The following is a 51,429-nucleotide window of genomic DNA, read 5'->3' as shown; positions in this document are numbered from 1 at the left end:
TCCCGGCACGTCAACATCTGGAAGAACCGCTTGGACGAGTTGGGTCTTCCCACCGGTCCCTGGTTGCAGGCGCTCAAGCAGGCGATTTGGCGCGGCGAGCGCGATGACTTTCCCATCGAGGCGCGATGGCGCGAGAATGGCGTCGCCCAGATGCGGCGTTTCACCCTGGGCGAGCTGAAGGAAAAAATATTGCGCATCGTTCCGGGGATGAAGGTCGGCTACGTGGTGGATACGCTTTACAATGAACCGAATCTGCGCCGTCTGAAGTCGTTGCTCGAGAGCGTGGATTGTCTCTACATCGAAGCCGGTTTTGCCCGGGATGCGGCCGATTCCGCTGCGGAAAAATATCACCTGACCGCCGCCCAGGCCGGACAAATCGCCCGTCGGGTGGGGGCCAAGCGCATGGTGCCGTTTCATTTTTCCGCGCGTTACGCCGGGGAGGAGAACCCGCTCTACCGGGAAGCGGAAGCCGCCTTTTCCGGTATGTCTTGCCCATGAACGATAGGTTCGAATCCCAAATCGATAAGGCGCTCATGACCCGGCTCGAACGCCGAATCGGCCGCGTCCATCTGAATCAGCGCCTGGGAATGGAACAGGATTTTGAACAGCGGGTGTTCGGTGGTGTCGGGCGTAATTTCTTCCATCTCGAAAATTGGTATTCGGTCCACGGCGTGATTCGTCACGTGCTTCGCCTATGCGGCTTGCACGGACGGGGACGGCGCAACGCCCGGCGTATCCGGGTCCTTCGCAACGAGGTCTACCTGCCCCGTTTGTCGGCTTCGTTCGAGGGTTTTACTCTGCTGCATTTGAGCGACCTGCATTTGGATATGTGCCCCAATCTGCCGGATGCCCTGATTGCCGCCGTGCAGGGTCTGAATTACGACGCCTGCGTCTTGACCGGCGATTTCCGCGCTCGCACCTTCGGCCCCTGGCAGCCGGCTCTGGATGCCTTGGCGAGGGTCGTGCCCCATCTGCGCCAGCCGTTGTACGGAGTTTTGGGCAATCACGATACCGTCCGGATGGTGCCGGGCTTGGAGGATTTGGGGATCCGGATGCTGATGAACGAGGCGATACCTCTCCGCCGTGAGCATACGGAGATCTACCTGGCCGGCATCGACGATCCCCATTATTATCGCGCCGACAGTCTGGAAAAGGCGGTTGAATCGATTCCTCAAGGCGCCGTGAGCCTGCTCTTGGCCCATTCCCCGGAGATCTATCGCAACGCCGCCTACGCCCGTTGCGATCTGATGCTGTGCGGCCACACCCACGGCGGGCAAATCTGTTTGCCCGGCGGCATCCCTTTGATGCGCAATGCCCGCGCGCCTTATGCGTTATGCGCCGGTCCCTGGCGTTACGCCGGTTTGCAGGGCTATACCTCGCGCGGTTGCGGGGTGAGCGTGGTGGACGTGCGCCTCAACTGTCCGCCGGAGGTGACCTTGCATACCTTGCGCCGCGCTCAGTAGGGGCGTTTGCGGATGCCCAAACGATACAACAGGGGCGAAAGAGAGACTTCCGCAATATAGAAGACGGCCACCAACAGTCCGATCCGATCCCAGCCCAAGGCGAAATGGGCATTGACCGCCCACAGGGGCAGCAAGCTTTCCGGAATCTGATCCAAGCCCGGCGCCGTGTCGCTGGCTTGGACGCCGAGCCGGCGTTTGACGAAACTGGACAGAAGATCGCCGGCCATCGCCGCCGCCGCCACCCACGCGCCAAGCGTCCATGGGAAGCCGATCAGCGGTGCCGTGATGCCGGTGGTGAAAAGGGAAGCCAACAGACCGCGCCAAGTTTTGGCCGGCCCCAGAAGAAAACGCCCATCCGGCATAACGGCCCCGCAATCCACCGGCCAGGCGAACCGCTCCTTGAACAGATCCCACGCCACCACCGGCGCGCCGTTGGCGACCAATAGCAGGATCAGCAGCTTGATTTCCAGCATGGCGTCCCCAAATTTATTTTTATTGCCGTCATGATAGCAGGGGGTAGCCATGGGCTGTTCTACGTGGGAACATTTCGAACACATGGCCGATATCGGCGTGCGTGGGTTCGGGGATACACCCGCCGAGGCATTCGCCCGGGCGGCGGTGGCGATGACCGCGGTGGTGACCGATCCGGCCGTCGTGGCGCCCCGCGATACGGTGGAAATCGAGTTCGGACGCGACGATGAAGGCGATCTGGAACTGTTGCTGGTGGATTTTCTCAATGCGGTGATTTACGAGATGGCGGTTCGGGGAATGCTCTTTTCCCGATACGACGTCCGCATCGACGATCGGCATCTTCGCGCGACCCTTCGGGGCGAAGCGGTGGATCGAGCGAAACACCAGCCGGCGGTGGAGGTCAAAGGGGCTACCTACACCGAATTGAAGGTGGCGAGGTCGGCGCAGGGCGGCTGGTTGGCGCAATGCGTGTTGGATGTCTAGAGACCGCATTTTGATCGGAAATAAAGGTTGCAGGAGACACCAATGGATACCAGCAAACTCGAGCGGGTGGATGAATATCTCTGGCGGATTCCCCCATCCGGGGACATGCGCGCGCCGGTATTGATTTTCGCTGACGAGGAGTTGATCGGGTCGATGGACGCCAAAGTGGCGGAGCAGGCCGGCAATGTCACCAAGCTTCCGGGAATCGTCGGGGCCTGCTATGTGATGCCCGACGCCCATTGGGGGTACGGTTTTCCCATCGGTGGGGTGGCGGCCTTCGATCCCAAACAAGGCGGCGTGATTTCCGCCGGCGGGGTGGGGTTCGATATTTCCTGCGGGGTTCGAACCCTGGCTACGGGACTCCACCGGCAAGACATCGAGCCCCTCGCCAAGGAATTGGCCGATGCCTTGTTTGCCACGGTACCCGTCGGGGTGGGCAGCCGCGGCAACATCAGCCTGAGCGACCGGGAAATGGAAGCGATGCTGTCGGGGGGTGCGCAATGGGCGGTGGCGCAAGGATACGGGCGCCGCGAAGATCTGGAACGGATCGAGGAAAACGGTCGCATGAAAGGCGCGGTGCCGGCGGAGGTTTCGCCTCACGCCAAAAAGCGTCAGCGCCGGGAAATGGGCACTTTGGGATCCGGCAACCACTATCTGGAAATCCAGGTGGTGGACCAAATCTACGACTCGAAGGTGGCCGATGCCTTCGGTCTTCACCCGGACGAGATCGTGGTGACCATCCACTGCGGTTCGCGGGGTTTGGGGCACCAGATCGGTACGGAATACTTGAAGAAAATGCAGCAGGCGGCCGCCCAGCACGGAATCCAGCTTCCCGATCGGGAGTTGGCCTGCGCGCCGTTGGCGTCGCCGGTGGGCAGAAGCTATTTGGGCGCGATGCGGGCCGGGATCAATTGCGCCCTGGCCAATCGCCAGATCATCACCCACTTGGTGCGGAAGGTCTTCGCCGAATGGCTACCCCAAGCCGATCTGACCCTGATTTACGACGTGTCTCACAACACCTGCAAACAGGAAACCCACGTCATCGACGGGGAATCGAAGGAGGTCTTCGTGCATCGCAAGGGAGCGACCCGCGCTTTCGGTCCGGGGCATCCGGCGATACCCGAGCGTTTGCGAGCGGTGGGACAACCGGTGATCATCGGCGGGTCCATGGGGACCGCGTCTTATATTCTGGTGGGGACGGAGAAGGGAGAGAAGCTGTCTCTAGCCTCGGCTTGTCACGGCGCGGGAAGGGCGATGAGCCGCCGTCAGGCCACCCGAACCTGGAAAGGTCAGCAGGTGGTGGGGGCATTGGCGCGCCAAGGCATCGTCATACGCAGCCCATCGCTGCGCGGGGTGGCGGAAGAAGCGCCCGATGCTTATAAAGATGTGGATGCGGTGGTGCAAGCCGCCGATAAAGCCGGCTTGGCCAGGTTGGTGGCGCGTCTGAAACCGATGATTTGTATCAAAGGTTAGGTTGGTTGATATTTGGATAAACCCAGCTGCAAATGTCAACGGAATCTAGCTAAGCAGAACCGCCAATATGCCGGTCATGAAAATACCGTCGAAGGTGCCGGCGCCGCCGATGGAAGCGATGGGCGCGCCGAGAGTGCGGATATCCTTAAGGCGCAGAAGATCGGCGCCGATCAGAACGCCCAATGTGCCGCTGATGTAGGCGAAGGGCGCCCGGTGATCGTCTCCTAGAAGAAGCGCCAGGCTGGCCGCGGTCAGCGGTGCGACGAGCATGGGCATGCCGATGCCCAGTCCTGGGATGGGACGGCTGAGGAGATGACTGATCGCGGCGACGATCGCAATCCCCAAGCCCAACATTTCAAGAGGGAGGTTCAAGCGGCTGACCAGATAGATCGAAAACAGCAGCGGAATCAAACACCCGCCCACGTTGACGGCGATCACCGTCTTGCCGGTGAAGGGCCGAGGAGGCAAACGCAACAAGCCGAAAGGCGTTTCGATCGCTTCGGGCGGAGGAGACGATCGCAGCGTAAACATTGGCAGATTGATTCCGCTGCCCAGCAGCGACCCCAATAACATCAAAAAGGTCGCCTCGGGCGACAACCCCAATTTTTCGAAGGTCAGGGAAATCAGGTGCAGCTGGACGAAGACCAGCAAAAACACCAGCAGGAAGAAAAATATTAAAAAATGGGGTAAAGAAAAAGGGGCGCGCATCTTGATCGATCCCTTGCCCGAATGTTTGCCTGTGAGCTGCAAACACATATTTTGGCATAGCCGGTATGAGATACCAATTCCGACGTTTTCGCCGGTTCTCTGTGCGCGGCGGGTGGAGTAAAAAAGAAGGGTTTTGGAAAAGCGAGGTTGGACCGCCGTTAGAATCCGGCAGGCGGAGAATTCTAGGGCGATAATGCGTTGACAAGGATGGGATTTGTCTAAATAATATAAAGTTTATTTAAAACAACGGTCAAAAGGGGATCGATTTGGCTAACATAGCATCAGCTAGAAAACGCGCGCGTCAAGCACAGAAACGTTATTTTCTCAACAAGGCCCATCGGAGCCGCATGCGCTCTTTCATCAAAAGCGTGACCAAGGCGACCGAGAAGGGTGACTTGGAAGGGGCCCGGGAAGCCTATCGGAAAGCGGTCCCCGTGATCGATTCGATGGTGAACAAGGGCATCTTGCACAAGAACAACGCCGCCCGTACGAAAAGCCGTCTCAATGCCCGGGTGAAGGCATTGTCCCAGGCTTCCGCCTGATTATTCCAAGTTGTGCCGGCCGCGGGCTTCCCGCCTGCGGCTTTCTCGTTTAAAGCAAGACCAGATTGTCCCGGTGGATCAATTCCGGTTCGTCCACGTAGCCTAGGATCGCGGCGATCCGATGGCTGGGTTGGCCGTGAATCTGGCGCGCTTCCTGAGCGTCGTAATTGATCAATCCTCGGGCGACTTCGTACCCCTCCTCGCTGAGACAGCTCACCACGTCGCCGCGTCGAAAGCCGCCTTCCACCTGGCGCACCCCGATGGGCAACAGGCTTTTGCCTTCCTGTCTAAGGGCGCGGACCGCGCCCGCATCGAGGATCAGGCGTCCTTTGACCTGGAACTGGCCGATCAGCCAGCGTTTGCGGGCAATCAGGGGTTCGCTGTCGGGGATCAAAAACGTCCCCAGCGCTTCTCCGCGAAGCAGGCGCGGCAGGACGTCCGGCTCCTGGCCGCCGACGATGATCGTACCGGTGCCGGAGCGGGCCGCCAAGCGGGCGGCCCGGACCTTGGTGATCATGCCGCCGCGACCGAGGCCGCTGCGACTGCCGCCGGCGATCCGATCCAGGTGCGGGTCGTCGACGCTGATTTCGGAAATGCGCCGGGCGTCGGAGTATAACCCCGGGTCTTTGTCGAACAGCCCCGGCTGATCGGTCAAAATGACGAGAAGATCGGCTTCGATCAGATTGGCCACCAGCGCGCCCAGGGTGTCGTTGTCGCCGAAGCGGATTTCGTCGATCACCACCGTGTCGTTCTCGTTGACGATGGGCACCACGCCGTGGCTGAGGAGGGTGGTCAGGGTGCTGCGGGCGTTGAGGTAGCGCTGCCGATGGGCGGTATCCTCGTGGGTGAGGAGAATTTGGGCGGTGCGGCGTCCGTGACGCTGGAATTGGGTCTCGTAGGCTTGGATCAGTCCGGTTTGGCCGACCGCGGCGGCGGCCTGGAGTTCGTTCAGATTTTGCGGGCGGACGCGCCATCCCAAGCGTACCATGCCTTCGGCCACGGCCCCGGATGAAACCAGCAGGGTGGGGCGGTTGTCTCGCCAAAGCCCGGCGATCTGATCGGTCCAGCGGGCCAGGGCTTCGGTGTCGAGCCCGCGGCCGCCCCGGGTCAGCAGAGAACTGCCGATTTTGACGATAATCCTACGAGCTTTCGGGAACCTTTCCCGGGTCCTCATCGGGAGACTCCAAAAAATTTATGACGGCGTAGATGAGATCTTGAATCCCCGCGCCGGTCACCGTCGAAATCTTGAAAGCCGGACCTTGCCAAGCCAGGCTTGTCAGTATGTCATGGGCGCGGGATCGGACTTCATCCGGCGGCAAGAGGTCGATTTTGTTCAATACCAGCCAGCGGGGTTTTCGGATCAGTGCGTCGCTCCATTGCTCGGCTTCCCCGATGACCTGGCGCGCCGCTTCCGCCGGATCCTGTCCGTCCAGAGGGGCGATGTCGATCACGTGCAGGAGCAAGCGGGTGCGGCCCAAGTGCTTGAGAAACTGAACCCCCAGCCCCGCGCCTTCGGCGGCGCCTTCGATGATGCCCGGAATGTCGGCGACGACGAAGCTGCGCATCCGATCGACCCGGACCACTCCCAGATTGGGATAAAGAGTGGTGAAGGGATAGTCGGCCACTTTGGGGCGCGCCGAGGAGATGCGCCGGATGAGGCTCGATTTGCCGGCGTTGGGCAGGCCCAGAAGCCCCACATCGGCCAGCAATTTCAGTTCCAGCTTGAGGCGGCGGTGTTCGCCCGGCGTGCCGGGGGTGGCCTTGCGCGGGGTGCGGTTGACGCTGCTTTTGAAGTGGATATTGCCCAAGCCGTGCCGGCCGCCCTTGGCGACGAGCAGGGTTTGACCGGGCTCGGTGAGATCCCCGATCAATTCGCCGGTATCGACGTCGTAGACCAAGGTGCCCGCCGGTACCGGAATGCGGCAGTCTTCGCCCCGCTTGCCGGTCATCTGGCGGCCCATGCCGTTTTCTCCGCGACCGCCGCGGTACATCCGTTGGTGGCGGAAGTCCACCAGGGTGTTGAGATGCTCGCTGGCGACCAGATAGACGTCGCCCCCGTCCCCGCCGTCGCCCCCGTCGGGGCCGCCTTTGGGAATGTATTTCTCGCGCCGGAAGCTGACGCAGCCGTTGCCGCCGTCGCCGGCCTCCACTCGAATTTCCGCTTCGTCGACGAATTTCATGTCAACCAACAAAAAAGCCCCGTCAGGGACAGGGCCTTTCTCTCAAGTCGGATCGTTGAGCGAACGGTCAAGCGGGAACCACGTTGACGAATTTGCGTTTGTTCGGTCCCTTGACTTCGAAGACTACTTGTCCGTCCTGCAAAGCGAACAAGGTGTAATCCTTGCCGCAGCCCACGTTTTCGCCCGCGTGGAAACGGGTGCCGCGCTGACGGACGAGGATGTTGCCCGCTTTGACCGACTGGCCGCCGAAACGCTTCACGCCCAGGCGCTTGGAGATTGAATCGCGGCCGTTGCGGCTGCTGCCGCCTGCTTTTTTGTGTGCCATGGTATTGTCCTCCTGAAAGCGGGTTTAGGAGATGTCCGTAATTTGGACTTCGGTATAATATTGGCGGTGACCTTGGTGCTTCATGTGGTGCTTGCGCCGTTTGAACTTGATGATGTTGATCTTTTTGCCGCGACCGTGGGCAATGACCTTGGCGCTGACCTTGCCGCCCTCCAAATAAGGCGCGCCGGTTTTGACGCCTTCGTCGGAGCGGATCATGAGGACCTTGTCGAAGGCCACCGTTTCGCCTTCGGACGCGTTCAACTTTTCGACTTTCAACCGGTCGCCGGCACCGACCCGGTACTGTTTCCCGCCTGTTTGAATTACCGCGTACATCGCTGTGTGCTCCCTATCGATAGCTGTTGATGTTCCAGCATAAACGAGAGAATATACCTTTTCGATTAAATTTGGTCAACTTATACCAAGTATTGTATTATTCCGCTATTTACCGGATACATCCATCCATGACATATAAGCTTGCCGGTCTATGACGGTGATCTCAGCTCCCTCGGAGGAGACCAATAATAATTACTCGGCGCGAGGCTTCGATCGGATACGCTCGCTGGTGGCGGATCAGGTCCAGTCCGTGGATCGCCTGATTCTCGGCGAGCTCAGTTCGGATGTCGTTCTGATCAACGAGATCGGTCGATACATCGTCAACAGCGGAGGCAAGCGCCTGCGCCCCTTGCTGCACCTTTTGGCGACGAATGCGCTGGACTATCGCGGCGATCATCACATCACCCTGGCGGCGGTGATCGAGTTCATTCATACCGCCACCTTGCTCCACGACGATGTGGTGGACGAGTCCGATCTGCGCCGGGGCAAGGATACCGCCAATGCGGTCTGGGGGAATGCCGCCAGCGTGCTGGTGGGGGATTATCTGTATTCCGCCGCCTTCCGGATGATGGTCCGCCTGCAGCGGCTCAAGGTGATGGAAATCATGTCCGAGACCACCACCGCCATTGCCGAGGGCGAGGTGCTGCAGCTCCTCAACGTCAATAACCCGGCCACTTCCGAGACCAAATATTTGGAGGTGATTTGGCGGAAAACCGCGATTCTGTTTAGCACCGCGGCGCGTTTGGCGGCGGTGTTGACCGACGCACCCAAGGAGGCCGAGGACGGTTTGGCCCGCTACGGCATGCATCTTGGCATCGCCTTCCAATTAATCGATGACGCGCTCGACTACAAGGCCGACCAGGAGGCTTTGGGCAAGCATCTGGGTGACGATTTGGCCGAAGGCAAACCCACCTTGCCCTTGATTTACGCCATGCAGCAGGCCACCCCCGCCGGTGCGGCGGTGATTCGGCGCAGCATCGAAGACGGGGATCGAAAGGCATTTCCCGAGGTCTACAAAGTGATTGAATCCACCGACGCAATCGCGTACACTGTGGAGCGTGCCAGGGAAGAGGCGGACAAGGCCATTCTGAGCCTGGCGCCGTTGGCATCCTCGCCGTACAAGGACGCGATGGTCGCTTTGGCGGAACTTTCCGTGCAACGATCCCACTAACCGATATCGCTTCGGGGTGTAGCTCAGCTTGGTAGAGCGCTGTCTTCGGGAGGCAGAAGTCGCTGGTTCAAATCCAGTCACCCCGACCAATTAAATCAAAGGGTTATCCCGAAACCCGCCGCTTGCTCGAATCCCTTGTGTGACCAAATCGTGACGTAGGCGCTTCCAGTGCCGCCACCGCTGCGCGCACGTTATCGGGCGCCAAATGGGCATATCGCATCGTGATCCGAATATCGGAATGGCGCAGCAGTTCCGCGACTTCCCGAATCGATACACCCGCCTGGACCAGCCAAGCCGCACACGTATGCCGCAAATCGTGGATATGAAAATCCTCAATCCCGACTTTCCGGCATGCGGTATCAAAGCTTCTCCGTAATGCCTTAATGCGCGTTCCGTTCTTGTTGCAAAACACCCACGGCGACGCCGGGCAAAACTCGGCCCTGAATCGGGCGCGTGATAGAATGGCCTCGCGTGCTTCTCTGTTTAGCGGAACACTCCCAACCTTTCCGCTTTTCTGGTGGGCGGCCTCCAGGTATACCAGACTCGCCTGGAGGTCGACCCGACGCCATTCAAGCCCTAACATCTCGCCACGCCGCATCCCGGTATTCAGCCCGAGCCTGATGAAGTCGGGAAGATGAGGGGCTTTCGGCTCCTGGCTTGCGGCGGCAATCAGTGAGGCCGCTTCCGCCCGAGTGATCCATCTGATCCGGCCTTCCGGTTCCTTCGGCTTTCGACCAATCACGGGGTTCGGAACATCCCAGCCGAGATCACGCCGCGCCCAATTCAGAGCCGCGGATAACGTTCCCAGTTCCTTATTGATCGTCCCTGGCGCCGCGCCATCATGCCGCCGCTGAGCGATATATTGCGTGATGTCGACAGGGGTGAGCGTGTGCAACTCGCGCCCGGTGAAATGCGGTGCAAGCCGCTTGATGCTGTAGCGGTCGCGTTCGCCTCCGCCGCGTTTCGTTGGTGTGACTGCGCTCAAGTATTCCAACATCAGTTCATCGAATGTTCTCGCCGGCTGTTCGTCCCATTTCGATGTCCGATACGCCTCGAGCTTCCATTTGCTCAGGAGCGCTTCGGCTTCCCGCCGGTCGGCAGTTCCAGTACTGCGGCGAGTTCTTTTGCCGCTTGCGTCGGTGTACGAAGCCCACCAGTAGGGCGAGTCCTTGCGTTTGTAGATCCCGTCTTTGTCTTTTCGTGGCATTGCTTATCCTCCTTTGGTTGGCAATGCCCCGCGCGTGTGACGCTTGAATTATGCGCGGAGCAGGCGTTTTCCTTCAACCATTCTTCCAGTACAAAGACCGGGATCCGTTGGCGGCCGCGGACTCGGACGGTGGTCAACTCGCCATCCTCGACCATCCTGCGTATCGTTCGCTCCGATACCTCCAACATATTGCCGGCGGTGCCGAAGCCGACCGCGAGCTTTGCTGTTTCGGTCATTTCTTGTTTCTCCCTTAGGCAATCAAAAATCGGTGATGCGATAGGGCCCGCTGTAATTCGTCCAGATCAGCATGCCGACTTCGAGTCTCATGATCTTTGGTTCCTTTCCTGCATGTGCTCCAAGATTCGGTCGAAGTCGATGGCTTGGAGCGCGCTTTCGGCCGTCTGGATGGCTTCTTCGATCCGGCCCTGGCGCAGGTCGTGGGCGATGAACGCCAGGGCTTGGGCGGCGATCTGGAGATCGGTGCCTTTGCGGATCGGGCGGACGCAGTTGTTCAGGTAGGGGGTGTTCATGGGTCGTCCGGGTCGAGTCCTTCCATGCGGTCGATGATCCGGCCGGCGATCGTCCCGACGATGAAGCCGAGGATCAGCCAGAGAAGCATGCCAAGCACAATGGATACGATGATGCCCATTACTGACCTCCTCTTTGGAGTTCTCCGGCCAGGTGTTCGGCGAGTGCGCGGCGGGCCATGAGGAGCAGCCCCCTGGCGGCGATGGCGTTTCCCTGGTTGAATCCGGCCAGTTGGTCTTCGGTCTCTTGGATGGAAACGAGGGCGTTTTTTAGCGTGTCCAGGCGTTTCAGGTACTCGGGTTTCATCACTTACCTCCAGGCAGCGTTTTGAACTGGCATTTGTGGCGGGGAATCTTCTGGATGCCGGCATTGGTATGCCGAGGGCGAAATTCGATGTTCCCGCGCCGGTCGGAGTAGAGTCTTTGCCCGATGAATCGGGCGAATCCGTCAAGCTCGATCAGCTTTGTTTGCTCCGGGATCTGGACCTTGCACATATCAGCTCCCCAATGGTTGTTGGTGGATTTCGCCGCCCTTGTGGGTGGCTTGCTTGTAAGTAAAGCAATCTTACTAATAAATGTCAAGGATGCTTTACATAAAGACGGGATTTTTGGTGGGGAGATGATGAGAGCGTGGTGAACTTGAATCTATTAACGTGTGCCGTTAATGTCGGCGCATGATCAAGAGTTTTCGCTGCAAGGAAACCGAGAAGATCGCCGACGGTCGTTATTCGCGGCGGTTAACGGATATTCAGCGACGTGCCAAAATGCGTCTCGATCGCATCGATGCCGCTACCAGTGGGGGCAGAACAGCCAACGATCAGTGGCGGGTATGTTTCGAGTGGCGGGACGGGCACGCCTACAATGTCGAAATCGTGGATTATCACTAGGTGGGTGTTATGAACGAAACACGTATCGAACCGATCCATCCCGGCGAGCATTTGGCGGAGTTTTTGGCTGATTACGATATCAGCCAGTACCGGTTGGCGAAGGATATTTACGTGCCGCCGCGCCGCATTAACGAGATCGTCCAGGGCAAGCGGCGTATCACCGCGGATACCGCCCTGCGTTTTGCGCGTTATTTCGGGACTTCCGCCACCTACTGGATGAACCTTCAAGCCAAATACGATTTGGAGAAAGCCGAGGCCGGGGCGAGGAAGAGTTTGGAAAGTATCCGCCCTGTGGCGGCTTAGACGGATGTCTGTTCGATTTGGCAAAAATAGGGGCCGAAGCCCCCACGATCTCTAGGCGGGCAGGGAAACGGTATGGCTGATTTCTCGGGCGATTGGCTTTTCGATTCGTCCATACCAGCGATCAAGGTTTGTGCGATCGATCAGGCGGATTGCCAAAATGATGGGGGTCGCCAACATGCCTATCGTGAGCAAAATCGGCGATCGCAGTACCATGGCGCCAATGACGTTTTCTATGGCGAGGCGCATTTTTTCGCGAATGGCGTTTCTGGCATCTTCGCTTTTGATGTCGGCCAGCAGGTCATTGATGCCTGATGCTTCATTGCGGTTCATCAGGGCAAGCAGAAGGAATCGTGGCCAGGTCAACAGGTGCGCATGGCGGATCATGGAGTGGAGAAAATCCCGAATTTCCTGGTAAGCCGGATCGTCGAAGCTGATACCGTCATGCTTCGCGGCCATGTCGAATATTTCGTCCCGGATTTCAAACAGTTTCTGACGGGTGATGTCGGTCACCGTGTTTTGCCAAGGCCCATAGATCAACCAAAGAAGCAAGCCGAACAAGATTAGATTTTCGATGATGACGGCGAAGTTTTCTGGTGTCATGGTTTGTCCTCCGGGTTCGTCTCCCCTGTAGGTTGCAGCCCGCTGGATGTTCGGTTTGGATCAATTTGCTTTTCCAGGTTTTTAGGACGCTCGGAAAGGTATTTCGTTTTTCTCAAGCGCAATTTTCTCTCAGTTAACGCCCAAATAATAGACACAAACAGCGCCAAATTGTATCCCCAATTGCTGACCGCCTGTTTGCCTAGGAAGGTGAAGGCAATGTCGGCAATAGTAGCTTTCCCGGCAAGCTCCTTTAAGCTCAGATAGCCGATGTAGGCCAGCCCAAGGAAAAAGCCGTAGCGCAGCAGTAGAACGATTATGTTGTAACCCCGCTCAAGGAGATATAGCTTAAAAGCGCCTTCAGGAAGTTCTTTTGGTGGTTGTGGCTGTTCCTCCATGTTACACCTCACCCCCCGTCCAAATGACCCGGCCGAGGAGTTCTATATATGACATCTGATCGGGCGGAACTTCGATGTCGGGGTAGCCGCGGGTATTGTCCGAGTGGATGATGAGGCCGCCGTCGGGGCGTTTGTAGAGGCGCTTGACGCGGATTTCGTCGCCGTAGCGGATGAGGTAGACCTTGCCGTCGATGATTTCCTTTTGGCTGAGATCCACCAGCATGACGTCTCCATGATGGATGCGGGGTTCCATGCTGTCGCCGTCCGCATAGACGCAAGCCAGGTTTTTGCTGCGCAGGTGCTTGGCCTTGACCCAATCGGTCCGGAAGGCCTGGGGCTGTTCCTTTTCCATGACGTCAAAGGCGATGCTGCCGTTGCCGGCCGAGAAGTGGACTTCGTAGCGGGGGACGAAAACGTATTCTCCCTCTGGCAGATCTTCCGGGCGTTCCCATTCGGTGATGGGAATGTATTTGATGTAGAGTTCCTTTCCTTTTTCGCCGCCTTCTCCGGGCTTCATTAAACCGTGGCCATGAACCAGCCATTCCACTGTGACGCCAAGGGTTTTGGAGACGGCTAACAAGTTCTCCGGCTTTAGGCCTTTTGAATCTCCGCTTTCCCACTGAGATACGGCAGCACGCGACACGCCAACGGCATTGCCAAGCGCTTGTTGGCTGATGCCTTTTGCAGCTCTCGCCTGTTTGATTCGTTCACCGATTGTACTCATGTAAGCAAACTTACAACTTTTTTGCGCAGGTATGCTTGACATTGTCGAGTAAGATTGCTTAACTTTGTGCCCATGAAGAAACATGACGCTATCTCCCTATTCGGAAGCCAGCGAAAGCTGGCAGATGCCTTGGGAATCACCTCACAGGCAGTTTCCCAATGGCCAGATGATTTGCCCCAGAGAATCGCCGATCAGGTGGTCGGCGCTGCAATACGTAACGGTATTTACCGGATATGCGATAGCGATGACCAAGGAGAAGCCGCATGACCACACACCGAGCCCTTTCATACTGTGCCGCGCATTGCCGATGGAATCTCCCTGGCCAGTGCCATAGGGCCTTGCCCGCCGGTTTCTGGCAGATTCCGAACCTGTCGCGTGCCGACCTGAGCAAGGAGTGCGAACGGTACGAAGGATTTCCAGATATTGGGGAACTGGCATTGTCGTTCGGCAGGGTCAATTCGAGGAGGGTTTTTGCAGAGATTCCAAAGATGCGTCTTCCAGATGAAAGGAAAGTTACCGGATCGCTGCCAGAGTCGTATCAAGATGCCGATTGGCGGAATGCCACACCGGTCGATGCTCGGCGCGTCCGCCTGGGGCTGAGCTTCAACATCAAGGATGAAGTTATTCGTTTGGCTTTGCCCCCGGAGAATGCGCGTTCGATGGCCGAGGCGTTGGCGGAATTTTTGGATGCCTATGAGGGGAGAAATTTCCATTCGGATAAATCGTCCGCCATTCCAAGCATGGATGGGTCCACGCCAGAGGAGGGCCAAAAGGTATGACCGCCGATCAGGTCGTCCAACGCATGAACGGGGCTTGTATAAGCGCCCAGGGATTCGTCCTCGAAAATTACGTGATATCGACCGCCGATCGGCCTGATTTGGAAAGTGCCAGCCGCGGTTCGGTATTGCCAATAGCCATTCATTGAAGGTTCCTGCGATGTGGATGAATGGGACGTGTAACCAAAAGTCTAGCATCGTCAGAAACATCCAAGATATGAAGCTCCCATTACGTTCCTCCTCAACCTACCGGCCGTTGCAGGCATTTGGGGCGCCGGGTGGGCCGGCGCCGTTTTTTTCACGCTTGCAGTTTAGAGAGGAAGGCAAAAGGGCGCAGCTTAAAAACACCCTAATTTTCACAGTGAGATGAGCTCCATGGATGCATTGTTCATAGCCCTCCATCAGTCCGCTATCAAAGTCAAAGGCGGAATTTCAGGAATCGCGCGACGACTAGGCAAGCGCGAGCACACGCTTCTTATCAAACTCAATCCCAATGACGACCTGCACCAGCCGACAGTCGGCGAGTTCGTGTCGATCATGATGGACACGGGGGATCTGTCCCCCCTGGAGACGCTGTGCGAAATGTTCGGCGGGCAGTTCTCCACCCGTCCCCAGGAATCCAAACAGGATTTGCCCATGGCCGTGCTGCATTCGTCGGTCGAGTATGGCGACGTCTGCCGCGCGGTCGAGGAGGCATTGGCCGACGGTCGCCTCGATGAGACGGAAGCGGCCCGGCTGCGCAAGGAAGTCTCCGAAGCTCGCCGCGCGCTGCTGGTCCTCGAGAACACCGTCAAGGAACAGGCGGGTTAGCCATGCATCGACCTGCTTTTTCCCCCGCGAGACCGCCCGCCGCATCCCTTTCCCCCTTGGTGGATGCAAGCGCGCCGCCCCTGCGCACTATCCACGACGACGAAAAGAACACCGGCCCACGGGTCCTCCCCACGAACCCGCACAAGGGTGCAGAGAAGTGCGGGATTTGGGTAGATAGCAGGGTTGGAAATCAATAATGGTTGAGAATTACGACAGCGTTTTGGGGCAGTTGCGGGCGGCGGGGTTGCTCGTCGAGCGCCTGGATACGTCCGGGCGGTTTGTGCGCTGCCGGGTTGATGGGGAGGATCGAGAGGAGCGGGGCTGGTATATCCTGCACGTGATCCCGGGCGAGTCCGGACCGCTGATCGTCGGGTCGTTTGGGATCTGGCGGGGGAACGATCACAACCCGCAGAAGATCCAGATCGAACGCTCGGAGCTTTCGGAGGAACAGCGCAAGGCGCTGGCGGAGCGGATCCGGGCGGACCGGAAGAAGGCGGAGGCGGCGCGCCGGCGCGAGGCGGAATGGGCGGCGCTGCGGGCCCAGAAGATTTGGGCCAAGTGCCTGCCCACCGATCAAAGCGGGACGCAAGACTACCTTACCCGCAAGGGCATCCAGGGCCACGGGCTGCGATACACGCCGAGCGGCGCCCTGGTGATCCCGATGATGGACGTGGCCGGGCGGATCCACGGCCTCCAGTTCATCCTCAGCCGCAAGGCCCACGCCAAGCGGATCGACAAGACGGACCGGGACAAGGAATACTGGCCCAAGGGCCTCCAGAAGCAAGGCCGCTTCTTCCAGGTCGGCGGGATGCCGGTCGGGGTGGGGGTGATCGCCGAAGGCTACGCCACCGCAGCGTCGATTCACGAAGCCACGGGGCTTCCGGTATTCGTGGCTTTCGACGCCAACAACCTCCAGCCGGTCGCCCTGGCGCTGTCCAAGCGCTACAAAACGGTCAAGTGGCTGATCGCCGCGGACGACGACGATTTCCAGAAATGCCGCGAATGCAAGCTGCCGGTCGCGGTATCCGACGGCGACGACTGCCCCCACTGCGGCGAACCGCACGGCAAGAAGAACGCCGGCGTCGATGCCGCCTACGCCGCCGCCCTGGCGATCGACGGGGCGGTGGCCATCCCCAAGTTCGAGGACGACGAAGCCCGCTGGGAGAGGTTCGAATCGCGCGGAAAGAAAACCACCGACTTCAACGACCTCCACCTCGCCGAAGGCCTCCAGGCCGTCCGCCGGCAAATCGAGACCGTCATCGAAGGCCGAAAGTGGCGCGGGCGCATCGGCGGGCAGACGCGCAGCGGGGGCGAACCGCCCGGGGGGGCGGGGCATCTCGTCCCCCTCCAATCCCTGGACGAACTCCTCGACCGCTTCTCCATGGTCTACGGCCACGGCGGCACCGCCTTCGACCACACCGAACACATGCTCGTCTCCCTATCCGACGTCCGCGATCTCTGCATCCGCCGCGAACTCTACCGGGCCTGGATGGAACACCCCGACCGCAAGGTGGTCCGCGTGGACGAAGTCGGCTTCGACCCGGCCGGACGCGACGACCAGATCCAATGCAACCTCTGGGCCGGCTGGCCGACGCAGCCCAAGGCGGGCAACTGCGAACTCCTCCTGGATCTCCTCGGCTACATGTGCGGCCGGGAAGGGCAGCGCAGCCAGGCACTCCTCGATTGGGTCCTCAAATGGCTCGCCTATCCCATCCAAAACCCCGGCGCCAAGATGAAAACCGCCCTCGTCATCCACGGGCCCCAGGGCACCGGCAAAAACCTCTTCTTCGAATGCATCATGCAGATCTACGGCCGCTACGGGCGGATCATCGACCAATCGGCCGTGGAAGACAAATTCAACGACTGGGCCTCGAAAAAGCTTTTCCTGATCGCCGACGAAGTAATCGCCCGCTCCGAACTGTTCCACATCAAGAACAAGCTCAAGGGATTGATTACCGGCGAGTGGATCCGCATTAACCCCAAGAACATCGGCGCCTACGAAGAGCACAACCACGTCAACATGGTCTTCCTCTCCAACGAACGCATGCCCGTCGTCCTCGAGGAAGACGACCGAAGGCACTGCGTCATCTGGACGCCGGAAAAGCTCGGCCGGGAATTCTACGAAGAAGTGGCCGCCGAAATCCGAGACGGCGGCGTCCAGGCGCTCCACCACCATCTGCTCAATCTCGACCTGGCGGGCTTCAACGAACACTCCAGGCCGCCGGACACCGAAGCCAAGCAGGAGTTGATCCAGCTCTCCATGGACACCTGCACCGAGTTCTACCACGACATCGAGGAGGGCGAATTCGGCGAGCTGCACAAATGGCCGCTATTGTCCGACGACCTCTTCGATCTTTATAAATCCTGGTGCTCGCTCCGGGGCCACCGATCGCCCGCCAGCCAAAGGCGGCTCATCGACATCCTGGTGCGCAAGCACGGCGCTCGGAAGCTTCGAAAGCAGATCATGACCATGCAGGGCCGCAGCAATCCGCGGCGGTTCGTCGTCTTCAGGGGCGTGGAGGAAAAGCCACCCGACGAAACGGAAGCCAGGTGGTACGGCAAATGCGTGGAGAGTACCCAATCCATGATTTCGGACTGGCAGGAATCGAGGAGATTCAAGCGTGTGGTTTGACGTTCAAACAAAAGTTGCCGGAATTCCCGGCAACGTTGCCGGAATTGTTGCCGGAATTAAAACGGAAAAAAATGAGCATAAACAAGGTGATACTAGAAAGTTGCCGGAATTGCCGGGTCCTACGTGCGCGGGCGCGCGTGAGAAGAAAAAATCCTCCCTAATAAACACTTAAAAATAAAACTCTCCCGCGCGTAAAACCCGGCAATTCCGGCAATTCCGGCAACGTGATTGATTTATAACGATTTTTACTGAAAAAAACCCGGCAACTATTCCGGCAACCCTTATTTAAACCCGACAACTTTTTAAAAAAAGGAAATAGTAATGGCAGACATGGCGGATAATACAAGCAACTGGAAAACAAAGGAGCGGGATGCAAGCGTCCAGGCCGCCCGGAAGGCCGCCGCCGAGATCCCGCCCGGCGAACCCGGCGAATGCGAAACCTGCGGCGAATGGTCCGGCCGCCTGGTCAACGCCATGTGCGCCCCCTGCCGGGACCGTTACGGAGACCGCCGGAGCCGCCGATGAGCGACGAAAAGCTCACCCTCACCGAATTCGCCCGCCGGATCGGCGTCCGGCAAAGCTACGCCTCCCAGCTCAAGAAAAAGGGCCGGCTGGTGATGGAAGGGCGCAAGGTCCTCTATCGGGCCTCCCTCGAGCGGATGGAAGCCACCCGCGACCCGTCCAAGATCACCCCCAAGCCGCCCAGCGGCACGCCGGCGCCGGAAGTCCAGGCCATCCGTGACGCCGCCACCCCCCCGGCAGACGAGGCCTCCAGCGCGGACGACGAGGACCTGGGCGCCGCCTCCCCCAACTACCAATCCGCCCGGGCCAAGCGCGAACACTTCAACGCCGAAATGGCCCGGCTGGAATACGAAAAGGCCGTCGGCCAGCTGGTGGAAATCGACCGGGTGCGAGAAGTCATCCTCAACGCCACCACCACCCTCCGCACCAAGCTCGAGCAAATGGCCGAAAGCATCGCCGGCCGGGTCCAGGCCACCCGCGACGAAGCCGAGGGCAGGGCGGTGGTGATTGAAGAAGTCGAACACGCCCTGGGGGATTTGTCTCGGGCGTTTGAACAACTATCGAATGACGAAGCAAGAGGTAATCATCATGAATAACCTAATGCCCTTTAATTTCGATAACCAGGAAATCCGAGTCGTAATGATCGACGGTGAGCCGTGGTTTGTGGCTCGAGATGTAGCCGAAGCTTTAGGTTATGCCAATCCGGCAGAGGCTGTGCGGGATCATATTGATGAAGACGACGTAGTGAAACGCTATCTCCCAGAAAAATCAAATAATTATCTGCTTATCAATGAATCCGGCGTATATGCTTTGATTTTCGGTTCAAAGCTTGAAGCCGCCAAACCCTTCAAACGATGGGTCACTTCCGAACTTTTGCCTACAATCCGCAAAACCGGCCGCTACGCCATGCCAGCCGCTGAACCCATGGGACCGCAAATCCCTTCCCACGAGGCGGACAAACTCGTGGCCGCCGACCGCATCTTCCGGGCGATGATGCGCTCGGCGCGTGCGGCGGGCATGTCGATGCCGGTGGCGCTGAAGCGGGCCAACATCGAATCGGTCCGCCAGACCGGCATCGACATGCTGGAAAAAACCGGCTGCGTCATGGCCGACGATGAAAGTGAAAAGGATTGGAGCGAGCACGGCAGCGCCATCCTATTCGCCCGGGGATTAGCCCAAGGGGAATTTTCGCCATTGCACGAATACCCGATGAAATCCTTGGATCTGTTCGATTTTTACCGGGATTGGTGCAAAGCGTTCGGACATTGGGCGGAGTCTCACCGGGCCTTGATAAAGGCCATGATCGATTTTGCGCTGGCCCGAAAGGTGCGCCCCCGAATCATCGACCTGGGAACCGGAGAGCCGGGAAACCCACATGCGATTTATGTGCTCCCCGGCGTGGACGTGCCAAATGCAAAAGTTTCCCACTGGTACAGCCACTGGTCATCACAAGCGCGATCCGAGATGGATGAAATCCGCAATCAGTGGGCTAGCGAGGTACGGCCATGATCGCATGCCCGAAATGCGGCGCCGGCTCCTCCCGGGTGGTTAAAACCAAGCCCAACCCCGAAGGCCAGTGGAGAAGAAGGGTCTGCAAAAAATGCGGGGGGAAATTCTCGACCACGGAAACCGTCAAGACCAAGCCGGGAAGCGCCTGATCGATGACCCGCACCACCACCCTCCGCACCAAGCTCGAGCAAATGGCCGAAAGCATCGCCGGCCGGGTCCAGGCCACCCGCAACGAAGCGGAGGGCAGGGCGGTGGTGATTGAAGAAGTCGAACACGCCTTGGGAGACCTCTCCCGGGCATTTGAAAAACTAGCCCACGCTGATGGAGCAAAGAGATGAACAACGGTCACATCATAGAAATGATCCGCGATATCAATCGTTTAAAAATAGAAAATGCGGCTCTGAAAATAGAGATAAGCAAAATCGATTTAAAGATCGGCAAAACGGCGCGCAATCTGCACAAAATCAAGCCTGAAAAATTCGTGCGCTACCTGAAATCCGTGGAAACAAACATACACGAACTGCATCACAGGCTAGCCGCCATGATAGAACGCGTCACAGTAGCGACCGAGCTCGACTACTACTGCCGCCAAAAGAAAGACCCCAACGCAGAATTAATACGCGAAATCGTCATCCGCACCTTCGATAAACCAGACCAATGGTGGCTCGATCGAAGAACCTACTCGCTTGGCCGTTGGTACGACTTTTTTCTGCAGCAAGGCCATGAAGCGTAGGGAAACGCCCGGATTCATGCCTTCACATACTTCTTGGCGAGAAAAACGATGAGATGCTCGAGTTCATTTTTCCTCTCAAATAGCTGGTCCATAACCTTCTTATGCTCGGCCGATACAAATGCCTGTGCACCTGCGGAGGCACCTACAGAATCCTTAAATCTTGATATTATCGATGCATAATATGCCTGTTGACCAAGAATATACGCATTCGCCGCATCCGACAGATCGGGAAAATACAACAGACAAAGAGACAGAACTTTCCTTGGATCAGGCGATTGACTGCATGAGGAGATTTCATGCAGAGTTTTGCATCCATTCACAATGGGTACCCATCCCAGAGAAGCGGAAAAATAAAACATCATTTCCTCATACTTTTGACGTAGGAGGACTTTCTTTTGATGTTTTTTATCCCACGCCGAAATCGCAAATGCCGTTATTTGAGACACTACGGCGCCAAATACTGCGGCTGAGGCTGCGATTATCGCAATTAGTATTTCCTGATTCATTAACGCTCCTTAACGTCGGTGAGCACAACAAGGCGATCGATAGCACTCCTGGAGAGCTTCCATGACCATCACCATCAAAAGAGATTTCCCAGGCCGAATTCAAACCTTCCTCAAGCTGCTCGACGCGGCTTTCACCATGCTGGTCTTCGGCGAAGTGGTATTGGTATTCCAGGGATCAAAGTCCTCGGATGAAGTATAGCAACCGGCTTTCCGCGACCCGCTCCACCACCCCCCTCTACACCGCCTTCGCCCGCGGCATCGCCCCCCGGCGCAAGGTCACCGTCTCCGAATGGGCGGACGGCAACCGCGTCCTCTCCAGCAAGGAGAGCGCGGAGCCGGGGCGGTGGCGGACGGACCGCAACCCCGTCCTGCGCGAGCCCATGGACTGCTTCTCCGCCCGCTCGCCGGTGCGCGAAGTAGTCCTCATGTGGCCGATCCAGATCGGCAAGACCGCCGCCGCCCAGAACGTCCTCGGCTACTCCATGACCGAGCGCCCCGGCCCCGTCATGGTCGCCCTCCCGGCGGAAACCTCCATGAACAAATGGATCGCCCAAAAGCTCAACCCCATGCTCGAGGAAACCCCCGCCCTGCGCGAAGTCCTCACCAGCACCGCCAGCCGCGACGGCGCCAACCGGCGCGAATTCAAGGAATTCGCCGGCGGCCAGCTCTACCTCGAACACGCCGGCAGCCCCGCCCGGCTCAAATCCACCAGCGTCAAGCTCCTCCTCGTCGACGAACTGGACGAATTCGCCGACAACCTCAAGGGCGGCGACGACCCCCAGGCCCTCCTCGACGGGCGCACCTCCGCCTTCTCCTCGGTGGCCAAGAAACTCTACATCTCCACCCCCACCATCCGGGGCCGCTCGCGCATCGAGGAACTTTTTGAGGACAGCGACCGCCGCCGCTACCACGTCCCCTGTCCCCACTGCGGCCACCAGCAGCCCCTCGAATGGAAAGGCCTCAAATGGCTCACCGGCGACAACCAGGCAATCCTCAGCATCGCCTACGTCTGCCGCGACTGCGGCGCGCTCATCGACGAAAGCGACAAGCCCAAGCTCCTCGCCCGAGGCCGCTGGGTCCCCGACAACCCCGGCCACCCCCGCCGCGGCTACACCCTCAACGCCCTCTACTACCCCCTCGGCCTCGGCCCGCGCTGGCAGGAACTCGCCCAAACCTGGCTCAAGGTCCAGCACGACCCGGCCCGGCTCAAAACCTTCGTCAACGACCGCCTCGCCGAAACCTGGGAAGACGAAGTCACCCGCCTGCTGCGCCACAACGCCGTCGCCGAACGCGCCCAGCCGTACCCGCTGCGCACCGCCCCCGAGGGCGTCCTGGCGGTCACCGCCGGGGTCGACACCCAGGACAACCGGCTGGAAGTCCAGATCATCGGCTGGGGCCGCAAAATGCGCGCCTGGACCCTCGACTACGCCGTCCTCCCCGGCGACCCGGCCGAGGACGACGTCTGGATCGCGCTCACCGACCTCCTCAACCGCCCCCTCCAGCACGAAAGCGGGGCGCTCCTCCCCGTCCTCGCCACCGCCATCGATATGGGCGGCCACCGCACCGAAGCGGTCAAGGCCTACGTCCGCGACCGCCGCATCGCCCGCCCCATGGCCATCAAGGGCGCCAGCGCCAACACCGCCCCCGTGCTCGGCAAGCCCGCGATGGCCGACGTGGACTGGCGGGGCCGCTACGACAAGCGCGGCGTGCGGATCTACCAAGTCGGCACCGTGGCCGCCAAGCATTGGCTCTACGCCCGGCTTTCGCGCGACACCGAGCGCCCCCCCGAGGACCGCCTCTGCCACTTCTCCAGCCAGCTCGAACCGACATTCTTCGCCGGCCTCACGGCCGAGACCTACAACCCGGCCAAAAACCGCTTCGAGCTCAAGCGGAACGTTCGGAACGAGCCGCTCGATACCTGGGTCTACAGCTTCGCCGCCGCCCACCACCCCGAACTGCGCCTCCACCGGGCCACCCACGCCGACTGGGACCGTTACCAAAGGCTCATCCAGGCGCAGCAAACCAAAACCCGAACCGAGGGAAGGACCCCCGCCCAAACCAAGCCGGCAAATCGAACCAAAAGACCGGTGCCCCGTCCTGCAACGTCTCCGGTAGGCAAATCCGATTGGGCCAACAAACTGTAGGAGACGACATGACCACCGAAAACACCCAAGCCGACGCCGCCGTGGAACTCAGAAACATCCTCACCCAGGCCGTGTGCCAAGCCTTCGACCTGAGCGAGACGGCGGCGCTGTCGCTGGCGGAAAGGATCGCCGACAACGTCTTCACCCTCGCCGGTGGGAGCGAACTCTACATCCCCAAGCTCGACCGTCGCCACCGCCAGGCCGCCATCCTGGCCGAATTCAACGGGCGGAACGTGGACGAACTTTCCCGGCGGTACGGGATCTCAAAAAGGCAGATTTATCGGATCGTGAATTCGGCAATCGGATGATCCGCTTGCCAAACCCTATGCGCCTGAACTATGCTGAAAATGCACCGGCAAAATCCGGTGCCCGAGTCTGGCAACTCGGAAGCCCTAGGCGCACACGCGCCGTTCGAGCGCGTTTTTTGTGCCCGCAGTTTATGGCGGGCCGTGCGGGTTCTCCTTCGGGGGAGCCGGTCCTAGGCCCGGTCTTGCCAGGCCCGTGCGGTTCGCCTCCCTGTTTTGGCAAGGCAGCGAGGTGATTCCTAACTTCAAGCCTAGGAGAATCGTTATGAATGCACGCCTTCCTTCCTTCCTCAACTTCGAGGGCACCGACCTCACCATCATTGATCGAGAAGGGAAACCCTGGCTTTCCGCTGCCGATCTAGCCAAGGCGCTCGGATATTCCGATACCAGGAGATTGTCTGTCCTGTTTTATCGACACAAAGATGAATTTACCGATGATATGACGCAAGTCATTGATTCATCTGGGGCGCCCAAACTGAGTACCGCAGAAAACAATGACTTAGGCAAAACGGGCATCCGCATCTTCTCCCCCCGTGGCTGCCATCTCATTGCTATGCTTTCCCGTACCAACCGAGCCAAGACGTTCCGCCAGTGGGTGCTCAACGTACTGGAAAACCTCCAACAACCACAATCACTCCCACCCATGGAAACCATCGGCCCCAAAACAAAAATCGCCATCGAGGAGCGAGCCCAATCGCTCACCCTCCGACAATTCAACAACCTCAAACACCGCCTCAAGGAAACCGCCAAACGGTACATCGAAGAAAAGGACCTGGACGACGACCAAGCCGCCAAACTCATCCGCCGCCTGGAAATGCCGGACAGCCAATGGCTCATGATCGAACGCCACCGGCTCTGGCAACTGACCCACGAACTGGGCGAAATCGCCAAAAGCGCGCAATACGCGATGGAGAAGGTTCAGGAGTTGGAGGAGGAAACCGGGGTTAGGCTTTGGTCGCGGTAGATATGATTGAGGGCTGCGCGCAGAGATGCGTTTCGACGGTAAAGTATGAGGTCTAACAGCACCTGGCGGCAGCTACTGCTATGCTGAAAAGGTAGCAGGTGAAGGGATAAGCAAGTTCACCATACCCCCCGGATGGAATGGAATGAACCCCGGGGGGCTTGTGCTTCACGGTCTTCTACCCAAGTTGACAGGCTAAAGCGGGGTAATGTAGAAAATGAATTCTGGAAAATCTAGGTGTTAATAGTTGCATAGACAGAATCTGTCTATTGCCCTAATTGGAGATTTCTGTCTATTGAACTGTTAGCCATCTTATAGAGAATCAGGCATGTCTGAAAAATCGCCATTATTTATAAGTTCCATGGAACTGCTTGGACACGCGGTCGAGCTTCTGGAACTTGATGATGACAAGAAAAATAAATTTATCGTCCTGCATATAAGCAATGCTGTAGAGCTATTGTTGAAAGACATGGTTATTGATATTGGTCAATCTATTTATGAAAGCAATAACAAAAATACGATTGTCATTTGGAAGGCGTTTTCTATCCTTGAGTCCCACGGCATAAAAATCAAGCAAAGGTCCAATATTGAAATGCTGATAGATGATAGAAATGTAATTCAGCATAAATTTGGATACCCGAGTCGTGAATCAGTGCTGTATTACATTGATTTTGTAATAGATTTATTTCGTACGTGCATGCACGATCATTATTCGATTGAGTTTGATGAAATTGCCGAAGAGTACTTTACAGAAAACGGAATGCAGTTAATAGGGCTAGGTGATGAAGATGTATTTTCAAAAGTTGATGCCATTGCAAAATATGACATGCTTTCGGCAATTTCCACTGCATACTCATTACTTGAAGCAAAATCCCATGAACTGTTAGGGCATGATGAATTATCAAAGCCTGTGATGATTTGGCATGACAAAAGATTTTATTCGCTACTCAAACTTATCGACTCGTCAGTAATGGAAAACAAGCGGCCTAGAGAATATTTTGATTCAATACGCCAGCTAAGGAATATATCTGTTCATCGCCAACACCATAATCCAGAAGAGCACGATAGAGAGTTGGATGCTGGGCTAAAGAAAATAAAAGACTTATACAATGCCATAAGTGAGATACCTGAGGAAGAAATCGCTAAGGTGATAAAAAATGGCTAACAATCGGCTCCACAGGATTCACTCGCTGCGCTCGCTCTCCTGTGAGCTGATCCGTTAGGTTTTTCGGGTGGCTCAAATACGATCTGGCAGGCATCTATGAAGCACTGGACAGAGCCAAATGGAATACTTCTAATTCAGATCCCTATCGACTGGCAGTATCTAAATCCGGGCCTTAGTGAGTATGAGGAAGAGTCGCCATATGGGTTCCAACTTTATGAGGATCCCATCGGCTGCTTTCAGCTGAGTTGTTACCCGTTAAGCGAACTTGCTCCTAGCATCGCGGAGGCCAATCCAAATGGAGTCAAGAAGCTAAGTTGGAAGGAGTCTAGGCTAGATGACTCCGAGTTTTGCACCCACCTTTTCTTCGGCGCTTATCACGATCAAGCTCTGATAGGAAAATATATCTATGATGCCGCTCTTGAGGGCGATGAGAGAATTGCGGATCAGCTCAAGATCGTAAATCAAACGCTCAATTCGGTTGTTATCGTCCCGCCGAGTGATCGCAAGTTGGCCGCTGACCTCGATAAGTTTGATCGTTTTACTGGTTCGCTCGCGGCATCTCATGACCTTCTAAACTCCGCAATTGACTCAGAGTCATTCGTTGAGATCATTGCAATTGCAGCAAATCAGATAGATGCCTATCTAAGGCTGAGCTTGGTAATTGCAAAGCAGCTCAGTGAACAAACCAATGACATCGAAACCCGATATCTCTTCCAGGAGGATAGTGAGAGAGGAATTATGGAGCGGAAGGTCTTCGATGATGCGCTCAAGTTCGATGTGATAGATAAAGAAACATTTGATGACTTGAGCGCGCTCTACGGCTTGAGAAACCGAGTCATTCACCGATACATCATTTCAAATATTAGAACGCGTGACCTAGTCGAGATTTCTGGCAGGTATTTGAATGCGTTAGAGAAAACACGCCTAATCCTCCGTGGGTTTGAGCAGAAGCAGGCAGGCCAGCCTTTTGGCGTGTATGGCAAGAAGTTTGGTAAAACGTCGGTTACAGAGGACTCCGTAAGACGGCTTCATGCGAGTGCAAATGACAAGCATCTTATTGAAAAATTTAAGAGAAACGTTGGTGCCGGAAAAACCTAACAACAGAATATTCGGGGTCAAATATTCGGGGTCAGAGTAGGAATGAATATTCTCTGACCCCGAATATTTGACCCCGAATATTCTGAGCGACTATAAAATTATGCCGAATGTTCGCGGGGAAACGGGTTTGGATACAATTTTCCCTTGAAAAGCATAGGCTTGTTAGCCGTTATGGGCCAGCTTTTCCTCCAGCACCTCGCGCACAAACTGGTTGAGGCTTTTATCTCCGGCCGCCAGCACGATCTTGCGATGCAGTTCCGGGGGAATGCGCACGTTGAAGGTTCCCTTGCAGGGCTTGTCCGGTTCACGGCCCAGTTCTTCGCAGTCTTCCAGGTAGGCGTCGACGGATGCCTCGAACTCTTTTTTCAGCTCCGCCAACGTGTCTGCCTCGTAGGTCACCAGGTCACGGATGAACAGCAGTTTGCCGTAGAGCTTGTTGTCATCCAGCTGCGGCTCGATGGAACCGAAGTAGCCCTTATAAGTCAGGTATGCCATCACAATAGCCCCTCTTGCTTCAGAGTGATCTTGATATCTTTCAGCGCACCGCCTTTGATGACGTTTTCAGGATGCGGACGATGCAACCGGATCATATGTCCCGTGGTTGGGTTGTAAAAACGCACTCTTGAACCGGCCATCTCTTTTTGCTGGTAGCCCAGTTTCCGCAATAACGATACCAAGTCGTTCCAGGGGTAGGTTTTCTTTGCCTGTCTCAGGTTTTCAAGGAGTTTGTCCTGGGCACTCATGCAGTCTCTCCAGGTATTGGTATCAATACTAGTTGCGTTTGCCGTCTCATGCAACTAAAAATAGTTGCGAAATAGGTTTAAAGGGGGGATAAAAATACCGCCTTAATTTCTATCCCCCCTCCCGTCTCACCCAAGCACCTCTACCCCCTCAAAAAAAGTGACATTTTTCCCTGAAAATGTCACAGCCCCCCACGCTACCTTCTCCCCACCACCAAACGGGGAGCCCCGCATGACCACCGCCGAAAACATGCTTGCTCAATACTTAGCCGCCGAGGCGGATTTGCTCAAGGGCAAGACCATCATCTTCAACGGCAAGCACACGACCCGCGAGGACCTGGATCAGATCCGCAAAGGCCGGCGTGAATGGGAAAAGCGCGTCGAGGCCGAGAAAGCCCGGGCCAGCGGCGTACCCACCGTCGGCGGCTTGCGGTATTCCCTGGCCCGGCTGGACGGAGAATAGCGCGCCGCCATGCCCAACCTCCTCACCCAACTCAAGCGCCACGAAGGCCTCCGCCTCCGCCCCTACCGCGACACGGTGGGTAAGCTCACCATCGGCTTCGGCCGCAACCTGGAGGATCGCGGCATCACCGAGGACGAGGCCAAGATCCTGCTGGTCAACGACGTGTGCCGGCTGCGCGGCGAGCTGTCCGAAATCGATTGGTGGCGGGCGCTGAACGACGTGCGCCGGGATGTGATCGTCAACATGGCCTACAACCTGGGCGTTTCCGGCGTGCTCGGGTTCGAGCGGATGATCGCGGCCTTGCGGGCCAAGGATTACGAATTGGCCGCCATCGAAATGCTCGATTCCAAGTGGGCCGATCAGGTGGGACGCCGCGCGGTGGAGCTGTCGGATCAGATGCACACGGGGCGGAGGCGTCCGGCATGAGCGAGCGGACCGCCAAGGCGCTGACCTATCTCGCCCAAGGGGCGGCGATGCTCCGGGAGGTCAACCCGGTGGACAAGGCGGTGGAATACTTCGCCCCCAAGGCCGCCCTAAATCGCCATCTGGCCCGCCAGGCCCTGGCCTACTACGAGGCGGCCCAGCCGTCGCGGGTGCGCAAGTTCCGCAGGAACGACGCCGGCCCCAACCGCCAGACCGGGCAGGGCGCCGTCCCCATCCGCGTCCAGGCCCGCCACCTGGAGCAGAATCACGACATCGCGCGCGGAGCGCTGCGGGTGATCGTCAACAACGTGATCGGCCCCAAGGGCATCGGCATCGAGCCCCAGCCCCGCCGGGCCGACGGCAGCATCCACGAGGCCTACGCCGCCGCGCTGCTGGAAGTCTGGCGGGACTGGACCCGCTTTCCCGAGGTCACCCGCCGCCACCATTGGGCCAAGGTCCAGCGCCTCACCGCCCGTACCTGGCTGCGCGACGGCGAGGCCTTCGCCCAGAAGCTGGTGGGCCCGGTCCGCTTCCTCGACCACGGCACCCGCGTGCCGTTCTCCCTGGAACTGATGGAGGCCGACCGGATTCCGTTCGACTACAGCGACGAAGCGAAGGGCATTCGCCAGGGGGTGCAGCTCAATCAGTGGGGCCGGGCGGTGGCTTATTGGGCCTACAAGGGCCACCCCACCGACGGGATGCACCTGCTGAACCCGGCCGACCTCAAGCGGGTGGTTGCCGACCGCATCCTCCACCCGGCCATCGTCGATCGCATCGGCCAGGTGCGCGGGGTGTCCGAGTTCGCCTCGGTCATCAACCGGTTGGAGGACATCAAGGATTACGAGGAGTCCGAGCGGGTCGCGGCCAAGATCGCCGCCATGCTCACCGCCTACGTCAAGCGCGGCAATCCGGATACCTTCGACCCGAACCAGATCCCCCGCGACGAGGACGGCAACCCCATCCCGCGCGAAATTCCCCTCCAGCCGGGGGTGATCATCGACACGCTTTCGATGGGCGAGGAGATCGGCCTGATCGACTCCAAGCGCCCCAACCCCAACCTGGTCCAGTTCCGCCAGGGGCAGCTCCGCGCGGTGGCCGCCGGGTTGGGGGCGAGCTATTCCAGCATCAGCCGCGACTACGACGGCACCTATTCCGCCCAGCGCCAGGAGCTGGTGGAGCAGTGGGTCAACTACGCCGTGCTCACCGACGAATTCGTGGGCGCCTTCATCCAGCCGGTGTGGGAAACCTTCGTCCGGGTGGCCGACCACGCCGGGGTGGTGCCGATCCCCGCCGACGTGAAGGCCGGCACCGCCGACGACGCCGCCTACATCGGCCAGTCCATGCCCTGGATCGACCCCCTCAAGGAAGCCATGGGCTGGCTGCGCCTGGTCCGCGCCGGCTTCGCCTCCGAGGTGGAAGTGCTGCGCAAGCGCGGCCTGAACCCCCACGACGTGCTGGAACAGATCAGCGAGTTCCGCAAAAAAGCCCGGGAAAAAGAGTTGCAATTCGATTCCGACGCCGCCCACGGGAGCCCGGCGCCGGCAGCCAGGGAGACCGAAAATGCCCGCTAACCGACCCTTTTCCATCCAGGCCCGCGCCGGAAGCCGCAGCGCGGAAGTGTTCATCTACGGCGACATCGGCGAATCGTGGGACGGCGAATCGGTCGCCGCGCGCGACTTCGTCCGGGACCTGGCGGCGCTGGAGGCCGACCGGCTGGTGGTCCGGCTCAATTCCTACGGCGGCTCGGTCACCGACGGCCTGGCGATCTACAACGCCCTCAAGCGCCACCCGGCCGAGGTGGAAACCGAGATCGACGGCATCGCCGCCTCCATCGCCTCGCTCATCGCCATGGCGGGCCAGCCCCGCTCCGTCGCCGCCAACGCCATGCTGATGGTCCATGCCCCGTGGGGCTTCGCCCTGGGCAACTCGGTGGAAATGCGCGGCATGGCCGACGTGCTGGACAAATACGCCGAGGCCATGGCGAGCGCCTACGTGGACGCCTCCGGCCTGGCCCACGACGACGTCATGGCCCTTTTGACCGACGGCAAGGACCACTGGTACGGCGCCGACGAGGCCATCCAGGCCGGATTCGCCGACCGGATGTCGGAGGCGGTGCCCATCGCCGCCCGCTTCCGGCGCCAAATCGCCCAACGCTACCCGACTTTTACCGCGGCAGCCGCCGCCCAACTCAGAGGAGATTCCCCCATGCCGAAACCGAACCCACCCTCCGCAGGCAATCCGCCCCCGGCGGCCTCCGATCCCAACAATCCGACGGGCGAGGGCGGCTCGAACCCGCCGTCTGCGCCCCCCGTAGGGGCGACCGGCCGGTCGCCCCTACCAACGCCTCCGGAACCCGCTCCGGCGGCTGGCAATCCCCCGCTGGACCCGGAACAGATCCGGGCCGAGGCGATCCGCGCGGAAACCAAGCGCCGGTCCGACATCAAGGCCAAGTTCCAGGGCCCGTTCCTCGCCTGGGAGGGCGTGCCCGAGCTGATGGACGCCTGCCTGGACGACCCCAACTGCGACGCCCGCACCGCCGGGGAACGGCTGCTGGCCCATCTGGCCAAGGACGCCGAGCCCATCCAGGGGCGGCATTTTAGCGCCGGGCTGGACGCGCGCGACAAGTTCAAGCTCGGCGCCGGCGCCTCCCTGCGGGCGCGCGCCGGCCTGCTGACCCCGGACGACCGAAACGACCTCAAGGGCAACCAATTCCGGGGCTACACCCTCAAGGAGCTGGCCCGCGCCGCGCTGGAAATGGGCGGAGAGCAGACCGGGCACCTCTCCAAGATGGATCTGGTGGCCGCCGCCTTCACCCACACCACCAGCGACTTCCCCAGCCTGCTGATGGACGTGGCCGAAAAATCCATGCTCAAGGGCTACGAGGAAGCCGAGGAAACCTTCCAGCTCTGGACCAGCCGCGGTGAGCTGCCCGACTTCAAGCCCGCCAACCGGGTCGGCCTGGAGAACTTCCCGGCGCTGGTGCAAGTGGACGAAGGGGCCGAGTACACCTACGCCACCGTGGGCGAGCGCAAGGAAACCATCCAGCTCGCCACCTACGGGCGGATGTTCTCCATCACCCGCCAGGCGATCATCAACGACGACCTGCAGGCCTTCACCACCATCCCGCGCAAGATGGGCAACGCCGCCATCCGCACGGTGGGCAACCTGGTCTACGCGGTGCTGACCTCCAACCCGGTGATGAGCGACGGCGTCGCCCTGTTCCACGCCAACCACGGCAACCTGCTGTCGGCCGCCGCGATCACCACCGCCAGCGTGGACGCCCTGCGCGTGGCGATGGCGACCCAGCAGGACGCGGTGGGCGCCAACCTCAACATCGGCCTGCGTTACCTGATCGTCCCCAAGGCCCTCGAGGGCACCGCGCGGGTGGTCCGCGACAGCCAGTACGAAGTGGGCGCCTCCAGCCGCAACAACACCGTGCCCAACATGGTCCGCGGCACCTTCGAAATCGTCTCCGACGCCCGCCTGGACGCCGACTCCGCCACCGCCTGGTACGCCGCCGCCAATCAGGTCATCCACGACGTGATCGAAGTCGCCTACCTGGACGGCCAGGACCGCCCCTACCTGGACCAGCAAATGGGCTGGACCGTGGACGGGACCGAGTTCAAGGTCCGCATCGACGCCGGCGTGAAGGCGCTGGAATGGCGGACCCTGGCGAAGAACCCCGGCGCGTAATTTTGATTAAACCGTAGGGGCGACCGGCCGGCCGCCCTTACCGAATGACGAGGTAATTGAAATGGCTAAGAATTTCGTGCAGCCCGGCAACGTCATCGACCACGCCGCTTCCGGCGCGGACATCGCCTCCGGGGAAGTGGTGCCCATCGGCAACCTCCTGGGGGTGGCCTTGAAGAAAATTCCCGACGGCGAGACCGGCTCCGTCCGGCTCATCGGCGTGTTCACCGTGCCCAAGGTCAGCGCGGCGGTGATCGCCCAGGGCGAAACCCTCACCTGGGACGTCTCCGCCGGCGCCTTCGACGACAACCAGGCCACCCCCGCCACCGGGGATATCACCGGCGCGGCGGCGGTCGCCTGGCAGGCCGCCGGCGCGGGGGAGACCACCATGCAGGTGAAATTCACCGGCGTCCCCGGCACGGTGAACTAAGCATGATGAGCCTGGCATCCGTGCGGCGCTGGCTCGCGGCCATTCTGGCGATGGTTGGCATCGCGGCCTGTCTGGCCCTGATCGGCGCCATCATCGGGATCGGGCGGGCGCTGCAGGCGCTCGGCCACCTGTTTATCGGCTAACGGAGAAAGGTATGTGGAAGCGTTTACTGAACTGGCTGCTCGAGCGCGGCCGCGAGAAATCCACCTGGGTCGGCATCGTGGGCGTGATCGCCACCGCCGCCGGCTGGCGGCTCGATCCCGAGCTGGCCCGGGAAATCGCCACCGCGGCGGTCACCCTGATGGGCGGCCTGCTGATGCTGGTGAAGGAAGAGAAAAAGTCGAAATAAGGAGGAAACATGCCGACGCATTACATCAACCGAATTCTCCGGACACGGGCGCATCTCGAGGACGCCCACCGGAAACACAAGGCCGCATGGGCCGGCCTGCGGGCCTATCTCCTTTGCACGACGCCCTGCCGGCGTTACGCCGAATGGCTACGCAAGGGCGGCGTGATTCGGACGTTCTAGCAATGGGCAATTGGCTTTCGATTCTCCGGGGATTGCTGGGGCTGGCCGAACAGCTGACCGAATGGCTGAACCGCCGCCAGCTCCTCGAGGCCGGGGAATCGCGGGCGGTGGCAAGAGGTTTGAAAGATGCGCAAGAAACGATCCGTCGCGCTCAGGCTGCTCGCCGTGGCGTGCGCCACGACGCTGACAGCGTGCGCCGGGACCCGGACAACCGGGACTGATTGGGCATGCCTCGCGTTCCGCCCCATCTCCTTCTCCGGGCATCTGGACACGCCCCGAACGGTGCGGCAGGTCCGGGAGCACAACGCGGCCTGGCGGGCGGTATGCGGCAACGACGATTCTAAAGGGAAGTCATGACGGTGACCGAGGATCAATTTCGGGAACAAATCCTGAAGCGCCTGGACGCCCAGGCCGATGAAATCCGCGAACTGCGCCGGATTCTGGAGCGCCTGGTGCGGCTGGAGGAGCGCCAGCAGATGCAATCCGAATCCATCGCCCGGATGCATCGGCGGATGGAGGCCTTCGAGGAACGGTTGCGGAAAATGGAAACCAGCAGCTCCGGCCAACGCACTTCATTGAGCTGGATCGAGCGGATCATCTGGGGCGGCGGCTTGATCGGCGCCTGGTTCGGCAACGGGTTTCCGCGAGGGGGCGGCGGATGAGCGCCCAATTCGACACGATCATCCAATCCGCCCTCGATGCGATGTTCGACCTCTACGGCGTGGACGTGACCCTCAAGCCCAAGATGGGCGGGGAAATCCCCGCCGTGGCGATCCCGGAGAAGAACACCGCCGTGGTGGGCGATTACGGCCAAGTGGTGGACTTCCGGACCCGCCTGTCATTCCGGCTCGATCAGGTGTCTCCGGCGGTGGGCGACACGGTGACGTTCGAAGGCGCCGACGTGCTCCTGGACGGGATCGAGTCGGACGACGGTTACGTCAGGACCTTCTGGGTGCGGTGATGGCGAAGAGCATCGAAGTGCGCGGGCTGAAACAAGCGACCCGGCGGGCGAGGGCAATCCCCAAAGCCCTGGACAAAGCCCGTCTCCGGTCGGTGAACAAGGCCGCCACGGAGTCGCGCAAGCAATCATCGAAACTCGTGCGGGCCGACGTGAATCTGAAGGCCCGCGACGTGAACAAGCGGCTGGAAGTCAAACGGGCGAACAAAAGCCGCCCCCATGCCAAGCTCATCGCCCGTTCCCGGCCCATGCTCCTGTCGCGCTTCGGCGCGCGGGTGCTGACCCGGCGGGTCAAGCATCCGAGCCGGTCCAAGGGCTTCCCCAAGTACGGCATCCCGGCGGGCCGGAAATTCGCCGGCGTGAGCCTCAAAGTCAAACGCGCCGGCTCGAGGAAAAAAATGCGAGGCGGTTTTTTCATCGAACTCAAGGGCTCCGGCGCCACCGGCCTGGCGGTCCGCACCGGGAAGGGCCGCGATGCCTACCGGGTGCTTTACGGCCCCTCGGTGCGCGACGTGGTCGAGTGGAACGAGGACGAAATCGAGGCCTACATCCTGGACCGGATCGGCGAACACTTCGCCGAGAATCTGACCCGCGAACTCGACAAGGTGAACCGATAATGGACCCCATCGCCACCCAAATCGCCGACACGATCAAGACTCGTCTGGAAGCCATCCGCACCGCCAACGGTTACCGGACCGAGGCGGGCCAGGACGTGGCCCCGGGTTGGCGATACCTGAACCGGGACGACCCCACGCCGCACCTGACCTTCAGCGAAACCGGCCACGAGGTCCTGTCCTCCGCCAAGCGGGGCGGCAATGCCCGGGTGCAGCTCGAATGGACGATCGAGGGCAGCGCCGAAATGGGCGCCTCGGCGCTCAAGACCTTGTACGCGATCGAGGACGACATCAAGCGCGCGATCTTCACCCCCAATCCGGACCTGACCGGACTGGTGCGCGCCGTCACCTACGCCGGCCGCACCGTCGCCGGCCCCGAGGACGGCAGCCGGCTGGTCTCGGTGCAAGTCCGGGTCCTGACCGAACACGCAGAGCAACTACCGTAGAGGCCATCATGACCGAGGAACCCCAAAGCAAAACCGCCCCCAAGCCCGCCAACCGGGTGAAGGTGAAGCTCAGGAAAAAACATCGCCATCAGGGCAAGGATTACAAGCCCGGCCAGGAAATCGCCGTGCGCGAGGATCAGGTGAAGTGGCTGAAATCCCACGGAATCATCGAGTAGGGGCGACCGGCGGGTCGCCCCTCCCCAGGCAACCATATCAATAGAATCAATAGAGGTAATTCAAAATGTCAGGCTTTCTAGGATCGGGCGATCTCTATTTCAACCGCAAGGTGGGCGGGGTCAGCCAAGGGCGGATCCTGCTCGGCAACGCCACCAAATTCAGTATCCAGCCCCAGTCGGAAACGAAATCCCGCCCCTCGAGGATGCGGGCCACCTACGGGCAGGCGCTGGATACGGTGCAGATTCCGGCGCCGTCGGCCATCAGCGTCATTCTCGACGAGGTGAACAAGGACAACCTGGCCCTGGCGTTCATGGGCAGCGTCGGCGCCTACAGCCAGACCGGGGCCTCCGTCACCGACGAATCGGTCACGGCGAAACTGGACAAGTGGGTCGACCTGTCGGACCGGAACGTTTCCAGCGTCGTGGTGACCGACGACCCCATGTCCACCACCTACACCGAAGGCACCGATTACGAGGTCCACGCCCGGCTGGGGATGATCAAGGCCTTGTCGGGTGGCAGCATCGGCGAGGGTGACCCCCTGCTGGTCGATTTCACCTCTGGCGACATCGCCGGCAATCGCGTCCAGGGGGCCACTCAGCCGATCATCCGCGGGGAATTCATCCTGGACGGCAAGAACTTCGCCGACGATTCCCTTTCGATCGTGACCGTGTGGGAAGCGACTCTGGCGCCGTCCTCGGAGTTCGACTTCCTCGCCGAGGACTTCGCCCCGATCGAACTGGGCGGCACCGTGGTCACGCCGGCGGGCAAGACCGAGCCGTTCATCGTCGATACCGATTTGGTGCTGTCCTAACGGATGATGAATCGGGCGGCCCGGTATCCGGCCCATGACAGGGCGGCGATCAGATACCAGCCCACGATGAGGGCGAACGGATCGCCCGCCGCCCGCCACAGGGCGATCCCGAAGCCGGTGGCCGCCAGGCCGAACAGCAACAGCAATTCCGGCCGCCTGGCCCGGGGGAACAGGCGGCGGCCGATCCGGGCGATCAGCCCGGGGATCAGCAATAACGCGATGATCGATAGTAGGTAATTCATAGCCATGGCCAAGCAGGACGTCGAGTTCAATATAGGCACCAACGTCCAGGGCGTGCAAGACCTGGACGCCCTGGCGCGCGAGCTGGACGAACTCGGCAAGGAAGCCGGCGAGAGCTCACCCGAGGTCGCCGCCCTGTTCGAGCGGCTGCGGGACATCACCTCACAGCAAAACCTGATCGATCAGTTCCGGCGGCAAAAAGCCGCTGTCCAGGGATCGGCCGACGCCATGAAGGAAGCCAAGCGCCGCACCGGCGAGCTGGCCCGCCAGATCAAGGCGACGGAAAACCCGACGCGGACGCTGGAGCGCGAATTCGAGCGCTCGCGGAAAACCGCGCGCAAATTGGCGGAATCCTATCAGACTCAGCGCGTCGGCCTTCAGCGGATGCGCGATCGGATGCGCGAGGCGGGGGTTTCCACCGCCCACCTGGCCGATCATCAGCGCCGACTCCACACAGATGTAAGGCAGACCCAGACCGAGATCACCGGCCTCCGGTCGCGTCTGAGCGCCGCGGGCGGCGCCGCCGAATCCGCGGGCCGCCGGATCTCGGGCGGATTCAACCGGGCCGCGCAAGGCGCGCGGACGGTTTCCGATCAGATCGTCCGCGCGAAAAATTCCCTGATCGCGTTTGCCGCCGCCACCGGGGCGATCCGGATCGGCAGGCAGCTCGCCCAAACGGCCGATCAATACAATCAGATCTCCGCCCGGGTGCGCCAGGCGACCGACTCCCAGGCCGACTACAACCTCGCCCAGAACGAACTCTTCCGGATCGCTCAGGATACCCGCTCCTCCCTGGCCACCAATGCCGCCCTGTTCGCTCGCACCGCCGATGCGGTCAAGCGCCTGGGCGGCAATACGTCCGACACGCTCCAACTGACCGAGCTGATCACCAAGGGCCTTCGGTTATCCGGCGCGACGGCGGAGGAAACCGCCTCCGCCCAATTGCAGTTGTCACAGGCCCTGGGTTCCGGCGTGCTGCGCGGCGACGAGTTCAATTCGGTGATGGAGGCCAGCCCCCGTCTGGTGAAAGCCCTGGCCGACGGGCTCGGGCAACCGGTCGGCAAGCTGCGCGAACTGGCAGCGGAAGGCGAGCTCACTTCCCAGCGGGTCATCGAAGCCCTGCAATCCCAAAAGGCAACCATCGACCGGGAATTCGCCGACCTGCCGGTCACCATCGGCGGCGCGCTGCAGCAGGTGGAGAACCAATGGCTCAAGCTGATCGGCGTGCAGGATCAATCCGCCGGGGCGAGCAAGCAGGTGGCGGAAGCCATCCAGCTTTTCGCCGACAACCTGGACTCGGTCCTGGCCACCGCCGTCACCGTCGGCAACGCCGCCACCATTGCCGCCCGCACGGTCACCGCCGCCGTGTTCCAGATGGCGGCCACGGTCGCCAAGGCCTTGGACACCCTCACCCTCGGCACCATCGACGGCCTGCACGCCCAGGCGCAGGCGCTGAGCGACACGGTCAAGGGCATCCAGCAGGATATCTCCCGGGATTTCACCGACATCCAAACGGCCTGGGAAGGCGTCGGTGAGGCGGCAAAGAAAACTAACGAGGAGATCGAGGCCGGTGCGAACCAGGCAACCGGCGGGCTGAACAAGACCGGCGAAGCGGCCGAACAGGCCAAGGCCAAACTGGAAACGGTGAAGGAGGAGGCTGGTGGCCTTTCCGACGCCCTCCAGACCCTCAACGTGGACGCCCAGCAGGTGGCCACCGGGGTCCGCACGGCGTTCGGCGAGATGGCCGGGGCGTTCGGGGAAGTGGTCAAGGGGTTTGATGCCGGCAATCCGGTCATCGCCGCCTCGGCCAAGCATCTGGCCGACAGCGCCAAAACCTCCCAAGAGGTCGCGCTCGCCCAGGAAACCTTAAAAGCCGCGCTGGATGCCGGCAAGCTCAGCGCGGAAGGCTACGCGAAGGCAATCAAGGCGCTGTCGTCGAATCTGGCGACACAAGCTATTGAATCGATCAAGTCAGCCGAATCATCCGAGCAGCTTCAAACGGCGCTGGATAACGTGCAGAAGCTGTATCGCGATGGAGTGATTACCGCTCAGCAGTACAGGGATGCGCTCGTCGAGGTCAAGAATCGTATGAACGAACTGGCCGGCGGCACCGAGGACGCCGCCGGCGCCACCGAAAACCTGAACCGATCGACCCGGGACGCCACCCAGGCGCTCAACGAATCCACCGAGGCGACGGACAAGCAGGGAAAATCCCTCGAACGCGCATCCGGATTCGCGTCCACGTTCAACGACATGCTCCGGTCGATCTACGACAGCGCCGCGTCGCTGAGCCAGGGCGCCGCCGACTCCCTGGCCGCGATCGATCCCCTGTTCGCCAAGATCAAGAAAAGCTCGGACGAGGCCGGCACGGCGACCACGCGGCTCAAAAAGGTGTTGGAGGAGATCCGGCAGGCGCGTTTCCTGGCGCCCAACATCGCTCCGGCGGGCCAGTTTTCCACCATGCTGCGCGACGCGGCCCGGCACGCGCGGGAAATCCGGCTGCGGTTCGCCCAGCAGGCCGTATCCGCCGAGGATCTGTCGAAACGGGTGGGCCAACTGACCGAGCGCTTGTCGAAGGTCTCCGTCCTATCCCAGGAGGCCAATCGGTACTTTCAGCAAAATCTGGACGTGGCCCGGGGGACCGTCGAGAGCTTCGATAAGCTGGACGAAGCCACCCTGGACCAGCTGCGCGCGCAGATCCAACGGGCCCAGGATCAGCTCGGCCAGCTCCGCGCCGAAGCCGATGCCGCGCGCGAATCCCTCAACGGCATCGGCGACCAACTCCAGGACGAACTGGACCGGATCGAAGGCAACCGGCAGGCGATCGAACAGCGCCGCTTCGCCGAACAGCTCCAACGGATCGAGGAGTTGGAACAGCGCGGCGGGGAAGTGGCCGCCCGCGAGGCCGAGCGGGCGCGTCGGCTGGCGGAGCAGCTGCATCAGAAAAAGCTGGCCGATATTCGCAAGGAAGCCGAGGAGCGGCAACGCGCGGCGGCCGAGACGGCGGCTGAAAGCGGCTCGACGTCCGTGACCGACCGCCCGACCGGACCGGCGACCGAACCCCGCCCGCAGGTGGCCAAGGTCATCCGATTGGACATCGGCAGCGGGCGGTCCATCGACGTGCCGGCGAGCCAGGAACAGGACCTGCTCGACCTTCTGGAACAATTCAAACGGGTGTCGTGATGGTAAGTCGATCAGACACGGATATCTGGGTAGGGGCGACCCGCCGGTCGCCCCTACAGGGAGGGTGATGGATGGCGATCGTGCTGGATTCCATCGTGCTCCCCGACGAACTTAGCTGGTCGGACGAATACGATTGGTCGCCGGTGATCCAGTCCACCGACTATTCCCTCACCGGCGCGCTGATCGTGGAAGAGGCCGCCCGCCAGGCGGGGCGCCCCATCACCCTGACCACGCCGGAGGGCGGCGGCTGGACCGCGCGGGGCACCCTGGACGCGCTCAGGGCCAAGTTGACCGCGGCCGGCGACATGCCCCTGACCCTGCACGACGGGCGCAGCTTCACCGTCCGCTGGCGGCACGGGGACACCCCGCTGGAGGCGGAACCGATCTTCAGCGGCCTGGCGGACCCGGACGCCGATGCGCTTTATCGACTCACATTGCGATTGATCGAGGTATAGATGGCGATCACGAAGGACGACATCAAACTGCTGGAATCCCAGCGCATGACCGACTTCGACGACGGCGGCGGCCGGATGACCGGCAACGTCATCGTGGACGGTCAAAGCAACAACATTTTCCCCGACGTCTCCGAGCTGGACCGCACCTTCGGCCGGGTGAACCTGCGCAAGACCTTCCCCGGCGTGCTGACCCCGACCACGGACACCTATTTCGGCGCCCACGTCATCGTCGAGCAGCCGCCCCAGGACGACAACATCGACGTGCTGATGTTCTCCACCGAGGACTGGAACGACGTCCGGATCGCCGCGCGGGACTTCATCGAGCGCTACGTGGTGGCCGGCCCCGTGGGGCCGTGGTTTTTGTTCGATGTCCACGTGGTCGGTCAGAAGCAATTGCTGCTGTTCTCCCGGGTCGGATCGGCGGTGCCCGAAGTGGGCGACGTGCTGTATCTGATCGAGGACGAAGGCGATCCCGGCGAGATCAGCCAATACGTGCGGGTCACCGAGGTGAGCACGCAGAACCAGACCTTCACCGACAGCCAGGGCGAATTCACCCGCCAAGTGATAACCGTCCAGATTTCCGATCCCCTGCGCGAGACCTATCACGGCGCCACCATCAGCCGCTTCGACGACATCAACCCGGCCGCCAAGGTGCGCACCACCCTGGTGGCCGACGCCACCCATTATTTCGGCGTCCAGCCCCTGGCCGATCCGGCCACCACCGGCGACACCACGGTCAAGGCCGCCTCGGTCTACGGTCAGTTGGTGCCGTCGGCCAGAACCGAAACCCCGGTCACCGACGCCCAAATCACCGCCAATACGGTCGCAATCACCTCGGGCGGGGAAACCTTCGAGATCGCCGGGCCTTCCCACACCCACGCCATCGCCGTCACCCTGGGCAACCGGGCCTTTTCCTACGTGGCCACCCTGCTGCCGATCCCGGCGCCGGGGGTGCTGTCGGTGGAATACCGCGCCCTGGGCAAATGGCAGCGGATCGAGGACGACGGGACCGGCATCCTCGACGGGGCCGGCTCCGGGGCGGTCAATTATCAGACCGGCTCGGTAAGCGTGACCCTCCAGGCCTTGCCGGACGTGGGGAGCCAAGTGATCTTCACCTGGGGCGCCAAGGCTCACTACACCGACCGGGCCGGGGCGACCATCAACGCGGTGCCCCTGGCGCCGATCGCCCTGGGAGCGGCGGCGGTGCCGGGGAGCGTGTCCCTGTCCTGGCTCGAAGGCGGCTTGACCAAGACCGCCACCGTGGCCGCCGACGGCACCGTCAGCGGCGACGCCACCGGCTATTTCGTCCACGCCACCGGGGAGGGCTATCTCCAGTTCACCACCTACCCGGACGCCAATAGCACCATCACCGTGGACTGGGACGAGGCGCCCAACGTGTTTCAGGAGGTCATCACGCCGACCATCTCCGGCGGGGCGGCGTCGTTCACCCTGGCCCATACCCCGATCAAGCCGGGGTCGGTCCAGTTGGCGGTGCTGACGAAAGAGCGCCGGGAGTACCAACGATTCAAGAAGGAAGTGATTTTGCAGATGCCTACCCAGATCGTGGGGGCGCTGCCGGCATAGCGAGGACATCATGGCATCGAAGCATACCGTCAACGAAAACCAGAAAGAGCGTCAACTGACCGACGACGGCCTGGGGGCGCTGCCCCTGAACGGCACGATCGATTATTCGACCGGCGCCGTGCAGATCGACGACGCGGTCACCGCCGACAGCAGTTTCTACAAGGACGCCGACGGCGACTGGACCCGTAACACCGCCTCGATGACGGTGGTGGGCGACATCGTCGCCACCTACGCCGAGGACTCGGGCACGCCGGTCACCCAAAGCTCCGAATTGGCCTTGCCGCCGCTGACCTTCAACCTGCTCCCCAGCGTCTCGGACAGCATCGTGCCGGGTACCCTGCGCTTCACCTTCGGCGGCCAGGCCTACTCCGACCGCGCCGGCGGCGGGGTGCTGTACCTGAACGACGGCACGGTGGCCGGCTCGGTGGACTACGCCTCGGCCATCGTGACCCTGACCGTGTTCAACGCCGGCTCGACCCTCACCGTGCAGTCGATGGTATCCACCTACGGCCAGTGGTACGACTACGATTTCTTTTTCCGCACCCAGGGCAGCCCGATCCAGCCCGGCTCCCTGATCGTCAACGCCACCGCCCTCGATGGCACCGCCTTTTCGGAAAGCTCGGATGCCAACGGCGTCATCTCGTCGGCCACCGCCGAGGGCCAGGTGGAGCAGGAAATGGGCGTCGCCCAGATCAAATTCGGCGAATTGGTGGCCGACTCGAGCCTGACCCCGGAGGAGAAGGCCGAGCCTTGGTACGACCCGGCCGACGTGGACGGCAGCGGCAACATCTGGAAGCCGGCGTTCGTCTATCCCAACACCGTGCGCCACAACGAGGTGGTGTACAAGTTCTTGCCGCTGGACGCCGACATCCTCGGCCTCGACCCGGTGCGCCTGCCGTCCGACGGCCGGGTGCCAATCTACCGGGCGGGCAACGTCGCGGTGGTTCACCATACCGGGCAGATCATCGAGGCGGCGCCGGCCAACGGGCAGGTGATCGACACCGGCCGGACCCGGCTGGCCAAGGTCTTGATCGAGGACGCCGATGGGACCCGCATGGCGGAAGGCGACTACACCGCCGACCTGGACGCGGGCACCGTGACCCTGGTGGACGTGGCCCCCTACACCGCCCCGCTGACCTTGTATCACACCGTGGCCGACATGGTGCTGGTGACCGATGTCCAGATCGACGGCAGCCTGACCCTCAACCGGCAGTTGACCCACGATTTCCCGGCAACCGAAACGCTGGTCTCCTCGGCCTTGATCATCGGCGACATGCAGGCCCGCTCCACCAACCTGTTCGATCAAGCCACCTGGACGGGGGTCTGGTCCGATACGCTCATCGGCAGCCCGGCCACCGCCACCTTCGACGAGGTGCAATACCCGATCCAGGTCACCAACGACGGGGCCATCACCGAGCGCTGGTATGCCCGCTTCATCAATACCACCGAGGTGGAGATCTTCGGCGAGCACGTGGGCGGGCTGACCCTGGCCGGACAAAACCAATGGCCCATCTCGGGCGACATCGCCCCGGTCAACCCGGCCACCGGGCAGCCCTATTTCACCCTGCCCGCCGCCGGGTGGGGCGCCGGCTGGGCCACCGGCAACCTGATCCGCTTCAACACCATCGGGGCCAACTACCCGGTCTGGATCGCCCGCTCCATCCAGCAATCGCCGGGATCGAGCGGCAGTGACAAATTCTGTGTGCAGATACGAGGAGACATCGATCAATGATACCGGTCAAGTGGTTCACCAGCGACATGACGGGGGCGCCGCAGATTACCGGCTCGGATTCCTTTCCGACCGGCGAGCTGATCGCCCTCCTGGATGCCTGTCTCCTCAACGGCTTCAACGCCCAGGGCCTGGATAGCCTGACCTATGACTCCGGCACGGGGAAATGTACCGGAACGGTCAACGCCGGGCATGGCTTCAGTCAGTATCAAGTCATTCTGATTGAGGGCGCCAACGAGGCGGCATTCAACGGCGAGCACCGAATCACGGCGCTGGATGCGACCACCTTCCAATTCACCCCGGCCACGGCGCCGGGCGTGGCCACCGCCACCGGGACGATCACCGCCAAGGCCGCGCCGGTCGGTCAATGGGAAAAGGCATTCTCCGCCACTAACAAGGCCGTCTACCGCAGCACCGATCCCCTCGCCACCGGCTATTATCTGCGCGTGGATGACACCGTCAGCGGCCGGGCCCGACCCGTGAGAGGCTACGAATCCATGACCGACGTGGACACCGGGAGCAATGCATTCGGCCACGCTTCGGGACATTTCGCGGTGTCCTCGTCTGGCACGAATCAGTGGGCGTTGGTGGGCGATGCCCGCTTGTTCTATGTGCATTTCCGGGGTGGGGATTATGCCGGCATCGCGGCCTTTGGCGACATCAAGAGCTTTAAGCCTGCCGATGTTTATCACTGCGTCGTTATCGCGAATGGTGAAACCTCTCTGCGGCGGCCGGATAACTTTACCCTTTCCAGTTATATAAACAGCGCTCCCTATATCTGGCGGATTGCGCGCAGCGAAAACACCACCGTTCTCAACCCGACGGTGGGGCTTTATGGCCACGAGCGACTGAACGTCCCGAACCCCAATCCGTCCGACGGGAATCTCTATCTCAACGAAAGCCCCATTCTGGTCACGGCGGACAACGATCTGCGGGGCGTGCTGCCGGGGATTGGATTTGCCCATAACGATCTGGGCGGCGGCTTGCAGATCGTCGATGACGCAACCAATTCGGCGAATGTTTTCCTCGTCGTCCGGGAAACCAACAATAATGGATTGATTGCCCAGCCGGCTTTCAATCTGACGGGGGCGTGGCGATGACGGCGGTGGTGCTCGGCGGGCCATTGACAACGAAGCGGACCGATCAATACGGCGGGGGCAATCGCATTCATGGCACGGTACGAGTGGAGTCCACGCCCGCGGAGACCAAGCGGGTGCTGCTGCTCAATCAACGAAGCTTCCAGGTGGTCGCGGAAACCTTCACCGCCCCGGATGGGACGTATGCCTTTGAGCATATCGCCGCCGGCATGTATTTGGTGGCCGGGCAGGATTTACAGACCAACTTCCACCCCGACATCGCCCGGGTGGAATCGGAGCCGATGCCATGACCATCGCCCTGAAGCTGAGCGTCAAGACCGCCCGCCTGACCGCCCTGCGAGACGCCATCGACACCGGGACCGGCACCGCTCAGCTGACCCTCTACGACGGCACCCGCCCGGCCGCCGGCGGGGCGGCGACCAACGCCCTGGGCGTGGCCGATCTGGGCAGCCCGGCCGGGACGGTCTCCGGCAACGTGCTGACCCTGGCCCTGCCGGACAGCATCAACGCCGCCGGCGACGGAACCGTGACCTGGGCCCGGATCACCGACAAGGACGGCAACTGGGTAATCGACATGGACGCCTCCGAGGACCCGGCCGACGATCTGACCATCACCCCCGCCAACGTCTTCACCGGCGGGATCATCAATTTCTTGACCAAGACGCTGAGCGAGTAGTGCGTGCCGGCCGACCTGTGGCTCAAACAATTATCCCCGGGCGATCTCCGGCTGGTCCGGGACCGGTCCGGGGCGGATTTGTGGCTGCAGGATCGGGCTCCCGGCGATCTGCGCCTCCAGAGACCGCCGGACCGGACCGCCGAGCTGCATGGCGTCATCCCGCCGGTCCAATCCCAGATCGCAGCGGAGGTCGAGGGCATTTCGAACGCCGAACTCCACGGCGTCCTGCCCGCGCTGCACTCCCAATTATCGGCGGAATACGGGGCGAAGGCCGAACTGTACGCCGCGCTCCCCGGCCTGGTCAGCCAGATGGAAGCGGCCTACGACAACGCGGTGTGGCGGGGGATCGAATCGCCGGCCTGCGCCGCGTGGCAGCCGGGCAGGGCGGAGACGGCGGGCGCTTGCGGGGCGTTCGAGGAAAGCGTTCGGCTGCGGACGGCCAGTTGCCACCCGTGGCAGCCGGGCCTCCCGATCCGGCCGGAGACGCGGACCGGATTCGGGCCGCTGACGCCCAATCCACGCGCAACGCGGGCGGTCTTCGAGCCTGGCCTGCCGTTGGGTATATCGCCCTGTGGCTTGTTTGCCGATCTGTTGCCCCGGCATCGATCCCGGTGCGTTCCCTATCAGCCCGCCGCGGCGGCCGATACGTCGGCGTGCGTCGATTGGATCGAGCTGATCCGCACCGAACGGCCGACCCATTGCGACCCGTTCCGGGCGGCGATCCGGGTATCGCAACACTGGTGCGGGGATTACGCCCACGCGCTCCGGGCGTGGCTGGAACGCTGCAACCCGTGGCAAGACGGCCGAATCCGCTACGGCTGGGGCGGCGCAATCGTCATTCCGGTCCCGCCTCCACCGCCGGACCCGTGCCAACGGGTCGGCGAGGCCGATCTTTTCCTGCGTTCGGTCCGCGATCCCTCGGTCCTGATCCTGCGCGAATGCATCCGCCGGCCCGACACCGACGCGCCCGGCCGCACCGTTTATATCCCTATCTTAAGGGTCTATCTCGTGAGTAACGACGTCCACCTGATCCGCGTCTCCGACAGCCTGGAGTTGCCCGCCCTGAACCTCACGGTCTCCATCGATGCCGACACCTGGGGCTGGCAGTTTTCCGCCGAGCTGCCCGCCGATCAATTGGCCCACGTCCAGCCGGGGGCCGAGCCGGTGGAAGTGGAGGCGCAGATCAACACCTACGCCTGGCGCTTCCTGGTGGAAACGATCCGCCGCAGCCGGTCCTTCGGCCGGTCGCGCATCCAGATCTCGGGGCGGTCCCTGGCGGCCCGGCTCGACACGCCCTATGCCGGGATCGTCAACCGGAAGAACACCATCGATCGCAACGCCACCCAAATTCTGGACGACCTTCTCACCGACAACGGGGTGTCCATCGGCTGGACGGTGGATTGGCAGCTCACCGATTGGCTCGTCACCGCGGGCGCCTGGAGCCACGCCGGGACGTATCTGGAGGGGGTCAAAAAGGTGGCCGAGGCGGCCGGTGCCATCGTCCAGGCCGACCGCACCGGCCAAACCCTGCATCTGCTCCCCCGCTACCCGGTCGCGCCGTGGGATTGGCCGGGTGCCGGTCCGGCCTACGCGGTGCCCGAGGCCATCGTCACCACCGAGGGCGTGGAATGGCTGGAGAAGCCGCCCTATAACGCGGTCTACGTCTCGGGGGAGAACCAGGGCATCCTGGGCCACGTCACCCGATCCGGGACCGCCGGGGACATCGCCGCCCCGATGGTCACCCATCCGCTCGTCACCGCCGAGCAGGCCGCCCGCCAGCGAGGCACCGCGATCCTCGCCGACACCGGCAAGCAGCAGCGCGTCACTCTGTCCATGCCCCTCGATCCCGCCGTCCACGGCATCGGCCTGATGACACCCGCGATGCTGATCGAATACGGCCCCGACGCCCTGCGCGGCCTGGTGCGGGCTTCCAGCGTCGAGGCCCGGGCCGGAAGCGTGCGCCAATCCATCACCCTGGAGACCCGCCCATGACCAACCCGTGGAAGCGCCTGGAACAGCTCCTGCCGAACAATCCCCTCCTGGCCGGGGACGTGATCCTTCACAATAGCGACGGCACCAGCACGGTCAGCCTGCCGGACGGGCGGGAAATCCGCGTGCGGGGACAATCGGTGGCGGTGGGAAAGAAGGCGTTCGTGCAGAGCGGGGAAGTCCGGGGCGAGGCGCCGGCGCTGCCGGTGGTGGGGATTACGCTGTAGCAAGATAAGGCGGGGAATATCAATGATCCCCGCGCAACAACTCGGCCGCTCCATTGCTGTCCAAGAAAAGCAAGACTAGAATGAAGATCTCAACCATGGAGCAAAGCAATGGCGGCAATCACTGACCAGGACCTTAACGCCCTGGCGATCGATCCCAAGGAGATTCTTTATCGCCTGCAAAAGAGCAGAATTTTATCGATTATGGCTGTTTCCTTGCTGTTCAAAGTTTGGGGCAGCGAATTGGATGCCAAGGCGATGCTCAAGGATGTTAAACGTGTGCCGGAATCGATAGAGGTCGACCCCGATGATTTCATCACGGATGCCTTGTTGCGTTTGCAGCAAAGCAACCGGGAAATCCGGCACGATATTGATCAAGCGGGCGCAAAGGGCTTGCTGGCCAGATTGGTGAAAAACAGTTTGCGCCGGCATCACCAAAAATTGGGTGCGATTCGAGCCGCCATCCTGGAGCACGATGCCGATTTGTCCGAAGAGGAGGGGCCATTCGAATCGGCCGGGGACACCATTCGTTCTTTGCGTTCATGACGATCGTCGGCGGTGGCGGCATCCGCATCACCGAGATCAAATATAAGAAACGGTTCAAGAAGGATTTCAAGAAAGCTCCGAAAGACATCCAGGATCTTTTGGAAAAGAAACTGGCGCAGTTGACTCAAAACCCCATCCCATCCGGACTCCGTTTCGAGAAGCTCAAGGGCTTTCGGAGGCCGGATATTTACACATTTCACCTGACTGGAAACTACAAAGTCTCCCTGGAAATTCGGGATTCCACCGCCATTCTGCGGCGCTTGGCCTCCCACGACGACATGGACACGGCGCCGTAAGGGCGCATCCCTGCGCCCGCCTGGCTCACCGCGCCGCCTGCCAGCGCTTGAGCATGGACTTGGCCACGCTCAGATGAAGAATGGCTTCGTCCATCTCCGACCAGCCGCGGACCAGGACCTTCTCGGCGGCGTCGCATTCCGACAGCACGCTTTCCCGGTTGTTGCCGGTGAGCGATCGCACGGCGAAGTTGCGGATGTTGTCGATGGCCCGGCGGCCGTGCGCGTAATCCAGGGGTTCGCCTCCCGGCAGCGCCTCCTCCAGCGGCACGCGGGCCACCAGGGAAAGGACCTCGGCGAACTGCTCCGCCGGCACTTCCTTGTAGCTGACCCCGAACTTGCTTTTGATCGCGCTCCACAGCTTGAGCATGGCCTTGCCTTGCTTTTTCCGGGGCAGGCCCTCGGCGCGGGATTTGACCAGAGCCTTGACGGCGTCCTGCTGTTCGAGGGTGAGACCGCCGGGGAGGGTTTGGCGGGTTTTTTCGGGGCGGGGTTTGGGGGCCGCCAACCCTTCCAGCACATCGAGGACCCAATGGCGGAAGGCTTTGGCCCGGTCGGTTCGGGCGAACATGGCGATGAGGTGGCAGCCTCGGGGGGAGAAGATGCGAGTGTCGTATTTTGGATCTTGATTGCCGCTGGTGGTCAAATTGACCACCAGCGTCATTTCGTCGGTGAATTCTTCCTGATTTCTCTGATAAATCCGAGTAACGGAGCGACTGTCTTTATAACCCAACGCTCGGGCTAGATCGGCGGCAGAAAGCCATGGGCGGCCCTGTTGATCGATAATGGATAGCTGAGTGCCTTCGAAGGCGATCGAAGAGGGAAGATTAGTATTCATAGAGGTTTCCTTGTGATAGCGGTTGTTCAACCGCCGCCCTCTCTTGGCGAAATTGGGCGGCGACCTACACGGACCCGCCAAGACCGGCCACAAGGAACCGGCTCCCCCGGAGGGGAATCCGCGCAGGCCACCATGATTCGGGCATAAAAAAACCGCGCTTGGGTTAGGCGGCCTTGCGCCTTGTGGGTTCCGGGTTGGCGGACCCGGGCACCGGATTTTGCCGGTGCAGGTTAAGGATAGATGGGGTTGGGGGTGGTGTCAAATTGGGGGGGTGGAGAAATTAAGCTGGAATAGGTAGAGCAGAAATTCCACTATTAGGAATTTTAATCGTATCAGGATAAATAAGAATCTCATTTCCTTTGCGCCGTTTATAAGCGCTATAACTAAGATAGAATTCCATTTGATTCATATGTGAGTATAATCTACGGATTTCTTCTACATTATCATATGTCATAATCCATGGAAATAGTGATTGCTTCTCTAGGAATTCTGAAAGCAGTTTATGAGCCTGGTGAGATAGTCTATTCATGTAAAGCTCAGCACCTTTAACATAGTACGGGGGGTCCAGGTAGACAAACAAATTAGTAAAATAATGCGTATTATTAGATAGCTCTTTCAGTAGCTGTATTCCGTCTTTATCGGAAACTATAATCCTTTCAGAGTACATGCCTATTTTTCGAATTCTTTGTGCAAGTGAATCTATATTAAATCTTGAATCAAGTTTGTATTTTCCTGTTTGATTATATCCACCTATTGGCCCTCCATTGTGGATAATCCCAGAACGGGTTGTCCTATTTAAATAGAAAGTGGCAAACCCAAGTCTGAGTATGTCTTTGCGATCGCATTTTTCGTATACTATTCTTTGTCTGTGCCACTCCTCCACACTCAAATCTGTTTCATAAAGAAGGTCAATAAATTGAACATTATGTTCAGTCACAGCACGCCAAAATGCTACAATTCTTGGATCTGCATCGTTAATCGTTATTGATTCTACATATTCTTCAAAAAGCAATCTAAGCGCTGCACCTGCACCACCAGCATATGGTTCGATGTAATGAGGTTCAATTATTGTATTGAATCTCATAGTTTCGATCAAAAAAGGCGCAAGAACTGCCTTGCCGCCGGGATAACGCATGGGGCTATAATGTTTAGACATATCCTTCCTTAGAAATTTTTCAAATCACTTTAATATAATCTCTAGCATCGGTTCCGCTCGCTGCCACAACGCTCTCAAATCGCCTTCGGTAGGAGTGATATTTGGATTATGTGTAAATTCATTAAACCCATCTATTGTAACAAAATAAGCAGCATCTTTAGAAGCTAACGTTCTAACAGACTTATATTCATCAGCTGTCATACCAGGAAAAATTTCATTGTCAACAGAATAACTAATCATCTGCCTTAATGCAGGAGTCCATTTGGCATTACGATTGCGTCTTTTTCTATCTTTATCAAAATGATTGAGCACTGCTTCAGTATGACCTTCTTTCTTGATGTAGTTCCATAAAGCTATTTCTATCAAGACACGAAGCATTACTCCAGTTGTATTTCTTTGGTCTACAATCTTGAGTGATTTTATTTCCTTGAAAATTGCATTTATCTTTTCATTATTAGATCGACATATAAAGCCACGAGGTATAATTGAAGGAGATGGAGAAGCGGATCGATTTATTGGTCTCGCCGTTTTTTTTGTATTAGAATTCTCAGTACGGGACAAAAAACTTCAATAGCCATAGAAAATCCGTCCATCGATCGAAGAGGTTGAAGAGGAGATTGCGGATGAAATCGAGGCCATGTCGGAAGACGGACTTGACCGGTCGCTGGAGCGTTTTTTTACCTCAATGGGCTTTTGTTCAGTCAGTACCTCACCGGTACGCCAACTCCAAGCAAAGGCGAGCGCCAAAAGCGCCAGCAGTTTGCTGAGGCGGTCGGGATGAGTCAGATGGGTGTCCTCCAAATTGAAGCCGCGGGACTTCAAGGCGCCGAACAGGGTTTCGATTTCCCAACGCTGCCCATAGGCGGTGAACGCCTCGCTCTGGGGCGCACCGTGAGTTGCCACGATCAAAAGTTCGTTATCGGCCAGCCGCAAAGCCGATATATGAATAAAGCAGTCCCAGACCGGTCGACGCCCTTCCAAGTGACGCATCTGTCCGGGCCTAAGCGATCTAAAGAACAGCCAGGCTGGGGTGGCGCGATTCCAGGTGTTGGGAATTCGGGTGTTTTCCTTGATCCGAATATGAAAGGGAATGCCCTGGGTCTGAAGCCAGGTAAACCATTTTTGACCGACAAACTCTCGATCGGCCAACAGCGCCCGGATGCGGGTTTTACCAAAGTTCGCCAG

Annotated in this window: 76 protein-coding genes and 1 tRNA gene (1 of these 77 only partly in view); 53 read left to right on the top strand and 24 right to left on the bottom strand. The window is 60.2% G+C overall.

The features are described 5' to 3' along the window. Positions 1–498, top strand: partial view of a ribonuclease Z gene (locus H035_RS0113900; protein ID WP_022949572.1) — the end only. Its footprint begins 522 nt before the window's first position; the window shows 498 of its 1,020 coding nt (coding positions 523–1,020); its start codon lies off the left edge, out of view; it ends in the stop codon at positions 496–498. Continuing rightward, positions 495–1,463, top strand: coding sequence for a metallophosphoesterase (locus tag H035_RS0113895; RefSeq protein WP_022949571.1), 969 nt, complete (start codon positions 495–497; stop codon positions 1,461–1,463). The genes H035_RS0113900 and H035_RS0113895 overlap by 4 nt, the downstream gene beginning before the upstream one ends. Here H035_RS0113895 and H035_RS22515 read toward each other — a convergent pair. After that, positions 1,457–1,987, bottom strand: coding sequence for a CDP-archaeol synthase (locus H035_RS22515; protein WP_022949570.1), 531 nt, complete (start codon positions 1,985–1,987; stop codon positions 1,457–1,459). The two genes, H035_RS0113895 and H035_RS22515, sit on opposite strands and share 7 nt — an antisense overlap. Between H035_RS22515 and H035_RS0113885 the strand changes: the two genes are divergently transcribed. Then, positions 1,986–2,417, top strand: a complete 432-nt coding sequence (locus tag H035_RS0113885; protein ID WP_022949569.1) for an archease — start codon at positions 1,986–1,988, stop codon at positions 2,415–2,417. The two genes, H035_RS22515 and H035_RS0113885, sit on opposite strands and share 2 nt — an antisense overlap. A gap of 42 nt (positions 2,418–2,459) precedes the next feature. Further along, positions 2,460–3,890, top strand: coding sequence for an RtcB family protein (locus H035_RS0113880; RefSeq protein WP_022949568.1), 1,431 nt, complete (start codon positions 2,460–2,462; stop codon positions 3,888–3,890). Between the two features lie 45 nt (positions 3,891–3,935). Here H035_RS0113880 and H035_RS0113875 read toward each other — a convergent pair whose 3' ends face one another. Then, positions 3,936–4,598, bottom strand: a complete 663-nt coding sequence (locus H035_RS0113875) for a DUF1614 domain-containing protein (protein WP_026596625.1) — start codon at positions 4,596–4,598, stop codon at positions 3,936–3,938. Between the two features lie 266 nt (positions 4,599–4,864). Here H035_RS0113875 and rpsT point away from each other — a divergent pair, with 266 nt between their 5' ends. Beyond that, entirely contained in the window at positions 4,865–5,140 is a 276-nt protein-coding gene (gene rpsT, locus H035_RS0113870; RefSeq protein ID WP_022949566.1) for a 30S ribosomal protein S20, read from the top strand. A 49-nt stretch (positions 5,141–5,189) separates the two neighbouring features. Here the strand turns inward: rpsT and proB are convergent, their stop codons facing one another. From proB to rplU, 4 genes are all read right to left on the bottom strand, one after another. After that, complete coding sequence (proB, locus tag H035_RS0113865; protein WP_022949565.1) at positions 5,190–6,314, bottom strand: glutamate 5-kinase; 1,125 nt, start codon at positions 6,312–6,314, stop codon at positions 5,190–5,192. Then, on the bottom strand, positions 6,280–7,320 hold the full coding sequence (gene cgtA, locus H035_RS0113860; RefSeq protein ID WP_026596624.1) for an Obg family GTPase CgtA: 1,041 nt from the start codon (positions 7,318–7,320) through the stop codon (positions 6,280–6,282). The genes proB and cgtA overlap by 35 nt, the downstream gene beginning before the upstream one ends. 67 nt (positions 7,321–7,387) lie before the next feature. After that, positions 7,388–7,645, bottom strand: coding sequence for a 50S ribosomal protein L27 (gene rpmA, locus H035_RS0113855; protein ID WP_022949563.1), 258 nt, complete (start codon positions 7,643–7,645; stop codon positions 7,388–7,390). A gap of 24 nt (positions 7,646–7,669) precedes the next feature. After that, positions 7,670–7,978 (bottom strand): 50S ribosomal protein L21, encoded by a 309-nt coding sequence (gene rplU, locus H035_RS0113850; protein ID WP_022949562.1) that lies wholly within the window; start codon positions 7,976–7,978, stop codon positions 7,670–7,672. Positions 7,979–8,129: 151 nt separating this feature from the next. On the opposite strand from rplU, the gene ispB reads away from it, so the two are divergent. Together ispB and H035_RS0113840 are read left to right on the top strand one after the other, a co-directional pair. Then, positions 8,130–9,149, top strand: a complete 1,020-nt coding sequence (ispB, locus tag H035_RS0113845; protein WP_022949561.1) for an octaprenyl diphosphate synthase — start codon at positions 8,130–8,132, stop codon at positions 9,147–9,149. A 12-nt stretch (positions 9,150–9,161) separates the two neighbouring features. Then, positions 9,162–9,238: transfer RNA gene (locus tag H035_RS0113840), tRNA-Pro, on the top strand. Between the two features lie 14 nt (positions 9,239–9,252). Here the strand turns inward: H035_RS0113840 and H035_RS19860 are convergent. From H035_RS19860 to H035_RS0113810, 6 genes are all read right to left on the bottom strand, one after another. After that, entirely contained in the window at positions 9,253–10,332 is a 1,080-nt protein-coding gene (locus H035_RS19860) for a tyrosine-type recombinase/integrase (protein WP_407635345.1), read from the bottom strand. Continuing rightward, positions 10,218–10,544, bottom strand: a complete 327-nt coding sequence (locus tag H035_RS22780) for a helix-turn-helix domain-containing protein (protein WP_407635344.1) — start codon at positions 10,542–10,544, stop codon at positions 10,218–10,220. The genes H035_RS19860 and H035_RS22780 overlap by 115 nt, the downstream gene beginning before the upstream one ends. Before the next feature lie 135 nt (positions 10,545–10,679). Next, positions 10,680–10,886, bottom strand: a complete 207-nt coding sequence (locus H035_RS0113825) for a hypothetical protein (protein ID WP_022949558.1) — start codon at positions 10,884–10,886, stop codon at positions 10,680–10,682. Continuing rightward, complete coding sequence (locus H035_RS22615; RefSeq protein ID WP_022949557.1) at positions 10,883–11,005, bottom strand: hypothetical protein; 123 nt, start codon at positions 11,003–11,005, stop codon at positions 10,883–10,885. Before H035_RS22615 ends, H035_RS0113825 begins: the two co-directional genes overlap by 4 nt. Continuing rightward, on the bottom strand, positions 11,005–11,190 hold the full coding sequence (locus H035_RS0113815; protein ID WP_022949556.1) for a hypothetical protein: 186 nt from the start codon (positions 11,188–11,190) through the stop codon (positions 11,005–11,007). Before H035_RS0113815 ends, H035_RS22615 begins: the two co-directional genes overlap by 1 nt. Further along, positions 11,190–11,378, bottom strand: a complete 189-nt coding sequence (locus H035_RS0113810; protein WP_022949555.1) for a hypothetical protein — start codon at positions 11,376–11,378, stop codon at positions 11,190–11,192. Before H035_RS0113810 ends, H035_RS0113815 begins: the two co-directional genes overlap by 1 nt. Positions 11,379–11,557: 179 nt before the next feature. On the opposite strand from H035_RS0113810, the gene H035_RS0113805 reads away from it, so the two are divergent. After that, the gene (locus H035_RS0113805) at positions 11,558–11,770 is read left to right on the top strand and encodes a type II toxin-antitoxin system RelE/ParE family toxin (RefSeq protein ID WP_022949554.1); all 213 of its coding nucleotides are present in this window, start codon (positions 11,558–11,560) and stop codon (positions 11,768–11,770) included. Positions 11,771–11,779: 9 nt separating this feature from the next. Beyond that, positions 11,780–12,073 (top strand): HigA family addiction module antitoxin, encoded by a 294-nt coding sequence (locus H035_RS0113800; RefSeq protein ID WP_022949553.1) that lies wholly within the window; start codon positions 11,780–11,782, stop codon positions 12,071–12,073. Between the two features lie 51 nt (positions 12,074–12,124). On the opposite strand, the gene H035_RS0113795 is transcribed toward H035_RS0113800, so the two are convergent. Genes H035_RS0113795 through H035_RS0113785 form a run of 3 tightly spaced genes read right to left on the bottom strand, consistent with a single transcriptional unit; the run spans position 12,125 to position 13,792 of the window. Then, positions 12,125–12,673 carry a hypothetical protein gene (locus H035_RS0113795; RefSeq protein WP_022949552.1) on the bottom strand — a complete coding sequence of 183 codons (549 nt, stop codon included), beginning with the start codon at positions 12,671–12,673 and terminating at the stop codon, positions 12,125–12,127. Further along, positions 12,670–13,068 (bottom strand): hypothetical protein, encoded by a 399-nt coding sequence (locus tag H035_RS0113790; RefSeq protein ID WP_022949551.1) that lies wholly within the window; start codon positions 13,066–13,068, stop codon positions 12,670–12,672. Before H035_RS0113790 ends, H035_RS0113795 begins: the two co-directional genes overlap by 4 nt. 1 nt (position 13,069) lies before the next feature. After that, on the bottom strand, positions 13,070–13,792 hold the full coding sequence (locus H035_RS0113785) for an XRE family transcriptional regulator (RefSeq protein ID WP_022949550.1): 723 nt from the start codon (positions 13,790–13,792) through the stop codon (positions 13,070–13,072). Positions 13,793–13,864: 72 nt separating this feature from the next. Between H035_RS0113785 and H035_RS22775 the strand changes: the two genes are divergently transcribed. The 12 genes from H035_RS22775 (at position 13,865) to H035_RS0113730 (ending at position 20,774) form a co-directional block, all read left to right on the top strand. Further along, positions 13,865–14,059 carry a Cro/CI family transcriptional regulator gene (locus tag H035_RS22775; protein WP_022949549.1) on the top strand — a complete coding sequence of 65 codons (195 nt, stop codon included), beginning with the start codon at positions 13,865–13,867 and terminating at the stop codon, positions 14,057–14,059. After that, on the top strand, positions 14,056–14,571 hold the full coding sequence (locus tag H035_RS22035; protein ID WP_022949548.1) for a hypothetical protein: 516 nt from the start codon (positions 14,056–14,058) through the stop codon (positions 14,569–14,571). The genes H035_RS22775 and H035_RS22035 overlap by 4 nt, the downstream gene beginning before the upstream one ends. After that, positions 14,568–14,717, top strand: coding sequence for a hypothetical protein (locus H035_RS22030; protein ID WP_022949547.1), 150 nt, complete (start codon positions 14,568–14,570; stop codon positions 14,715–14,717). Before H035_RS22035 ends, H035_RS22030 begins: the two co-directional genes overlap by 4 nt. Before the next feature lie 226 nt (positions 14,718–14,943). After that, entirely contained in the window at positions 14,944–15,378 is a 435-nt protein-coding gene (locus H035_RS0113765; protein WP_022949546.1) for a phage regulatory CII family protein, read from the top strand. Positions 15,379–15,574: 196 nt separating this feature from the next. After that, a complete protein-coding gene (locus H035_RS0113760) occupies positions 15,575–18,010 on the top strand; it encodes a DUF5906 domain-containing protein (protein WP_022949545.1) in 2,436 nt (811 codons plus the stop codon). Continuing rightward, positions 18,000–18,182 (top strand): hypothetical protein, encoded by a 183-nt coding sequence (locus H035_RS21845; RefSeq protein ID WP_152486070.1) that lies wholly within the window; start codon positions 18,000–18,002, stop codon positions 18,180–18,182. The genes H035_RS0113760 and H035_RS21845 overlap by 11 nt, the downstream gene beginning before the upstream one ends. A 158-nt stretch (positions 18,183–18,340) precedes the next feature. Further along, positions 18,341–18,535: a conjugal transfer protein TraR gene (locus H035_RS0113755; RefSeq protein ID WP_200861585.1), complete on the top strand. Its 195-nt coding sequence runs from the start codon at positions 18,341–18,343 to the stop codon at positions 18,533–18,535. Next, a complete protein-coding gene (locus tag H035_RS0113750) occupies positions 18,532–19,128 on the top strand; it encodes a hypothetical protein (RefSeq protein WP_022949543.1) in 597 nt (198 codons plus the stop codon). The genes H035_RS0113755 and H035_RS0113750 overlap by 4 nt, the downstream gene beginning before the upstream one ends. Continuing rightward, on the top strand, positions 19,121–20,041 hold the full coding sequence (locus H035_RS20955; protein WP_022949542.1) for a BRO-N domain-containing protein: 921 nt from the start codon (positions 19,121–19,123) through the stop codon (positions 20,039–20,041). The genes H035_RS0113750 and H035_RS20955 overlap by 8 nt, the downstream gene beginning before the upstream one ends. Continuing rightward, the gene (locus H035_RS22770; protein ID WP_407635340.1) at positions 20,038–20,190 is read left to right on the top strand and encodes an NrdR family transcriptional regulator; all 153 of its coding nucleotides are present in this window, start codon (positions 20,038–20,040) and stop codon (positions 20,188–20,190) included. Before H035_RS20955 ends, H035_RS22770 begins: the two co-directional genes overlap by 4 nt. 3 nt (positions 20,191–20,193) lie before the next feature. Then, a complete protein-coding gene (locus tag H035_RS21840; RefSeq protein ID WP_026596621.1) occupies positions 20,194–20,379 on the top strand; it encodes a hypothetical protein in 186 nt (61 codons plus the stop codon). Continuing rightward, positions 20,376–20,774 (top strand): hypothetical protein, encoded by a 399-nt coding sequence (locus H035_RS0113730; RefSeq protein ID WP_022949539.1) that lies wholly within the window; start codon positions 20,376–20,378, stop codon positions 20,772–20,774. Before H035_RS21840 ends, H035_RS0113730 begins: the two co-directional genes overlap by 4 nt. Positions 20,775–20,788: 14 nt before the next feature. Here the strand turns inward: H035_RS0113730 and H035_RS22510 are convergent, their stop codons facing one another. Further along, positions 20,789–21,280, bottom strand: coding sequence for a hypothetical protein (locus H035_RS22510; protein WP_022949538.1), 492 nt, complete (start codon positions 21,278–21,280; stop codon positions 20,789–20,791). Positions 21,281–21,341: 61 nt separating this feature from the next. Here H035_RS22510 and H035_RS22025 point away from each other — a divergent pair, with 61 nt between their 5' ends. From H035_RS22025 to H035_RS0113695, 6 genes are all read left to right on the top strand, one after another. After that, positions 21,342–21,479 (top strand): hypothetical protein, encoded by a 138-nt coding sequence (locus H035_RS22025; RefSeq protein ID WP_022949537.1) that lies wholly within the window; start codon positions 21,342–21,344, stop codon positions 21,477–21,479. Further along, positions 21,469–23,424, top strand: a complete 1,956-nt coding sequence (locus H035_RS19845; RefSeq protein WP_022949536.1) for a phage terminase large subunit family protein — start codon at positions 21,469–21,471, stop codon at positions 23,422–23,424. The genes H035_RS22025 and H035_RS19845 overlap by 11 nt, the downstream gene beginning before the upstream one ends. Before the next feature lie 8 nt (positions 23,425–23,432). Then, positions 23,433–23,732 (top strand): Mor transcription activator family protein, encoded by a 300-nt coding sequence (locus H035_RS19840; RefSeq protein WP_022949535.1) that lies wholly within the window; start codon positions 23,433–23,435, stop codon positions 23,730–23,732. 262 nt (positions 23,733–23,994) lie between these two features. Continuing rightward, complete coding sequence (locus H035_RS20945) at positions 23,995–24,693, top strand: BRO-N domain-containing protein (protein ID WP_022949534.1); 699 nt, start codon at positions 23,995–23,997, stop codon at positions 24,691–24,693. 325 nt (positions 24,694–25,018) lie between these two features. Then, on the top strand, positions 25,019–25,855 hold the full coding sequence (locus H035_RS0113700) for a hypothetical protein (RefSeq protein ID WP_152486069.1): 837 nt from the start codon (positions 25,019–25,021) through the stop codon (positions 25,853–25,855). 96 nt (positions 25,856–25,951) lie between these two features. Further along, a complete protein-coding gene (locus H035_RS0113695; RefSeq protein ID WP_022949532.1) occupies positions 25,952–26,953 on the top strand; it encodes a hypothetical protein in 1,002 nt (333 codons plus the stop codon). A gap of 162 nt (positions 26,954–27,115) precedes the next feature. Here the strand turns inward: H035_RS0113695 and H035_RS0113690 are convergent, their stop codons facing one another. Both H035_RS0113690 and H035_RS0113685 read right to left on the bottom strand, forming a co-directional pair. Next, a complete protein-coding gene (locus H035_RS0113690; RefSeq protein ID WP_026596620.1) occupies positions 27,116–27,448 on the bottom strand; it encodes a type II toxin-antitoxin system HicB family antitoxin in 333 nt (110 codons plus the stop codon). After that, positions 27,448–27,696, bottom strand: a complete 249-nt coding sequence (locus H035_RS0113685) for a type II toxin-antitoxin system HicA family toxin (protein WP_026596619.1) — start codon at positions 27,694–27,696, stop codon at positions 27,448–27,450. The genes H035_RS0113690 and H035_RS0113685 overlap by 1 nt, the downstream gene beginning before the upstream one ends. Positions 27,697–27,925: 229 nt before the next feature. Between H035_RS0113685 and H035_RS19830 the strand changes: the two genes are divergently transcribed. The 15 genes from H035_RS19830 to H035_RS0113610 all read left to right on the top strand — a co-directional run bounded on the left by H035_RS19830 (position 27,926) and on the right by H035_RS0113610 (position 36,234). After that, positions 27,926–28,156, top strand: coding sequence for a hypothetical protein (locus H035_RS19830; RefSeq protein WP_022949531.1), 231 nt, complete (start codon positions 27,926–27,928; stop codon positions 28,154–28,156). Positions 28,157–28,165: 9 nt separating this feature from the next. After that, positions 28,166–28,582: a glycoside hydrolase family protein gene (locus H035_RS0113675; protein ID WP_022949530.1), complete on the top strand. Its 417-nt coding sequence runs from the start codon at positions 28,166–28,168 to the stop codon at positions 28,580–28,582. Continuing rightward, positions 28,579–30,150: a phage portal protein gene (locus tag H035_RS19825; RefSeq protein ID WP_022949529.1), complete on the top strand. Its 1,572-nt coding sequence runs from the start codon at positions 28,579–28,581 to the stop codon at positions 30,148–30,150. Before H035_RS0113675 ends, H035_RS19825 begins: the two co-directional genes overlap by 4 nt. After that, positions 30,140–32,272 carry a ClpP-like prohead protease/major capsid protein fusion protein gene (locus H035_RS0113665; protein ID WP_022949528.1) on the top strand — a complete coding sequence of 711 codons (2,133 nt, stop codon included), beginning with the start codon at positions 30,140–30,142 and terminating at the stop codon, positions 32,270–32,272. Before H035_RS19825 ends, H035_RS0113665 begins: the two co-directional genes overlap by 11 nt. Positions 32,273–32,333: 61 nt before the next feature. Next, a complete protein-coding gene (locus H035_RS0113660; RefSeq protein WP_022949527.1) occupies positions 32,334–32,699 on the top strand; it encodes a DUF2190 family protein in 366 nt (121 codons plus the stop codon). Positions 32,700–32,701: 2 nt separating this feature from the next. Beyond that, complete coding sequence (locus H035_RS22020; RefSeq protein WP_022949526.1) at positions 32,702–32,842, top strand: hypothetical protein; 141 nt, start codon at positions 32,702–32,704, stop codon at positions 32,840–32,842. An 11-nt stretch (positions 32,843–32,853) separates the two neighbouring features. After that, positions 32,854–33,048 (top strand): hypothetical protein, encoded by a 195-nt coding sequence (locus H035_RS0113650; RefSeq protein ID WP_022949525.1) that lies wholly within the window; start codon positions 32,854–32,856, stop codon positions 33,046–33,048. Positions 33,049–33,057: 9 nt separating this feature from the next. Next, positions 33,058–33,228 (top strand): hypothetical protein, encoded by a 171-nt coding sequence (locus H035_RS22015; protein WP_022949524.1) that lies wholly within the window; start codon positions 33,058–33,060, stop codon positions 33,226–33,228. Between the two features lie 2 nt (positions 33,229–33,230). After that, complete coding sequence (locus H035_RS0113640; RefSeq protein ID WP_022949523.1) at positions 33,231–33,449, top strand: hypothetical protein; 219 nt, start codon at positions 33,231–33,233, stop codon at positions 33,447–33,449. 138 nt (positions 33,450–33,587) lie between these two features. Then, positions 33,588–33,890 (top strand): hypothetical protein, encoded by a 303-nt coding sequence (locus H035_RS0113635; RefSeq protein ID WP_152486068.1) that lies wholly within the window; start codon positions 33,588–33,590, stop codon positions 33,888–33,890. Next, on the top strand, positions 33,887–34,189 hold the full coding sequence (locus H035_RS20940) for a head-tail joining protein (RefSeq protein WP_022949521.1): 303 nt from the start codon (positions 33,887–33,889) through the stop codon (positions 34,187–34,189). The genes H035_RS0113635 and H035_RS20940 overlap by 4 nt, the downstream gene beginning before the upstream one ends. Continuing rightward, the gene (locus H035_RS19820; protein WP_022949520.1) at positions 34,189–34,803 is read left to right on the top strand and encodes a phage tail protein; all 615 of its coding nucleotides are present in this window, start codon (positions 34,189–34,191) and stop codon (positions 34,801–34,803) included. The genes H035_RS20940 and H035_RS19820 overlap by 1 nt, the downstream gene beginning before the upstream one ends. Continuing rightward, a complete protein-coding gene (locus H035_RS0113620) occupies positions 34,803–35,246 on the top strand; it encodes a hypothetical protein (RefSeq protein WP_022949519.1) in 444 nt (147 codons plus the stop codon). Before H035_RS19820 ends, H035_RS0113620 begins: the two co-directional genes overlap by 1 nt. An 8-nt stretch (positions 35,247–35,254) precedes the next feature. Beyond that, on the top strand, positions 35,255–35,422 hold the full coding sequence (locus tag H035_RS22010; protein ID WP_022949518.1) for a DUF7210 family protein: 168 nt from the start codon (positions 35,255–35,257) through the stop codon (positions 35,420–35,422). A gap of 65 nt (positions 35,423–35,487) precedes the next feature. After that, positions 35,488–36,234: a phage tail tube protein gene (locus tag H035_RS0113610; protein WP_022949517.1), complete on the top strand. Its 747-nt coding sequence runs from the start codon at positions 35,488–35,490 to the stop codon at positions 36,232–36,234. Here H035_RS0113610 and H035_RS0113605 read toward each other — a convergent pair. Beyond that, complete coding sequence (locus H035_RS0113605; protein WP_022949516.1) at positions 36,231–36,476, bottom strand: hypothetical protein; 246 nt, start codon at positions 36,474–36,476, stop codon at positions 36,231–36,233. The genes H035_RS0113610 and H035_RS0113605 overlap by 4 nt on opposite strands. A gap of 4 nt (positions 36,477–36,480) precedes the next feature. Between H035_RS0113605 and H035_RS0113600 the strand changes: the two genes are divergently transcribed. The 7 genes from H035_RS0113600 to H035_RS0113570 all read left to right on the top strand — a co-directional run bounded on the left by H035_RS0113600 (position 36,481) and on the right by H035_RS0113570 (position 45,198). Further along, complete coding sequence (locus tag H035_RS0113600; protein WP_022949515.1) at positions 36,481–39,657, top strand: tape measure protein; 3,177 nt, start codon at positions 36,481–36,483, stop codon at positions 39,655–39,657. A gap of 71 nt (positions 39,658–39,728) precedes the next feature. Continuing rightward, complete coding sequence (locus H035_RS0113595; protein WP_022949514.1) at positions 39,729–40,112, top strand: hypothetical protein; 384 nt, start codon at positions 39,729–39,731, stop codon at positions 40,110–40,112. Next, a complete protein-coding gene (locus tag H035_RS0113590) occupies positions 40,113–41,696 on the top strand; it encodes a hypothetical protein (protein ID WP_026596617.1) in 1,584 nt (527 codons plus the stop codon). 10 nt (positions 41,697–41,706) lie between these two features. Next, entirely contained in the window at positions 41,707–43,428 is a 1,722-nt protein-coding gene (locus H035_RS19815; RefSeq protein ID WP_051149856.1) for a hypothetical protein, read from the top strand. Next, on the top strand, positions 43,425–44,525 hold the full coding sequence (locus H035_RS20935; protein ID WP_022949513.1) for a hypothetical protein: 1,101 nt from the start codon (positions 43,425–43,427) through the stop codon (positions 44,523–44,525). The genes H035_RS19815 and H035_RS20935 overlap by 4 nt, the downstream gene beginning before the upstream one ends. After that, entirely contained in the window at positions 44,522–44,812 is a 291-nt protein-coding gene (locus tag H035_RS0113575; protein WP_022949512.1) for a hypothetical protein, read from the top strand. The genes H035_RS20935 and H035_RS0113575 overlap by 4 nt, the downstream gene beginning before the upstream one ends. Then, positions 44,809–45,198, top strand: coding sequence for a hypothetical protein (locus H035_RS0113570; RefSeq protein ID WP_022949511.1), 390 nt, complete (start codon positions 44,809–44,811; stop codon positions 45,196–45,198). The genes H035_RS0113575 and H035_RS0113570 overlap by 4 nt, the downstream gene beginning before the upstream one ends. Positions 45,199–45,228: 30 nt before the next feature. Here H035_RS0113570 and H035_RS21835 read toward each other — a convergent pair whose 3' ends face one another. Further along, positions 45,229–45,438, bottom strand: a complete 210-nt coding sequence (locus H035_RS21835; protein ID WP_152486067.1) for a hypothetical protein — start codon at positions 45,436–45,438, stop codon at positions 45,229–45,231. A 336-nt stretch (positions 45,439–45,774) separates the two neighbouring features. Here H035_RS21835 and H035_RS20930 point away from each other — a divergent pair, with 336 nt between their 5' ends. The 4 genes from H035_RS20930 (at position 45,775) to H035_RS0113550 (ending at position 48,253) form a co-directional block, all read left to right on the top strand. Beyond that, positions 45,775–47,190: a hypothetical protein gene (locus H035_RS20930; RefSeq protein ID WP_152486066.1), complete on the top strand. Its 1,416-nt coding sequence runs from the start codon at positions 45,775–45,777 to the stop codon at positions 47,188–47,190. After that, positions 47,187–47,414, top strand: coding sequence for a hypothetical protein (locus tag H035_RS0113560; RefSeq protein WP_022949509.1), 228 nt, complete (start codon positions 47,187–47,189; stop codon positions 47,412–47,414). Before H035_RS20930 ends, H035_RS0113560 begins: the two co-directional genes overlap by 4 nt. A gap of 108 nt (positions 47,415–47,522) precedes the next feature. Next, on the top strand, positions 47,523–47,957 hold the full coding sequence (locus H035_RS0113555) for a hypothetical protein (protein ID WP_022949508.1): 435 nt from the start codon (positions 47,523–47,525) through the stop codon (positions 47,955–47,957). Then, positions 47,954–48,253: a type II toxin-antitoxin system RelE/ParE family toxin gene (locus H035_RS0113550; RefSeq protein ID WP_022949507.1), complete on the top strand. Its 300-nt coding sequence runs from the start codon at positions 47,954–47,956 to the stop codon at positions 48,251–48,253. The genes H035_RS0113555 and H035_RS0113550 overlap by 4 nt, the downstream gene beginning before the upstream one ends. A gap of 25 nt (positions 48,254–48,278) precedes the next feature. On the opposite strand, the gene H035_RS20925 is transcribed toward H035_RS0113550, so the two are convergent. The 4 genes from H035_RS20925 to H035_RS19795 all read right to left on the bottom strand — a co-directional run. Beyond that, on the bottom strand, positions 48,279–49,088 hold the full coding sequence (locus H035_RS20925) for a BRO-N domain-containing protein (protein WP_022949506.1): 810 nt from the start codon (positions 49,086–49,088) through the stop codon (positions 48,279–48,281). Between the two features lie 280 nt (positions 49,089–49,368). Then, positions 49,369–50,244 carry a DNA adenine methylase gene (locus tag H035_RS0113540; protein WP_022949505.1) on the bottom strand — a complete coding sequence of 292 codons (876 nt, stop codon included), beginning with the start codon at positions 50,242–50,244 and terminating at the stop codon, positions 49,369–49,371. Positions 50,245–50,268: 24 nt separating this feature from the next. Further along, positions 50,269–50,805, bottom strand: coding sequence for a hypothetical protein (locus tag H035_RS21465; protein WP_200861584.1), 537 nt, complete (start codon positions 50,803–50,805; stop codon positions 50,269–50,271). A 6-nt stretch (positions 50,806–50,811) separates the two neighbouring features. Then, positions 50,812–51,429, bottom strand: a 618-nt coding sequence (locus H035_RS19795) for a transposase (RefSeq protein ID WP_161624032.1), incomplete at its 5' end; no start/stop codon positions are given.

The sequence above is a fragment of the Methylohalobius crimeensis 10Ki genome, from assembly GCF_000421465.1.
Classification (GTDB): Bacteria; Pseudomonadota; Gammaproteobacteria; order Methylococcales; family Methylothermaceae; genus Methylohalobius; species Methylohalobius crimeensis.
This window is presented reverse-complemented; position numbering and strand designations above follow the sequence as displayed.

Excerpts from the sequence above, each read along its gene's own strand:
- H035_RS0113895 (WP_022949571.1), top strand. The coding sequence starts at position 495 with ATGAACGATAGGTTCGAATCCCAAATCGATAAGGCGCTCATGACCCGG.
- H035_RS0113885 (WP_022949569.1), top strand. The coding sequence starts at position 1,986 with ATGGGCTGTTCTACGTGGGAACATTTCGAACACATGGCCGATATCGGC.
- H035_RS22515 (WP_022949570.1), bottom strand. The coding sequence starts at position 1,987 with ATGGCTACCCCCTGCTATCATGACGGCAATAAAAATAAATTTGGGGAC.
- H035_RS0113880 (WP_022949568.1), top strand. The coding sequence starts at position 2,460 with ATGGATACCAGCAAACTCGAGCGGGTGGATGAATATCTCTGGCGGATT.
- H035_RS0113875 (WP_026596625.1), bottom strand. The coding sequence starts at position 4,598 with ATGCGCGCCCCTTTTTCTTTACCCCATTTTTTAATATTTTTCTTCCTG.
- proB (WP_022949565.1), bottom strand. The coding sequence starts at position 6,314 with ATGAGGACCCGGGAAAGGTTCCCGAAAGCTCGTAGGATTATCGTCAAA.
- cgtA (WP_026596624.1), bottom strand. The coding sequence starts at position 7,320 with ATGAAATTCGTCGACGAAGCGGAAATTCGAGTGGAGGCCGGCGACGGC.
- rpmA (WP_022949563.1), bottom strand. The coding sequence starts at position 7,645 with ATGGCACACAAAAAAGCAGGCGGCAGCAGCCGCAACGGCCGCGATTCA.
- rplU (WP_022949562.1), bottom strand. The coding sequence starts at position 7,978 with ATGTACGCGGTAATTCAAACAGGCGGGAAACAGTACCGGGTCGGTGCC.
- ispB (WP_022949561.1), top strand. The coding sequence starts at position 8,130 with ATGACGGTGATCTCAGCTCCCTCGGAGGAGACCAATAATAATTACTCG.
- H035_RS22780 (WP_407635344.1), bottom strand. The coding sequence starts at position 10,544 with ATGTTGGAGGTATCGGAGCGAACGATACGCAGGATGGTCGAGGATGGC.
- H035_RS0113825 (WP_022949558.1), bottom strand. The coding sequence starts at position 10,886 with ATGAACACCCCCTACCTGAACAACTGCGTCCGCCCGATCCGCAAAGGC.
- H035_RS22615 (WP_022949557.1), bottom strand. The coding sequence starts at position 11,005 with ATGGGCATCATCGTATCCATTGTGCTTGGCATGCTTCTCTGGCTGATC.
- H035_RS0113815 (WP_022949556.1), bottom strand. The coding sequence starts at position 11,190 with ATGAAACCCGAGTACCTGAAACGCCTGGACACGCTAAAAAACGCCCTC.
- H035_RS0113810 (WP_022949555.1), bottom strand. The coding sequence starts at position 11,378 with ATGTGCAAGGTCCAGATCCCGGAGCAAACAAAGCTGATCGAGCTTGAC.
- H035_RS0113805 (WP_022949554.1), top strand. The coding sequence starts at position 11,558 with ATGATCAAGAGTTTTCGCTGCAAGGAAACCGAGAAGATCGCCGACGGT.
- H035_RS0113800 (WP_022949553.1), top strand. The coding sequence starts at position 11,780 with ATGAACGAAACACGTATCGAACCGATCCATCCCGGCGAGCATTTGGCG.
- H035_RS0113795 (WP_022949552.1), bottom strand. The coding sequence starts at position 12,673 with ATGACACCAGAAAACTTCGCCGTCATCATCGAAAATCTAATCTTGTTC.
- H035_RS0113790 (WP_022949551.1), bottom strand. The coding sequence starts at position 13,068 with ATGGAGGAACAGCCACAACCACCAAAAGAACTTCCTGAAGGCGCTTTT.
- H035_RS0113785 (WP_022949550.1), bottom strand. The coding sequence starts at position 13,792 with ATGAGTACAATCGGTGAACGAATCAAACAGGCGAGAGCTGCAAAAGGC.
- H035_RS22775 (WP_022949549.1), top strand. The coding sequence starts at position 13,865 with ATGAAGAAACATGACGCTATCTCCCTATTCGGAAGCCAGCGAAAGCTG.
- H035_RS22035 (WP_022949548.1), top strand. The coding sequence starts at position 14,056 with ATGACCACACACCGAGCCCTTTCATACTGTGCCGCGCATTGCCGATGG.
- H035_RS22030 (WP_022949547.1), top strand. The coding sequence starts at position 14,568 with ATGACCGCCGATCAGGTCGTCCAACGCATGAACGGGGCTTGTATAAGC.
- H035_RS0113765 (WP_022949546.1), top strand. The coding sequence starts at position 14,944 with ATGGATGCATTGTTCATAGCCCTCCATCAGTCCGCTATCAAAGTCAAA.
- H035_RS0113760 (WP_022949545.1), top strand. The coding sequence starts at position 15,575 with ATGGTTGAGAATTACGACAGCGTTTTGGGGCAGTTGCGGGCGGCGGGG.
- H035_RS0113755 (WP_200861585.1), top strand. The coding sequence starts at position 18,341 with ATGGCGGATAATACAAGCAACTGGAAAACAAAGGAGCGGGATGCAAGC.
- H035_RS0113750 (WP_022949543.1), top strand. The coding sequence starts at position 18,532 with ATGAGCGACGAAAAGCTCACCCTCACCGAATTCGCCCGCCGGATCGGC.
- H035_RS20955 (WP_022949542.1), top strand. The coding sequence starts at position 19,121 with ATGAATAACCTAATGCCCTTTAATTTCGATAACCAGGAAATCCGAGTC.
- H035_RS22770 (WP_407635340.1), top strand. The coding sequence starts at position 20,038 with ATGATCGCATGCCCGAAATGCGGCGCCGGCTCCTCCCGGGTGGTTAAA.
- H035_RS21840 (WP_026596621.1), top strand. The coding sequence starts at position 20,194 with ATGACCCGCACCACCACCCTCCGCACCAAGCTCGAGCAAATGGCCGAA.
- H035_RS0113730 (WP_022949539.1), top strand. The coding sequence starts at position 20,376 with ATGAACAACGGTCACATCATAGAAATGATCCGCGATATCAATCGTTTA.
- H035_RS22510 (WP_022949538.1), bottom strand. The coding sequence starts at position 21,280 with ATGAATCAGGAAATACTAATTGCGATAATCGCAGCCTCAGCCGCAGTA.
- H035_RS22025 (WP_022949537.1), top strand. The coding sequence starts at position 21,342 with ATGACCATCACCATCAAAAGAGATTTCCCAGGCCGAATTCAAACCTTC.
- H035_RS19845 (WP_022949536.1), top strand. The coding sequence starts at position 21,469 with ATGAAGTATAGCAACCGGCTTTCCGCGACCCGCTCCACCACCCCCCTC.
- H035_RS19840 (WP_022949535.1), top strand. The coding sequence starts at position 23,433 with ATGACCACCGAAAACACCCAAGCCGACGCCGCCGTGGAACTCAGAAAC.
- H035_RS20945 (WP_022949534.1), top strand. The coding sequence starts at position 23,995 with ATGAATGCACGCCTTCCTTCCTTCCTCAACTTCGAGGGCACCGACCTC.
- H035_RS0113700 (WP_152486069.1), top strand. The coding sequence starts at position 25,019 with ATGTCTGAAAAATCGCCATTATTTATAAGTTCCATGGAACTGCTTGGA.
- H035_RS0113695 (WP_022949532.1), top strand. The coding sequence starts at position 25,952 with ATGAAGCACTGGACAGAGCCAAATGGAATACTTCTAATTCAGATCCCT.
- H035_RS0113690 (WP_026596620.1), bottom strand. The coding sequence starts at position 27,448 with ATGGCATACCTGACTTATAAGGGCTACTTCGGTTCCATCGAGCCGCAG.
- H035_RS0113685 (WP_026596619.1), bottom strand. The coding sequence starts at position 27,696 with ATGAGTGCCCAGGACAAACTCCTTGAAAACCTGAGACAGGCAAAGAAA.
- H035_RS19830 (WP_022949531.1), top strand. The coding sequence starts at position 27,926 with ATGACCACCGCCGAAAACATGCTTGCTCAATACTTAGCCGCCGAGGCG.
- H035_RS0113675 (WP_022949530.1), top strand. The coding sequence starts at position 28,166 with ATGCCCAACCTCCTCACCCAACTCAAGCGCCACGAAGGCCTCCGCCTC.
- H035_RS19825 (WP_022949529.1), top strand. The coding sequence starts at position 28,579 with ATGAGCGAGCGGACCGCCAAGGCGCTGACCTATCTCGCCCAAGGGGCG.
- H035_RS0113665 (WP_022949528.1), top strand. The coding sequence starts at position 30,140 with ATGCCCGCTAACCGACCCTTTTCCATCCAGGCCCGCGCCGGAAGCCGC.
- H035_RS0113660 (WP_022949527.1), top strand. The coding sequence starts at position 32,334 with ATGGCTAAGAATTTCGTGCAGCCCGGCAACGTCATCGACCACGCCGCT.
- H035_RS22020 (WP_022949526.1), top strand. The coding sequence starts at position 32,702 with ATGATGAGCCTGGCATCCGTGCGGCGCTGGCTCGCGGCCATTCTGGCG.
- H035_RS0113650 (WP_022949525.1), top strand. The coding sequence starts at position 32,854 with ATGTGGAAGCGTTTACTGAACTGGCTGCTCGAGCGCGGCCGCGAGAAA.
- H035_RS22015 (WP_022949524.1), top strand. The coding sequence starts at position 33,058 with ATGCCGACGCATTACATCAACCGAATTCTCCGGACACGGGCGCATCTC.
- H035_RS0113640 (WP_022949523.1), top strand. The coding sequence starts at position 33,231 with ATGGGCAATTGGCTTTCGATTCTCCGGGGATTGCTGGGGCTGGCCGAA.
- H035_RS20940 (WP_022949521.1), top strand. The coding sequence starts at position 33,887 with ATGAGCGCCCAATTCGACACGATCATCCAATCCGCCCTCGATGCGATG.
- H035_RS19820 (WP_022949520.1), top strand. The coding sequence starts at position 34,189 with ATGGCGAAGAGCATCGAAGTGCGCGGGCTGAAACAAGCGACCCGGCGG.
- H035_RS0113620 (WP_022949519.1), top strand. The coding sequence starts at position 34,803 with ATGGACCCCATCGCCACCCAAATCGCCGACACGATCAAGACTCGTCTG.
- H035_RS22010 (WP_022949518.1), top strand. The coding sequence starts at position 35,255 with ATGACCGAGGAACCCCAAAGCAAAACCGCCCCCAAGCCCGCCAACCGG.
- H035_RS0113610 (WP_022949517.1), top strand. The coding sequence starts at position 35,488 with ATGTCAGGCTTTCTAGGATCGGGCGATCTCTATTTCAACCGCAAGGTG.
- H035_RS0113605 (WP_022949516.1), bottom strand. The coding sequence starts at position 36,476 with ATGAATTACCTACTATCGATCATCGCGTTATTGCTGATCCCCGGGCTG.
- H035_RS0113600 (WP_022949515.1), top strand. The coding sequence starts at position 36,481 with ATGGCCAAGCAGGACGTCGAGTTCAATATAGGCACCAACGTCCAGGGC.
- H035_RS0113595 (WP_022949514.1), top strand. The coding sequence starts at position 39,729 with ATGGCGATCGTGCTGGATTCCATCGTGCTCCCCGACGAACTTAGCTGG.
- H035_RS0113590 (WP_026596617.1), top strand. The coding sequence starts at position 40,113 with ATGGCGATCACGAAGGACGACATCAAACTGCTGGAATCCCAGCGCATG.
- H035_RS19815 (WP_051149856.1), top strand. The coding sequence starts at position 41,707 with ATGGCATCGAAGCATACCGTCAACGAAAACCAGAAAGAGCGTCAACTG.
- H035_RS20935 (WP_022949513.1), top strand. The coding sequence starts at position 43,425 with ATGATACCGGTCAAGTGGTTCACCAGCGACATGACGGGGGCGCCGCAG.
- H035_RS0113575 (WP_022949512.1), top strand. The coding sequence starts at position 44,522 with ATGACGGCGGTGGTGCTCGGCGGGCCATTGACAACGAAGCGGACCGAT.
- H035_RS0113570 (WP_022949511.1), top strand. The coding sequence starts at position 44,809 with ATGACCATCGCCCTGAAGCTGAGCGTCAAGACCGCCCGCCTGACCGCC.
- H035_RS0113560 (WP_022949509.1), top strand. The coding sequence starts at position 47,187 with ATGACCAACCCGTGGAAGCGCCTGGAACAGCTCCTGCCGAACAATCCC.
- H035_RS0113555 (WP_022949508.1), top strand. The coding sequence starts at position 47,523 with ATGGCGGCAATCACTGACCAGGACCTTAACGCCCTGGCGATCGATCCC.
- H035_RS0113550 (WP_022949507.1), top strand. The coding sequence starts at position 47,954 with ATGACGATCGTCGGCGGTGGCGGCATCCGCATCACCGAGATCAAATAT.
- H035_RS20925 (WP_022949506.1), bottom strand. The coding sequence starts at position 49,088 with ATGAATACTAATCTTCCCTCTTCGATCGCCTTCGAAGGCACTCAGCTA.
- H035_RS0113540 (WP_022949505.1), bottom strand. The coding sequence starts at position 50,244 with ATGTCTAAACATTATAGCCCCATGCGTTATCCCGGCGGCAAGGCAGTT.